Origin of the sequence: Curtobacterium sp. MCJR17_055, assembly GCF_003224335.1 — a bacterium.
Classification (GTDB): Bacteria; Actinomycetota; Actinomycetes; order Actinomycetales; family Microbacteriaceae; genus Curtobacterium.
In genome coordinates this window covers 628,647-683,265 of sequence record NZ_QKLF01000001.1, presented here as the reverse complement: position 1 = coordinate 683,265, position 54,619 = coordinate 628,647, and the positions used below count along the sequence as shown (strand labels likewise).

At 72.5% G+C, this 54,619-nt stretch carries 58 protein-coding genes (2 of these 58 only partly in view); 33 read left to right on the top strand and 25 right to left on the bottom strand.

What is annotated here, in order from left to right:
• The 7 genes from DEJ16_RS03180 to DEJ16_RS03150 all read left to right on the top strand — a co-directional run.
• Positions 1 to 78, top strand: the 3' portion of a protein-coding gene (locus DEJ16_RS03180) for an efflux RND transporter periplasmic adaptor subunit (RefSeq protein ID WP_181419430.1). Its footprint begins 939 nt before the window's first position; only the last 78 of its 1,017 coding nucleotides appear in the window; the start codon falls outside the window, past its left edge; it ends in the stop codon at positions 76 to 78.
• Positions 79 to 224: 146 nt separating this feature from the next.
• Entirely contained in the window at positions 225 to 911 is a 687-nt protein-coding gene (locus tag DEJ16_RS03175) for an ABC transporter ATP-binding protein (protein WP_258365805.1), read from the top strand.
• Complete coding sequence (locus DEJ16_RS03170) at positions 908 to 2,095, top strand: ABC transporter permease (RefSeq protein ID WP_110823379.1); 1,188 nt, start codon at positions 908 to 910, stop codon at positions 2,093 to 2,095. The genes DEJ16_RS03175 and DEJ16_RS03170 overlap by 4 nt, the downstream gene beginning before the upstream one ends.
• A gap of 163 nt (positions 2,096 to 2,258) precedes the next feature.
• Entirely contained in the window at positions 2,259 to 3,047 is a 789-nt protein-coding gene (locus DEJ16_RS03165) for a DeoR/GlpR family DNA-binding transcription regulator (RefSeq protein ID WP_110823381.1), read from the top strand.
• A complete protein-coding gene (locus tag DEJ16_RS03160) occupies positions 3,044 to 4,075 on the top strand; it encodes a 1-phosphofructokinase family hexose kinase (protein ID WP_110823383.1) in 1,032 nt (343 codons plus the stop codon). The genes DEJ16_RS03165 and DEJ16_RS03160 overlap by 4 nt, the downstream gene beginning before the upstream one ends.
• Before the next feature lie 114 nt (positions 4,076 to 4,189).
• Positions 4,190 to 6,367 carry a fructose-specific PTS transporter subunit EIIC gene (locus DEJ16_RS03155; RefSeq protein WP_110823385.1) on the top strand — a complete coding sequence of 726 codons (2,178 nt, stop codon included), beginning with the start codon at positions 4,190 to 4,192 and terminating at the stop codon, positions 6,365 to 6,367.
• A gap of 185 nt (positions 6,368 to 6,552) precedes the next feature.
• Entirely contained in the window at positions 6,553 to 7,254 is a 702-nt protein-coding gene (locus DEJ16_RS03150) for a DedA family protein (protein WP_110823387.1), read from the top strand.
• A gap of 62 nt (positions 7,255 to 7,316) precedes the next feature.
• On the opposite strand, the gene DEJ16_RS03145 is transcribed toward DEJ16_RS03150, so the two are convergent.
• Positions 7,317 to 7,514, bottom strand: a complete 198-nt coding sequence (locus tag DEJ16_RS03145; RefSeq protein WP_110823389.1) for a DUF2945 domain-containing protein — start codon at positions 7,512 to 7,514, stop codon at positions 7,317 to 7,319.
• 214 nt (positions 7,515 to 7,728) lie between these two features.
• Here DEJ16_RS03145 and DEJ16_RS03140 point away from each other — a divergent pair, with 214 nt between their 5' ends.
• The gene (locus DEJ16_RS03140; RefSeq protein ID WP_181419429.1) at positions 7,729 to 8,784 is read left to right on the top strand and encodes a serine/threonine-protein kinase; all 1,056 of its coding nucleotides are present in this window, start codon (positions 7,729 to 7,731) and stop codon (positions 8,782 to 8,784) included.
• A gap of 138 nt (positions 8,785 to 8,922) precedes the next feature.
• Complete coding sequence (locus DEJ16_RS03135) at positions 8,923 to 9,546, top strand: phosphoribosylanthranilate isomerase (RefSeq protein WP_110823401.1); 624 nt, start codon at positions 8,923 to 8,925, stop codon at positions 9,544 to 9,546.
• A 78-nt stretch (positions 9,547 to 9,624) separates the two neighbouring features.
• Here DEJ16_RS03135 and DEJ16_RS03130 read toward each other — a convergent pair whose 3' ends face one another.
• Together DEJ16_RS03130 and DEJ16_RS03125 are read right to left on the bottom strand one after the other, a co-directional pair.
• Positions 9,625 to 10,389 (bottom strand): HAD-IIB family hydrolase, encoded by a 765-nt coding sequence (locus DEJ16_RS03130; RefSeq protein WP_110823948.1) that lies wholly within the window; start codon positions 10,387 to 10,389, stop codon positions 9,625 to 9,627.
• A 76-nt stretch (positions 10,390 to 10,465) separates the two neighbouring features.
• A complete protein-coding gene (locus DEJ16_RS03125; protein WP_110823404.1) occupies positions 10,466 to 11,050 on the bottom strand; it encodes a nitroreductase family protein in 585 nt (194 codons plus the stop codon).
• A 61-nt stretch (positions 11,051 to 11,111) separates the two neighbouring features.
• On the opposite strand from DEJ16_RS03125, the gene DEJ16_RS03120 reads away from it, so the two are divergent.
• Positions 11,112 to 12,035, top strand: a complete 924-nt coding sequence (locus tag DEJ16_RS03120; protein ID WP_110823949.1) for an AEC family transporter — start codon at positions 11,112 to 11,114, stop codon at positions 12,033 to 12,035.
• A 16-nt stretch (positions 12,036 to 12,051) separates the two neighbouring features.
• On the opposite strand, the gene DEJ16_RS03115 is transcribed toward DEJ16_RS03120, so the two are convergent.
• On the bottom strand, positions 12,052 to 12,888 hold the full coding sequence (locus DEJ16_RS03115; RefSeq protein WP_110823406.1) for an exodeoxyribonuclease III: 837 nt from the start codon (positions 12,886 to 12,888) through the stop codon (positions 12,052 to 12,054).
• Positions 12,889 to 12,987: 99 nt separating this feature from the next.
• On the opposite strand from DEJ16_RS03115, the gene DEJ16_RS03110 reads away from it, so the two are divergent.
• From DEJ16_RS03110 to DEJ16_RS03085, 6 genes are read left to right on the top strand one after another with little or no spacing between them, the layout of a single operon-like run.
• Positions 12,988 to 13,434 (top strand): Asp23/Gls24 family envelope stress response protein, encoded by a 447-nt coding sequence (locus tag DEJ16_RS03110; RefSeq protein WP_110823407.1) that lies wholly within the window; start codon positions 12,988 to 12,990, stop codon positions 13,432 to 13,434.
• On the top strand, positions 13,431 to 13,622 hold the full coding sequence (locus DEJ16_RS03105) for a DUF2273 domain-containing protein (RefSeq protein ID WP_110823409.1): 192 nt from the start codon (positions 13,431 to 13,433) through the stop codon (positions 13,620 to 13,622). Before DEJ16_RS03110 ends, DEJ16_RS03105 begins: the two co-directional genes overlap by 4 nt.
• Positions 13,619 to 13,960 carry a hypothetical protein gene (locus tag DEJ16_RS03100; RefSeq protein WP_110823411.1) on the top strand — a complete coding sequence of 114 codons (342 nt, stop codon included), beginning with the start codon at positions 13,619 to 13,621 and terminating at the stop codon, positions 13,958 to 13,960. The genes DEJ16_RS03105 and DEJ16_RS03100 overlap by 4 nt, the downstream gene beginning before the upstream one ends.
• Positions 13,957 to 14,571: a hypothetical protein gene (locus tag DEJ16_RS03095; protein ID WP_110823413.1), complete on the top strand. Its 615-nt coding sequence runs from the start codon at positions 13,957 to 13,959 to the stop codon at positions 14,569 to 14,571. Before DEJ16_RS03100 ends, DEJ16_RS03095 begins: the two co-directional genes overlap by 4 nt.
• Positions 14,568 to 15,158, top strand: coding sequence for a hypothetical protein (locus DEJ16_RS03090; protein ID WP_110823415.1), 591 nt, complete (start codon positions 14,568 to 14,570; stop codon positions 15,156 to 15,158). Before DEJ16_RS03095 ends, DEJ16_RS03090 begins: the two co-directional genes overlap by 4 nt.
• A 3-nt stretch (positions 15,159 to 15,161) precedes the next feature.
• On the top strand, positions 15,162 to 15,983 hold the full coding sequence (locus DEJ16_RS03085) for an aminoglycoside 3'-phosphotransferase (RefSeq protein ID WP_110823417.1): 822 nt from the start codon (positions 15,162 to 15,164) through the stop codon (positions 15,981 to 15,983).
• Between the two features lie 123 nt (positions 15,984 to 16,106).
• Here the strand turns inward: DEJ16_RS03085 and DEJ16_RS03080 are convergent, their stop codons facing one another.
• Entirely contained in the window at positions 16,107 to 17,462 is a 1,356-nt protein-coding gene (locus DEJ16_RS03080) for a peptidoglycan DD-metalloendopeptidase family protein (protein ID WP_146232796.1), read from the bottom strand.
• 131 nt (positions 17,463 to 17,593) lie between these two features.
• Positions 17,594 to 19,279, bottom strand: a complete 1,686-nt coding sequence (locus DEJ16_RS15670; protein WP_110823421.1) for a hypothetical protein — start codon at positions 19,277 to 19,279, stop codon at positions 17,594 to 17,596.
• Positions 19,280 to 19,500: 221 nt separating this feature from the next.
• Between DEJ16_RS15670 and pyrE the strand changes: the two genes are divergently transcribed.
• The 3 genes from pyrE (at position 19,501) to DEJ16_RS03060 (ending at position 22,655) form a co-directional block, all read left to right on the top strand.
• The gene (gene pyrE, locus DEJ16_RS03070) at positions 19,501 to 20,052 is read left to right on the top strand and encodes an orotate phosphoribosyltransferase (RefSeq protein ID WP_110823950.1); all 552 of its coding nucleotides are present in this window, start codon (positions 19,501 to 19,503) and stop codon (positions 20,050 to 20,052) included.
• Entirely contained in the window at positions 20,049 to 21,944 is a 1,896-nt protein-coding gene (locus tag DEJ16_RS03065) for a hypothetical protein (protein ID WP_110823423.1), read from the top strand. The genes pyrE and DEJ16_RS03065 overlap by 4 nt, the downstream gene beginning before the upstream one ends.
• Before the next feature lie 66 nt (positions 21,945 to 22,010).
• On the top strand, positions 22,011 to 22,655 hold the full coding sequence (locus tag DEJ16_RS03060; RefSeq protein WP_110823424.1) for a HEAT repeat domain-containing protein: 645 nt from the start codon (positions 22,011 to 22,013) through the stop codon (positions 22,653 to 22,655).
• Positions 22,656 to 22,805: 150 nt separating this feature from the next.
• Here DEJ16_RS03060 and DEJ16_RS03055 read toward each other — a convergent pair whose 3' ends face one another.
• Positions 22,806 to 23,498 (bottom strand): metal-dependent transcriptional regulator, encoded by a 693-nt coding sequence (locus DEJ16_RS03055; protein ID WP_110823425.1) that lies wholly within the window; start codon positions 23,496 to 23,498, stop codon positions 22,806 to 22,808.
• Here DEJ16_RS03055 and DEJ16_RS03050 point away from each other — a divergent pair.
• On the top strand, positions 23,497 to 24,450 hold the full coding sequence (locus tag DEJ16_RS03050; protein WP_110823426.1) for a CPBP family intramembrane glutamic endopeptidase: 954 nt from the start codon (positions 23,497 to 23,499) through the stop codon (positions 24,448 to 24,450). The genes DEJ16_RS03055 and DEJ16_RS03050 overlap by 2 nt on opposite strands.
• Positions 24,451 to 24,455: 5 nt before the next feature.
• Here the strand turns inward: DEJ16_RS03050 and DEJ16_RS03045 are convergent, their stop codons facing one another.
• The gene (locus DEJ16_RS03045; protein WP_110823427.1) at positions 24,456 to 25,253 is read right to left on the bottom strand and encodes an HAD-IIA family hydrolase; all 798 of its coding nucleotides are present in this window, start codon (positions 25,251 to 25,253) and stop codon (positions 24,456 to 24,458) included.
• 98 nt (positions 25,254 to 25,351) lie between these two features.
• On the opposite strand from DEJ16_RS03045, the gene DEJ16_RS03040 reads away from it, so the two are divergent.
• A complete protein-coding gene (locus tag DEJ16_RS03040; RefSeq protein WP_181419428.1) occupies positions 25,352 to 26,029 on the top strand; it encodes a TetR/AcrR family transcriptional regulator in 678 nt (225 codons plus the stop codon).
• 43 nt (positions 26,030 to 26,072) lie between these two features.
• A complete protein-coding gene (locus DEJ16_RS03035) occupies positions 26,073 to 26,747 on the top strand; it encodes a TrmH family RNA methyltransferase (RefSeq protein ID WP_375232125.1) in 675 nt (224 codons plus the stop codon).
• A 654-nt stretch (positions 26,748 to 27,401) separates the two neighbouring features.
• On the opposite strand, the gene DEJ16_RS03025 is transcribed toward DEJ16_RS03035, so the two are convergent.
• The 5 genes from DEJ16_RS03025 to DEJ16_RS03005 form a co-directional block, all read right to left on the bottom strand.
• Positions 27,402 to 28,208: a hypothetical protein gene (locus DEJ16_RS03025; RefSeq protein ID WP_110823430.1), complete on the bottom strand. Its 807-nt coding sequence runs from the start codon at positions 28,206 to 28,208 to the stop codon at positions 27,402 to 27,404.
• Between the two features lie 319 nt (positions 28,209 to 28,527).
• Positions 28,528 to 29,586: a LacI family DNA-binding transcriptional regulator gene (locus DEJ16_RS03020; protein WP_110823952.1), complete on the bottom strand. Its 1,059-nt coding sequence runs from the start codon at positions 29,584 to 29,586 to the stop codon at positions 28,528 to 28,530.
• A gap of 943 nt (positions 29,587 to 30,529) precedes the next feature.
• A complete protein-coding gene (locus DEJ16_RS03015; RefSeq protein ID WP_110823431.1) occupies positions 30,530 to 32,611 on the bottom strand; it encodes a YhgE/Pip domain-containing protein in 2,082 nt (693 codons plus the stop codon).
• The gene (locus DEJ16_RS03010; RefSeq protein ID WP_110823432.1) at positions 32,608 to 33,348 is read right to left on the bottom strand and encodes a hypothetical protein; all 741 of its coding nucleotides are present in this window, start codon (positions 33,346 to 33,348) and stop codon (positions 32,608 to 32,610) included. The genes DEJ16_RS03015 and DEJ16_RS03010 overlap by 4 nt, the downstream gene beginning before the upstream one ends.
• On the bottom strand, positions 33,345 to 33,992 hold the full coding sequence (locus tag DEJ16_RS03005; RefSeq protein WP_110823433.1) for a TetR/AcrR family transcriptional regulator: 648 nt from the start codon (positions 33,990 to 33,992) through the stop codon (positions 33,345 to 33,347). Before DEJ16_RS03005 ends, DEJ16_RS03010 begins: the two co-directional genes overlap by 4 nt.
• Before the next feature lie 148 nt (positions 33,993 to 34,140).
• Here DEJ16_RS03005 and DEJ16_RS03000 point away from each other — a divergent pair, with 148 nt between their 5' ends.
• Both DEJ16_RS03000 and DEJ16_RS15665 read left to right on the top strand, forming a co-directional pair.
• Positions 34,141 to 37,815 carry a S8 family serine peptidase gene (locus DEJ16_RS03000; protein ID WP_110858024.1) on the top strand — a complete coding sequence of 1,225 codons (3,675 nt, stop codon included), beginning with the start codon at positions 34,141 to 34,143 and terminating at the stop codon, positions 37,813 to 37,815.
• A gap of 138 nt (positions 37,816 to 37,953) precedes the next feature.
• Entirely contained in the window at positions 37,954 to 38,121 is a 168-nt protein-coding gene (locus tag DEJ16_RS15665) for a hypothetical protein (RefSeq protein ID WP_181419427.1), read from the top strand.
• A gap of 118 nt (positions 38,122 to 38,239) precedes the next feature.
• Here the strand turns inward: DEJ16_RS15665 and DEJ16_RS02995 are convergent, their stop codons facing one another.
• Both DEJ16_RS02995 and DEJ16_RS15660 read right to left on the bottom strand, forming a co-directional pair.
• The gene (locus DEJ16_RS02995; protein ID WP_110823435.1) at positions 38,240 to 38,413 is read right to left on the bottom strand and encodes an Rv0909 family putative TA system antitoxin; all 174 of its coding nucleotides are present in this window, start codon (positions 38,411 to 38,413) and stop codon (positions 38,240 to 38,242) included.
• 116 nt (positions 38,414 to 38,529) lie between these two features.
• Positions 38,530 to 38,688 carry a hypothetical protein gene (locus tag DEJ16_RS15660; RefSeq protein WP_181419426.1) on the bottom strand — a complete coding sequence of 53 codons (159 nt, stop codon included), beginning with the start codon at positions 38,686 to 38,688 and terminating at the stop codon, positions 38,530 to 38,532.
• A gap of 184 nt (positions 38,689 to 38,872) precedes the next feature.
• On the opposite strand from DEJ16_RS15660, the gene DEJ16_RS02990 reads away from it, so the two are divergent.
• From DEJ16_RS02990 to DEJ16_RS02980, 3 genes are all read left to right on the top strand, one after another.
• Positions 38,873 to 40,165: an adenylosuccinate synthase gene (locus tag DEJ16_RS02990; protein ID WP_110823436.1), complete on the top strand. Its 1,293-nt coding sequence runs from the start codon at positions 38,873 to 38,875 to the stop codon at positions 40,163 to 40,165.
• 2 nt (positions 40,166 to 40,167) lie between these two features.
• Positions 40,168 to 40,725: a low molecular weight phosphatase family protein gene (locus DEJ16_RS02985; protein WP_110823437.1), complete on the top strand. Its 558-nt coding sequence runs from the start codon at positions 40,168 to 40,170 to the stop codon at positions 40,723 to 40,725.
• Positions 40,726 to 40,928: 203 nt separating this feature from the next.
• Positions 40,929 to 41,273, top strand: a complete 345-nt coding sequence (locus DEJ16_RS02980; protein ID WP_110823438.1) for a hypothetical protein — start codon at positions 40,929 to 40,931, stop codon at positions 41,271 to 41,273.
• Positions 41,274 to 41,344: 71 nt separating this feature from the next.
• Here the strand turns inward: DEJ16_RS02980 and DEJ16_RS02975 are convergent, their stop codons facing one another.
• Positions 41,345 to 42,322 (bottom strand): nuclease-related domain-containing protein, encoded by a 978-nt coding sequence (locus DEJ16_RS02975; RefSeq protein ID WP_110823439.1) that lies wholly within the window; start codon positions 42,320 to 42,322, stop codon positions 41,345 to 41,347.
• Positions 42,323 to 42,408: 86 nt separating this feature from the next.
• Here DEJ16_RS02975 and DEJ16_RS02970 point away from each other — a divergent pair, with 86 nt between their 5' ends.
• Positions 42,409 to 42,843: a hypothetical protein gene (locus tag DEJ16_RS02970; RefSeq protein WP_110823440.1), complete on the top strand. Its 435-nt coding sequence runs from the start codon at positions 42,409 to 42,411 to the stop codon at positions 42,841 to 42,843.
• 27 nt (positions 42,844 to 42,870) lie between these two features.
• On the opposite strand, the gene pip is transcribed toward DEJ16_RS02970, so the two are convergent.
• The 4 genes from pip to DEJ16_RS02950 form a co-directional block, all read right to left on the bottom strand.
• Positions 42,871 to 43,842 (bottom strand): prolyl aminopeptidase, encoded by a 972-nt coding sequence (pip, locus tag DEJ16_RS02965; protein ID WP_110823441.1) that lies wholly within the window; start codon positions 43,840 to 43,842, stop codon positions 42,871 to 42,873.
• Between the two features lie 83 nt (positions 43,843 to 43,925).
• Positions 43,926 to 44,201: a hypothetical protein gene (locus DEJ16_RS02960; protein ID WP_110823442.1), complete on the bottom strand. Its 276-nt coding sequence runs from the start codon at positions 44,199 to 44,201 to the stop codon at positions 43,926 to 43,928.
• Between the two features lie 18 nt (positions 44,202 to 44,219).
• A complete protein-coding gene (locus DEJ16_RS02955; protein WP_110823443.1) occupies positions 44,220 to 44,834 on the bottom strand; it encodes a hypothetical protein in 615 nt (204 codons plus the stop codon).
• Positions 44,835 to 44,915: 81 nt separating this feature from the next.
• On the bottom strand, positions 44,916 to 45,608 hold the full coding sequence (locus tag DEJ16_RS02950) for an SDR family NAD(P)-dependent oxidoreductase (RefSeq protein ID WP_110823953.1): 693 nt from the start codon (positions 45,606 to 45,608) through the stop codon (positions 44,916 to 44,918).
• Positions 45,609 to 45,802: 194 nt separating this feature from the next.
• Between DEJ16_RS02950 and DEJ16_RS02945 the strand changes: the two genes are divergently transcribed.
• The gene (locus DEJ16_RS02945; protein ID WP_110823444.1) at positions 45,803 to 46,663 is read left to right on the top strand and encodes a helix-turn-helix domain-containing protein; all 861 of its coding nucleotides are present in this window, start codon (positions 45,803 to 45,805) and stop codon (positions 46,661 to 46,663) included.
• Positions 46,664 to 46,847: 184 nt separating this feature from the next.
• On the opposite strand, the gene DEJ16_RS02940 is transcribed toward DEJ16_RS02945, so the two are convergent.
• The 4 genes from DEJ16_RS02940 to DEJ16_RS15445 form a co-directional block, all read right to left on the bottom strand.
• A complete protein-coding gene (locus DEJ16_RS02940; protein ID WP_146232793.1) occupies positions 46,848 to 49,472 on the bottom strand; it encodes a LamG-like jellyroll fold domain-containing protein in 2,625 nt (874 codons plus the stop codon).
• A 654-nt stretch (positions 49,473 to 50,126) separates the two neighbouring features.
• Entirely contained in the window at positions 50,127 to 50,663 is a 537-nt protein-coding gene (locus DEJ16_RS02935) for an AAA family ATPase (protein ID WP_220032673.1), read from the bottom strand.
• Positions 50,664 to 50,812: 149 nt separating this feature from the next.
• Entirely contained in the window at positions 50,813 to 51,277 is a 465-nt protein-coding gene (locus tag DEJ16_RS02930; RefSeq protein WP_220032674.1) for a GNAT family N-acetyltransferase, read from the bottom strand.
• 41 nt (positions 51,278 to 51,318) lie between these two features.
• A complete protein-coding gene (locus DEJ16_RS15445) occupies positions 51,319 to 51,576 on the bottom strand; it encodes a hypothetical protein (RefSeq protein WP_146232792.1) in 258 nt (85 codons plus the stop codon).
• Positions 51,577 to 51,662: 86 nt separating this feature from the next.
• On the opposite strand from DEJ16_RS15445, the gene DEJ16_RS02925 reads away from it, so the two are divergent.
• The 3 genes from DEJ16_RS02925 to DEJ16_RS02915 all read left to right on the top strand — a co-directional run bounded on the left by DEJ16_RS02925 (position 51,663) and on the right by DEJ16_RS02915 (position 53,329).
• The gene (locus DEJ16_RS02925; RefSeq protein WP_110823447.1) at positions 51,663 to 52,247 is read left to right on the top strand and encodes an ATP-binding protein; all 585 of its coding nucleotides are present in this window, start codon (positions 51,663 to 51,665) and stop codon (positions 52,245 to 52,247) included.
• Positions 52,247 to 52,684 (top strand): GNAT family N-acetyltransferase, encoded by a 438-nt coding sequence (locus DEJ16_RS02920; RefSeq protein ID WP_110823448.1) that lies wholly within the window; start codon positions 52,247 to 52,249, stop codon positions 52,682 to 52,684. The genes DEJ16_RS02925 and DEJ16_RS02920 overlap by 1 nt, the downstream gene beginning before the upstream one ends.
• 66 nt (positions 52,685 to 52,750) lie before the next feature.
• Positions 52,751 to 53,329, top strand: coding sequence for a hypothetical protein (locus DEJ16_RS02915; protein ID WP_146232791.1), 579 nt, complete (start codon positions 52,751 to 52,753; stop codon positions 53,327 to 53,329).
• A 356-nt stretch (positions 53,330 to 53,685) separates the two neighbouring features.
• Here the strand turns inward: DEJ16_RS02915 and DEJ16_RS02910 are convergent, their stop codons facing one another.
• On the bottom strand, positions 53,686 to 54,099 hold the full coding sequence (locus DEJ16_RS02910; RefSeq protein WP_110823451.1) for a hypothetical protein: 414 nt from the start codon (positions 54,097 to 54,099) through the stop codon (positions 53,686 to 53,688).
• Between the two features lie 172 nt (positions 54,100 to 54,271).
• On the opposite strand from DEJ16_RS02910, the gene DEJ16_RS02905 reads away from it, so the two are divergent.
• On the top strand, positions 54,272 to 54,619 hold the 5' portion of the coding sequence (locus DEJ16_RS02905; RefSeq protein WP_110823452.1) for an SRPBCC family protein. The gene runs 141 nt beyond the window's last position; 348 of the gene's 489 nt are visible here — the first part of the coding sequence; its start codon is at positions 54,272 to 54,274; its stop codon lies off the right edge, out of view.

Here is a 54,619-nt window from a genome sequence, read left to right as displayed (position 1 = left end):
GTCGGGTTCGTGGCCGACGGCCGTGCCGCGGTGACGGGCGACGTCGCCGAGGGCGCCCGCGTGGTGGTGCCCTCGTGACCGCCGGCACCCCCGGGACCGTGGGCACCGCCGGGACCGCCACGACCGCCGCGACCGCCGCGACCGGCACGACCACGGGAGCAGGGCGGTCCGCGGGGGAGGACACCGTCCTCGTCCTCACCGACGTCACCCGGTCGTACGGCGAGGTGCAGGCCCTGCGCGGGGTCTCGCTCGAGGTCCGGCGCGGGGAGCTCGTCGCCGTCGTCGGCCCCTCCGGGTCGGGCAAGTCGACCATGCTCAACACCATCGGCACGCTCGACCGGCCCACGACCGGGACGGTGACGATCGCGGGCGCGGACGTCGGGTCGCTGTCCGACGACGCGCTCTCCGCCCTCCGCGCCGAGCACATCGGGTTCGTGTTCCAGCACTTCCACCTGCAGGCGGGGGCCACGGCGACCGAGAACGTCGCGGACGGACTGCTCTACACGGGGACGCCGCGGCACGAGCGCCTCGAACGGGCAGTGGCAGCACTCGAGCGCGTCGGACTCGGGCACCGGGTCGACCACCGGCCGCACCAGCTCTCCGGCGGCGAGAAGCAACGCGTCGCCATCGCCCGCGCGATCGTCGGCGAGCCCACCGTGCTGCTCGCCGACGAACCCACCGGCGCGCTCGACACCGTGGCGGGGGCGGCGATCCTCGGTGTGCTCCGCGAACTGCACGCGGCCGGCACCACGGTGCTCGTCATCACCCACGACCTGGAACTCGCCGCGTCGCTGCCCCGACAGGTGCGCATGCGGGACGGCCGGATCGAGGACGACAGCAGGAGCGACGCAGCGCGCCTCGCAGCGGGGATCGGCGCGGTCCCGGCCGTCTCCACCGAGGCCGCGCGGTGAGCGCCCGACGCACGCTCGGCACGGGGGACCTGCTCCGGCTCGGGGTGTTCGGCCTGCGGACCCGACCGACCCGCGTCGTGCTCTCCGCCCTCGGCATCGCGATCGGGATCGCCGCCATGATCGCGGTCGTGGGCATCTCGTCCTCGAGCAAGGCCGCGCTCGACCGGGTCCTCGACGCCCTCGGGACGAACGTCCTGACGGTCACGCAGGCGGAGTCGTTCGCGGAGCAGGTGCCGCTGCCCGCCACCGCCGTCGAGTCCGTCCAGCGGCAGGACGACGTGCTCGAGGCCGCCGGGGTGGGCAAGGTCGAGGACGCGCGGGTCTACCGGACCCCGTACGTGCCGACGGCGGAGACGAAGGGCATCGGCGTCCTCGGGGCCGAGGGGGACGTCCCCGAGGTCCTCGGCGGCTCGGTCGCGGCCGGCCGGTGGCTCGACCCGGGATCGGCAGCGCCGGCACAGGTCGTGCTCGGGGCGACGGCGGCACGGGCCCTCGGCATCGACCGCGTGACGGCGGACACCCGCGTGTGGCTCGGCGGTCGCTGGGTGCAGGTCGTCGGCGTCCTCGGGCCGCTGCAGCTCGCCGAGGACCTCGACAACCAGGTCTTCGTGCCCCGTGGCCTCGCCGCAGACCTCGGCTGGGACGGGCATCCGTCCGCGGTCTACACCAGGGCCGACCCCGACCGGGTCGCCGCCGTCCGCGACCAGCTCCCGCGGACGGTCAGCCCGGCGTCCCCGGCGGACGTCGCGGTGACCCGACCGTCCGATGCACTCGCGGCGAAGAACGCGACCGACGACTCGTTCACCGGGCTGCTCGTCGGCATCGGCGGCGTGGCGCTCCTGGTCGGCGGGATCGGCGTCGCGAACACGATGGTGATCACGGTGCTCGAGCGACGGGCGGAGGTCGGTGTCCGCCGAGCGCTGGGAGCGCGGCGTCGGGACGTCCGGGACCAGTTCCTCGTCGAGTCCCTGCTGCTGTCGTTCCTGGGTGGTGTCGCGGGGGTGGTGATCGGCGTGGTCGTCACGCTCGTGTTCGCGATCGGACAGGGGTGGCCTGTCGCGGTCCCGCTCTGGGCCGTCGCCGGGGGGCTCGGGGCGACCGTGCTCATCGGTGGGCTGTCGGGGCTGTCGCCGGCTGCGAAGGCGGCGCGGATCCCGCCGACGTCGGCGCTCGCCGCGGCCTGAGGCGGGCGGGCAGGACCGAGCCGGGAGGCACGGGGCCGGTCGGACGGACCGGTCCCGTGCCTCTCTCCGCGTCGGTGATGTTGGTTCTCCTGTGGAACGGTTGCGTTCGTGTTGGTTCAGCACGTACAGTGCTCAGAACCAACGGGAACGAAGGAGTCCGGGCATGTACGCAACGGAGCGGCACGAGGCCATCGCCGCGGCCCTGCAGTCCGCGGGCCGGGTGTCCGTCGCCGGGCTCGCCGAGCACTTCGACGTCACCACGGAGACCGTCCGCCGCGACCTGGACGCCCTCGAGACCGCCGGGGTGCTGCGCCGTGTGCACGGCGGAGCGGTCCCGGTCGAGCGGTCGAGCCTCGTCGAGCTCAGCGTCGCCGAGCGCGAAGGGCAGCACGGCCCGGAGAAGACCGCGATCGCCCGGGCCGCCATGCGCCTGGTGCCACCGACCTTCAGCGGGTCGATCGCGCTCGACGCCGGCACGACGAGCGGTGCGGTCGCCGCCGAGCTCGCCCGCTGGGAGCCTGCCACCCCCGGCGCGACGATCACGGTCATCACGAACTCCGTGCCGATCGCGGGCGTCCTCCAGCACAGCGCACACGTCGAGCTCCACCTGCTCGGCGGCCGGGTGCGCGGGGTGACGAGCGCCGCCGTCGGCACCGCGACCGTCGAGCAGATCGGCGCGCTCCGCCCCGACGTCGCCTTCGTCGGGACGAACGGCCTGTCCGCCGGCTTCGGCCTGAGCACCCCCGACGAGCACGAGGCCGCGGTGAAGGCCGCCTACGTCCTCGCCGCCCGACGGAGCGTGGTCCTCGCGGACGCGGCGAAGCACGGCGTCGAGGCCCTCATGCGCTTCGCCCGACTCGACGAGATCGACACGCTCGTCACCGACCAGGAGCCGCCGGCCGACCTCGCCGGGGCCCTCGCCGACGCCGACGTCGAGGTGGTCGTCGCATGAGCGCCCGCATCGTCACCGTGACGCCGAACCCCTCGCTCGACCGCACGATCGAACTGTCCGGGGAACTCCAGCGCGGCGCCGTCCAACGAGCCGTGCGGTCCACGGCCGAGCCCGGCGGCAAGGGCGTCAACGTCTCGCGGGTCGTCGTCGCGAGCGGCGGGGACACCGTCGCGGTCCTGCCCGGCGACGAGACCGACCCCGTGCTGCTCGGCCTCGCCACCCGCGGGATCCCCACCGCAGCCCTGCCGATCGGCGCCGCGCTCCGCTCGAACGTCACGGTCACGGAGCCGACCGGCACGACGACGAAGCTCAACGAGCCGGGCCCGTCGCTCGCCGGCCGGCTCGACGACCTCGCGGAGCTCGTCGCCACCACCGCCGGGCCCACCGCGACCGGACCGGCCGCACGCTGGGTCGTGCTCGCCGGGTCCCTCCCGCCGGGACTGCCGGACGACGCACTCGCCGTGCTCGTCCGCGCGGTCCGGCAGCGACACGGCGACGACGTCAAGGTCGCGGTCGACTCGTCCGGCGTCCCGTTCACCGCGCTGCTGCAGTCGGGGGAGCGGATCGACCTGGTGAAGCCCAACGCCGAGGAACTCGCCGAGGTCGTCGGCGGCGACCCGGAGGCGTACGAGCAGGAGCCGGGACTCGCCGCCGCCGCAGCCGCACGGCTCCGGGAGCGCGGCGTCGGCACCGTCCTGCTCACCCTCGGCAGCGCCGGCGCCGTCCTCGTCGACGGCACCGGCTCGTGGTCGGCAGCGGCACCACGGATCACGGCACGCTCGACCGTCGGAGCGGGTGACTCCGCGCTCGCCGGGTACCTGCTCGCGGAGGTCGCCGGAGCTCCGCAGGAGCGTCGACTCGCCCAGGCCGTCGCCACCGGGGCAGCCGCCGCGGGCCTCCCGGGCAGTGACGTCCCCGCGCTCGACGCCACCGACCCCGACGCCGTCGTCGTCCGTCGCCTCGACCCGTCGGCGGACAGCTCCCCAGCGGAGCACGCCACCGACCACCCCGTCCCGCACGTCGTCTGACCTCTCCGGTCCGTCGTCCGCCTCCCGGCCCGCCCCGCCGCCGGAGCACCACCAGCACACCCGTCCCACCAGCACAGCCCCCCGGCGCACCGCGCCACTGCGAAGGAGCAACCCATGTCCGCTGCGCACAGCACCGGCGCCGGCGACGGTGCCGGCCTGATCGGCGTCGACCTCGTCGGCCTCGACGAGGACCTCGGCGCCACCTCGTCCGACGTCATCCGCGTCCTGGCCGACCGCATCGCCGCGACCGGCCGCGCCGCCTCCGGCGAGACCCTCGCCACGGACGCGATCGCCCGCGAGGCGAGCGTCGGCACCGGCGTCCCCGGCGGCATCGCCATCCCGCACGCCCGGTCGACCTCGGTCACGGCCCCGACGCTCGCCTTCACCCGCCTCGCGCGGACGGTGCCGTTCGGTGCGCCCGACGGTGACGCCGACGTCGTGTTCATGATCGCGGTGCCCGACGGCGCCGACAAGGACCACCTCACCGTCCTGTCGACCCTCGCACGTGCGCTCATTCGCGAGGACTTCACCGCAGCCCTCCGCGCCGCGACCACCCCGCAGGAGATCGTCGACCTGGTCGACCGCGAGGTGGGCGGCGAGGTCGCCGCAGCCGGTGTCGGTGCCGCTGGTGTCGGTGCCGCTGGTCGGGCCTCCACCGCGACCGGCCAGGAGGCCCGTCCCACCCCGGCAGCGGACACGCACGTCGTCGACAGCGACACGACCGGCACCGCCGGTCGCCGGAAGGTCATCGTCGGCGTCACCGCCTGCCCGACCGGCATCGCGCACACCTACATGGCCGCCGACGCCCTCGTCGCGGCCGCCCAGCGGGCCGGTGCCGAGATGCACGTCGAGACGCAGGGGTCCTCGCAGGTCGAGCCGCTCGACCCCGCCCTCATCGCCCGAGCCGACGCCGTCGTCTTCGCGGTCGACGTCGACGTCCGGGACCGCTCGCGGTTCGCCGGCAAGCCGCTCGTCTCCGGACCGGTCAAGCGCGGCGTCGACGAGCCGGACGCGATGATCGCCGAGGCGCTCCGTGCGGCCGACGACCCCGCGGCCACCCGGGTCTCCGGCTCCGCGGCCGAGGCGGGCACGAGCACCGCGAAGGACGAGCACTTCGGGCAGGCGCTCAAGCGCTGGTTGCTCACGGGTGTGTCGTACATGATCCCGTTCGTCGCGGGCGGCGGGCTCCTCATCGCCCTCGGCTTCCTGCTGTCCGGGTACGGCATCGCGCTGGCGCACGGTGACGACGGCGTCAACAACGCGGTCTGGACGCTGCAGCACTCCACCCTCCTCGACCTGCCGTCGCAGGGGCTCGGGTACTACCTCGGTGCCGCGGCCTTCCAGATCGGCTCCGTGTCCCTCGGGTTCCTGGTGGCAGCCCTCGCCGGGTACATCGCCTACGCGATCGCCGACCGGCCGGGCATCGCGCCGGGCTTCGTCGCGGGGTCCATCGCCGTGTTCATGAACGCCGGGTTCCTCGGCGGGCTCGTCGGCGGCCTCATCGCCGGTGCCGCCGCGTACTGGATCGGCCGCATCCCGACCTGGCGCTGGCTGCGCGGGCTCATGCCGGTCGTGATCATCCCGCTGTTCGCGTCGATCATCGCCTCGGGCCTCATGCTCCTCGTGCTCGGCGGCCCGATCGCCTGGCTGATGACGCAGCTCACCGGCTTCCTCAACTCGCTCTCCGGTGCCTCGGCGGTCCTGCTCGGCATCATCCTCGGCCTGATGATGGCGTTCGACCTCGGCGGTCCGGTGAACAAGGTGGCGTACGCGTTCGCCGTCGCCGGGCTCGGTGCCGGCAGCGCGTCCAACGTCGTGCCGTTCGAGATCATGGCCGCGGTGATGGCCGCCGGCATGGTGCCGCCGCTGGCCCTCGCGCTCGCGTCGACCGTCCTGTACCGCAAGGGGTTCACGAAGCCCGAGCGCGAGAACGGCAAGGCCGCGTGGCTGCTCGGCGCGTCGTTCATCTCCGAGGGCGCGATCCCGTTCGCCGCCGCCGACCCGCTGCGGGTGATCCCGGCGTCGATGGTCGGTGCGGCCGTCACGGGTGCGATCTCGATGGCGGCGGACGTCACCTCGCGGGCACCGCACGGCGGGTTCTTCGTGTTCTTCGCGATCGGGAACCTGCTCATGTTCACCGTCGCGATCGTGGCCGGCACCGTCGTGTCCGCGCTCGTGCTCGTCGCGCTGAAGAAGTGGGTGCGCCGGGCGCCGGCCGCGACCGACGCGGCTGCCGGCGAGGCAGCGTCCGCCGGCGAGACGGTGGGGCAGCGCGCGCCGGTCGCCGCGTAGCGCGTCCGAGCCCTGCGACACGCCGCCGGGCTGCCGAGACGCCGCCGAGCACACGAGACGCCGCCGGATCCGGCGGCGTCTCGTGCCTTCAGCGGCGTCTCGCGCCGACGCCCCCGCTCCGCGGGCGGGAGCCGGGGCGGGGCCGCACCCCGGAGTCTGTCAGGCCACTCAGGCAAGGTGGCGGGATGACGACCGCCGTACCCTCGACCGTCGCCCACGTCGGCGCCACCACCGCGTCCTCCGGATCGGGAGGTGGCCCGGACCCCGACATCGGCGGGCTGACCGGCCTCGTCCTGCAGGTGATCGACACGATGGGGGAGTGGGGCGTCGCCCTCATGCTCTTCATCGAGACGGTGTTCCCGCCGATCCCGTCCGAGGTGATCCTGCCGCTCGCGGGCTTCCTCGGCGGTGCCGGGCGCATGGACCTGACGCTCGTGCTCGTCCTCGCGACCGTCGGCTCGTACGTCGGGGCGCTCGTGCTCTACTGGCTCGGAGCGGTGATCGGCTTCGAGCGGACCGTCCGGTGGTTCGGCAAGCTCCCGCTCGTCGACGAGGACGACTTCCGCAAGGCGGCGTCGTGGTTCCACCGGCACGGGAAGAGCGCGGTGTTCTTCGGGCGTCTCGTCCCCGTCGTCCGCAGCCTCATCTCACTGCCGGCGGGTGCGGACAGGATGCACCTCGCGACGTTCTCGGTCTTCACGATCCTCGGCAGTGGGCTGTGGAACTCGGTGCTCGTGCTCGGTGGCGCGGCGCTCGGCACGCAGTACGAGCGCATCGAGGGGTACACCGAGTGGATCGACCGCGCGGTGTACCTCGCCGTCGTGGTGGTCGTCGTCGCGTTCGTCGTCCGGCGCATCCGCCGGGGCCGTGCGGCTGCCCGGAACTGACCTCGGCTGCCCGGAACTGACCCCGACGGTCCCGCAACCCCGGCAACCACGCCGAGCGCTCGTCACTTCGCGGTGAGCGCCGACTCCTTGTGCGCGGCCTGCTTGCCCGACTTCTCCGACTCGATGATCCAGTACGGGTCGTCGTCCGTCGGCTTGAAGTTCTGCCCGTCGAACTCGAAGTCCTCCGTCTTCTTCTCGACGAGCTTGCCCGTCGTCTTCCCCTGCGACGTGTTCCACTGGACTTCGTCACCCTTGCGCATGTCGGCCTCCCGCCGTCCTCCGGAGGACACTCCGTCCGGGACGTGGACGGTACGCGCGGCCGCTGGATCATCCCTGGTGCGCAGTTCCGGCCCTTGCGCCGGTCACATTCGGGTAACCGCGGCTCGGATCGGCGGTGCCGCGGGTACCGTGGCCGAGGAGTCACACCGCGAACACCCGACGCGGATCCGGACTCCCGAGGGATCGACGTGCACCATGAGCCTGGCCACCGACAGCGCGCGGGCGGAGACCGTCCTGGCAGGACGGTACCGTCTCGTGAAACTGATCGGCACCGGCGGCATGGGTTCGGTGTACGAGGCCCGCGACGAACACACGTACCGCGCCGTCGCCGTGAAGATGTTCGCCACGCCGGAGCGCATGACCACCGCGGACCGGGTGCGCCAGGAGCGTGAGATCCGCCTGCTCAGCATGCTCTCGCATCCCGGGCTCATCCCGCTCTACGACGCCGGCACGCACGACTTCGAGGACGGCCCGCACCGCTACATCGTGATGGAGCTCATCGCCGACGCGACGCTGCTCCGCCGCCTGGCCGAGGGGCCGCTGCACAACTACGAGGTCGCGGACCTCGGCGCCCAGCTCGCCGACGCCCTGGCGTACGTGCACTCCCGCGGGATCGTGCACCGCGACGTGAAGCCGGCGAACATCCTGCTGAGCGACGAGGGCGCCTCCGGGTTCGTCCGCACGGTCAAGCTCACCGACTTCGGCGTCGCGCACTTCGTCGACGGTTCCCGCCTGACGAACGACGGCACGATCATCGGCACCGCCGCCTACCTGTCGCCGGAGCAGGTCGCCGGGGAGCCGATCAGCTACGCCACCGACGTCTACTCGCTCGGACTCGTGCTGCTCGAGGCGCTGACCGGCGTGCAGGAGTACTCCGGCACCGTCATCGAGGCCGCGCTCGCCCGGCTCCGCCGCAACCCGTCGGTGCCCGACTCGGTCGCCTCGGAGTGGCGTGACCTGCTCACCAAGATGACCGCCCGCGACCCCGCGAAGCGCCCGACCGCGGTCGCGGTCGCGCGCGCTCTCCGCGGCGGGTCGACCCAGGTGACCGGACCGGTTCCGCTCGGCCCCGGTCGCGAAGTCCACCGACGCGAACACCGGATGCACCGTGCCGCCCACCGTCACGCACGACGTGGCACCTTCGACGCCGCCCGCCGCTGGCGCCGACGGAACGTCATCGCGGCGTCGGTCACCGCGCTCGCGGTCGCCGCCGCCTGCGTCGGGTCGTACGTCGTGGGCGCGCTGCACTGACCTGCACCGCATCGCCCGGCACCGCACCCACCGGCACTGCACCGCACCGCACCGCACCGCCAAGCCCGGCCGGCAGCGTTCGCTGAGCGCGCCGCTCCCGACCCGTCCGCGCGCGGAGCGATCGGGCAGGATGGGTGCATGAGCGACCAGCGCTGGATCAAGATCTGTGGCCTCTCGACGCCGGAGACCCTGGACGCCGCCGTCGACGCCGGTGCGGACGCGGTCGGCTTCGTCTTCGCCGCGGGCAGCCCCCGCACGGTGACCGCCGACGCCGCGAAGGCACTCGTGGAGCGGCTGCCGGACGGCATCGACGCCGTCGGGGTCTTCCGCGACCAGGCGATCGACGAGGTCGTCGGCATCGCCTCCGAGGTCGGCCTCACCACCCTGCAGCTGCACGGCCGGGAGTCCGCGTCGGACTTCGCCCGCGCCCGCGACGCCGGGTTCTTCACCATCCGGGCCGTCGCCGCCGCCGACTACCTGCGCGAGACGCCCGAGCAGCGCGCCTCCTTCGACCACGACCTCCTGCTGCTCGACGCGGCCGAGCCCGGGAGCGGACACCTCGTCGACCCCGCCACGCTCACGGGGTCGGTGGACGAAGCCTGGATCCTGGCCGGCGGACTCACCCCCGCGAACGTCGCCGACCTCGTGCAGCGGCTCGACCCGGACGGCGTGGACGTCTCAAGCGGCGTCGAGTCGTCACGCGGCGTCAAGGACGTGGCACGGATCCGCGCCTTCGTCGAGGCGGTCCGCAGCATCCCCTGAGCCGCACGCGCGCGGACGACGGACGGGAGGCTCCCCACCCGCCGGTGGGGAGCCTCCCGTCCGTCCCGTGGTCCGCCGTCAGGCGGTGCGGAGCGTGGGCACCAACTCGCGGAGGAACGCGTCGGTGTCCTCCCAGCCCTCGACCGCGTGGCAGGGGACGCCGAGCGCCTTGACCGGGTAGTCGTTGCCCTCCGGGTCGAGCCGGTCCCCGACGAAGAGCATGTCGTCGAGCGCGATGCCGGTCAGCTCCGCGAGGCGCTGCATGCCGTACGCCTTGTCGATGCCCTTACGGGTGATGTCGATGCTCGTGGAGCCGCCGGAGCGGACCTCGAGGTCGGGGAGCTCGGCCTGCACGCGGCGACGGAGGTCGTCCTTCTTCGCACCGGTCGGGTCCCACAGCTTCTTGACGTCCACCGGAGCCGTCTGGCCCAGCGCGGAGAACGTGATCTGCGAACCGCGGTCCTCGAGGATGGCGCCCCACGTCTCGGACTCCCAGTACCCGGCGGCCTTGGCCTGGGCCTCGACCGCGGCGAGGGCACGCGTCTTCTCGTCGTCGGTCAGGTCTTCGGCGTACTGGAGTGCCCAGTCCCCGGCGTCCCACCGGTAGTACCGCGTCCCACAGGTCGGCATGAGGTGCAGCGCGTCGAGTGCCAGGCCGTCCCGGTCGCGGAGCGGGGACACGAGCTGCTGTTCGAACTGCTGGAAGTTGCCGCCGCTGATCACGGCGACGGGGACGACCTCGAGCAGGGACGCGAAGGTGTCGAGCATGCGGGGGTCGAGCGGCGACTTCGACGGGGCGAGCGTGTCGTCGAGGTCGAACGCGACGAGGCGGGGTGTGGACATGCCCTCGATCATGCCAGGACCCGGTGTCCGGACCGAGTGGGGCGGGCCCGGAGGCGTGCCGGGCCCGCCCGTCGGGTCACTCCTTGACGAGCACGACCTCGTCGAGCGGGAGGCGTGTGCGCTCCGCGGTCTCCCGGGCGGCGGCCTTCTCGTCGAGCTGCGACGGGTCGGCGACGTGCCCGATCGCGGTGACCGTCACGGGCACGAGGTGCTCCGGCAGGGCGAACGCCGAGCGGATGGCGTCGACCTCGAAGCCGCCCATCTGGTGCAGGTGCAGGCCCTCGGCGTGCGCCTGGACGGCGAGCGCGGCGACCGACTGGCCGAGGTCGTACTCCGCCCAGCGACGCGGCTCGCCGTCCGCGGTCACCGGCTCGGCGATCGCGACGAGCAACGCACCGGCGCGGTGCGCCCAGGCACCGTTGAAGCCCATGAGCGACGCGTGGATCGCGTCGAAGGTCGGGGTGCCACGGCGACCGACGACGAAGCGGCGGGGCTGCGTGTTCGCGGCGGACGGCGCCCAGCGAGCGGCCTCGAGGAGCGCGTCGAGCTGGTCGTCCGAGATGGTGGCGGACTCGTCGAACGAGCGGGGGCTCCAGCGCTCCTCGAGGAGCGGCACGAGGGGCTGGCTGGAGTCGGTGGTGCGGGAGAGCGTCGTCGTCATGCTCGCTGGAACAACTCTCCGGGCGCACACGATTCCCGATCCGCCTGCGAGGATGGGCACGATGAGTGGTGTCCTGGTCGGCTTCGCGATCATCGGCGTCGTCATCGCGACCGGCTACGGCGTCGGGAGGGCGGCGTTGCTCGGGCCGCACGCGCAGTTCGTGATGAGTCGGCTGGCCTTCTTCGTGCTCATGCCGTGCCTGCTGTTCCACACGATCGCCACGGCCGACGCCGCGACGCTGTTCTCCCCGATGCTCGCCGTGTCGGCGCTCTCCGCGCTGTCGGTGGCCGTCGTCACCGCGACCGTGTTCGCGCTCGTGCTGCGGCGCCCGCTCACCACGACCACGGTCGGTGCGTTGGCGGCGTCGTACTCGAACGCGAACAACATCGGCCTGCCGGTCGCGGTCTACGTCCTCGGGCAGGCGACCGCGGTCGTGCCGGTCATCATGCTGCAGCTCGTCGTGATGGCGCCGATCGCGCTGACCGTCCTCGACGCGGCCACGGCCTCCGGGGGCGGCTGGCGACGCCGGGTGCTCGGCCCGGTGTCGAACCCGCTCATCATCGCGTCGCTGCTCGGGCTCGTCTGCTCGGTCACCGGGCTGACGCTGCCGGACCCGGTCCTCGAACCGTTCGTGCTCGTCGGCGGTGCCGCGGTGCCGGTCGTGCTGCTCTCGTTCGGCATGAGCCTGCACGGCTCGGCTCCGCTGCGGGACCCCGCGATCCGGCTCGACGTGCTGCTCGCGACCGGCGGGAAGCTCCTGGTGATGCCGGTGGTGGCGTTCCTGCTGGCCCGGTACGCGTTCGGCCTGGACCCCGCGCACGTGTTCGTCCTGACGGTCCTCGCCGGGTTGCCGTCGGCGCAGAACGTGTTCAACTACGCCCAGCGGTACGACGCCGCGGTCCCGGTCGCGCGGGACGTGGTGCTCCTGTCGACGGTCGGCTCGGTGCCGGTCCTGGTCGCGATCGCGGCGCTGCTGCACCCGTAGGCGGGCGCTCGGAGCGTCAGAAGATCATCGGGCGGTCGTCGTCCAGGACCGTGTCGAGGTCCAGGTCGACCGACACGGGCACGTGGTCGCTCGGGGCGTCGCCCTTCCGCTCGTCCCGGTGGATCGTCGCGCCGACGGTGACGTCCGCGAACGCCTGCGACCCCATGACGAAGTCGATGCGCATGCCCTCGTTGCGGGGGAAGCGGAGCTGCTTGTAGTCCCAGTACGTGTACCCGGTGGGGACGAGCGGCCGGACGACGTCCTGCAGCCCGCGCTCCTCGAACGTGCGGAACGCGGCGCGCTCCGGCTCGCTGACGTGCGTCGACCCCTCGAAGACGCGCATGTCCCACACGTCCTCGTCCAGCGGGGCCACGTTCCAGTCGCCCATCAGCGCGAGCGGCAGGTCGGGCTCGGCCGCCAGCCACTCGGATGTCCGGTCGGCGAGCTGGGCGAGCCAGTCGAGCTTGTACGTGTAGTGCGGGTCACCGAGCTCGCGGCCGTTCGGGACGTACAGGCTCCAGAGGCGGACACCCTCGACGGTGACCCCGATCGCGCGGGCCTCGACGGGCAGGCCCGGTCCCTCCTGGCCCTTGAGGAAGCCGGGCTGGCCGGGGAAGTCGCGGGTGACGTCCTCCATCGGCAGGCGGCTGGCGAAGGCGACGCCGTTCCACTGGTTCAGGCCGTGCGCCTCGACCGTGTAGCCGGCGGCCTCGAACGCCTCGACCGGGAACTGCTCGGGCTTGCACTTGATCTCCTGCATGCCGAGGACGTCCACGTCCTCCCGCACGAGCCAGTCGACGACCCGACCGACTCGGGTCCGGACGGAGTTGACGTTCCAGGTCGCGACACGCATGCACCGAACCTACCGGGATCGACCGACCGGGCGGACGTGCACCGGGGACAGGGTGTTCCCTGGACGGACACATCACGACCAGGACCGCTGGAGGCACTCATGGCGACGACGACGAACTCCGACCGGGTGGACGGCACGACCACCGGCAGCACCACCACCCAGGTCACCTCGGCCGGGCGCACGATCATCGACGACGCCGTGGTCGCGAAGGTCGCCGGCATCGCGGCCCGCGACGTCCCCGGCGTCCACGCACTCGGCGGGAACACCGCGCGGGCGTTCGGTGCCATCCGGGACGCCATCGGGTCGAGCGACCTCGGGCAGGGCGTCCGGGTCGAGGTCGGTGAGACCCAGGCGGCCGTCGACCTGACGATCGTGGTCGAGTACCCGACGCCGATGCAGCAGGTGGCGGCCGGCGTCCGGCAGGCCGTCACCGACGCGATCACCGACCTCGTCGGCCTGCAGGTCACCGAGGTGAACATCGCGATCGTCGACGTGGACATCCCCGCACTCGACGCTCCCGTCGTCCCCGAGACGCGCGTCCGGTGAACGCCACCGTCGTCGGCATGGCCGTCGGAGCGGTCCTGGCGGTCGTCGCCCTGACGCTCGGGTTCTGGGCGTTCGTCGTGGTGGCCGTCGCGATCGCGGTCGGCGGACTGGTCGGCCGCATCGTCAGCGGCGACGTCGACGTGCGTCGGCTGCTCGACGTGCTCCGCGGACGACGGAGCTCCTCGTGAGCCACGTGCCGGTGCCCGGCACCGACCGGATCGCGTCCCCGGCCCTGGTGCACACCGCGCAGGCGGTCGCCGCCGAGGTGCTCCGGGCACCGTTCCGGGAGGTCCGTGCCCGGGTCGTCGACGACGGTCGCGGCGCCCTGGCGGTCGAGGTGACGAGCCCGCTGGCCCTGCCGGTCCTCGGGACGCACGCCGTCCCGCACGAGCCCGTCCTCGCGTCCGCGCACCGCGCGCGCACCTCGATCGCGGAACGGCTCCGGACGATCACCGGGCGGAAGGTCGCGCGCGTCTCGCTGACGTTCTCGTCCGCCGTCCTCGCCCGGCCGCGGAGGGTCCGGTGAGCACGAGTCCCGCGAAGGGGACCCCGTCCGCGGACGACGACCGCTCCGTGCGCCGCCTCGTCCGTCGGGAGACGTCCGCGTCCCGGTCGGTGTCCGTCGTCGTCGCGATGACGTTCCTCGTCCTCGTCGCGGTCACGGTGGCCGTCGCCGCCGTGGTCGTCCTGCTCGGGCAGCGCATCGCCGGGGTCGACCCCCGGGACGTGGTGGACGCCGCCGTCCGTGCGCCCACCGGGCTGGTCGACGCGGTGGTCGTCGCCGTCGGTGCCGTCCTCGCGCTGCTCGGTCTCTGGTCCCTGCTGCACGGCCTCCTGCCGGCGCGACGTCCCCGACACGTCGTCCGCTCCGACCGGCTCGGCGTGGTCGTCGACGACGAGGTGCTCGCGTCCGCCGCCGCGCGCGCCGCCCGGTCCGCGACTCGGCTGGGACCGGACGCCGCCGTCGGGTCCGTCGGTCGCCGCGCCCTGGACGTCGTACTCCTGCCCGCCTCCGGTGTGGACGTCGACGAGGCGTCCGCCGCAGCGGCCGTGGACCGTGAGCTCGCCGCCGTGGACGTCGTGCCGCCCCTCACCGCCCGCGTCCGGGTGCGCACCACCGGCAGGATCGACGGATGAACGGCACGAACCGCACGGTCGGTCGGATCGTCCTCGTGGTGGTCGGGCTCGTGCTGCTCACCCTCGGGGTCGCCGTCGTCCTCGTGCAGACACTGCCCGCCGCGGCCGACCGCTGGCACGTCGTCGCCGACACCGCACTCGGCGGCCTCGGCTCGGGAGCGGCACGGGACGTCGCCGTACGCGCGTGGTCGGAGGTGCTCGCGGGCGCGGTCGTCCTCGGTGTCCTGGCGCTGCTCGTCCTCACCTCGATCCGGAGTGGCCGGACCGGCACGGTCGTGGACGACGACGGGCCCGCGGACGGTCTGCCTGGACGGGTCCGCATCGAGGCCGCGGCGATCGAGCACGCGCTCTCGTCCGCGATCGCCCCGCTGCCGCAGGTCGCGTCCCTCGCCGTCGACGTCCGCCGGGTCCGTCGTCGCACCGCGGTCCGGATCCTGGTCCGCACGCGCCGCGGAGCGCCCCCGCGTGAACTCGTCGAGCGGGTCGAGGCCGTCGTGCACGACCTCGACGCACTGCTGGGGGAGCGCCTGCCGGTGCTGCTGCGCATCGCCCGCGGCGGGTCGTCCCGGCCGGACCGGGTGCGCTGACCGATGCCCGGCGTCGGTGACGACGGCGAGCCGACGGACGACCTCGTCGGCCGCGGCGGACTGCCGGACGGTCCGGTCGAGGTCCCGGCCGCGGTCGTCGGGGTCGCCCGCGGGCGGCCGCTCGAGCCGGTGTGGGTGAACTCCGCCGGCGGACGGACCTTCCGTCTCGGCCCGACACCGGACCGTGCCGAGGGCTACGTGAAGTGGGTCCCTCCGCGCTACGCGCCGTGGATCGACGCCGAGGTCGCACGGCTGCGCTGGGCGGCCCGCTGGCTGACCGTGCCGGAGGTGCTCGAGCACGGGGCCGACGGTTCCGGTGCGTGGATGGCGACCCGACCGGTGCCGGGCTGGAGTGCCGTGGACCCGCGGTGGCGGGATGACCCGCGCGCGGCGGTGATCGGTGTGGGGGAGGGGCTCCGTGCGCTGCACGACAGCCTGCCGGTGCCGTCGTGTCCGTTCACGTGGCCGACGGACGAGCGCCTCGACCGGGCACGAGCGGCCGGTCGGAACGTCGACGCGATCGGTCCGCAGCCCGCGACGGACCAGCTCGTGGTGTGCCACGGGGACGCCTGCGCCCCGAACACGCTCCTCGGGGCCGACGGCCGCTGGGTCGGGCACGTGGACCTCGGCGCGCTCGGCGTCGCAGACCGGTGGGCCGACCTCGCGGTGGCGTCGATGAGCCTGGGGTGGAACCACGGCCCGGGCTGGGACGACCTGTTCCACGAGGCGTACGGGCTGCCGCAGGACCCGGAGCGGACGGCCTGGTACCGGGCGTTGTGGGAACTCGACGTGGATGACGTCGTCGACCCACGGCGTGCGGCCTGACCAGCCGAGTGGCCTGACCCGCCGAGTGGCCTGACCAGCCGGGTGGCCTGGCCAGCCGGGCAGTCCGGTCGCGCGGGCGCTGCTGCTGGGCGCGGGTGCCGCTGCCGGGCCGCTGCTGCCGGGCTAGAAGCCGACGCCGCGTGCGCCCATGAACGACACCGGGTCGACCGTGCCGCCGCCGACGTGGGTCTCGAAGTGCAGGTGGCACCCGGTCGAGTTGCCGGTGGAGCCGACGAGGGCAACGAGGGTCCCGGCGCCGACCTGCTGGCCGGGGCTGACACGGAAGCCGCCGGCGACGATGTGCCCGTACGCGGTCTTCACGCCGCCGCCGTGGTCGATGCGGACGTAGTTGCCGTACCCGCCGTAGGGGCCGACGTACTCCACGGTGCCCGCGGACGCCGCGACGATCGCGGTCGAGCAGCCGCTGCCCAGGTCGATGCCGTCGTGCATGGCCGTCGCGCCGGTGTACGGGTTGACGCGGACCCCGTAGCCGCTGGTGATCCAGCCGCCCGCCGGTCGGACCCAGCCGGACCCGGACGGCGCCGTGGCACCGCCGCCGCTCGGTGCGGCCGGCGCGGCCGGTGCACTGCCGCCCTGGTTCGCCGCCGCGGCCGCGGCCTGCTGGTCCCGCAACTGCTGCGCCTGACGTGCCAGCTCGGCCTCGAGGGCCTTCCGGCGACGCTCCTCCGCGGCCTTGCGGATCCGCTCGCCCTTCTCGTACTGGGCCTCGGTCGTGGCGCGACCCGACGTCAGGGAGGCGAGCTGGGCCTCCAGTCGGGACTTGTTCGCCTCCTGCTCGTCGTACGCAGCCTGCGCACGGTCGGACGCCGCCTGTGCTTCGCCCATCCGGTCCTGTGCGGCCTGTGCGAGCTCCTCGAGCGCGAGCGCGGCGCGGTCGGCCTGGTCGGTGAGCGACCGGGCGACGGACGCGTCGTTGGTGGCCGCGGTCTCGACCCGTTCGGCCTGCTCGGACAGCTTGCTCAGCGCGCCGAGGTCGTAGAGGAGGTCCCGCGCGTCCTCGCCGCCGGTGAGCACGCTCGTCGTGACGTCGGCACCGCCGGACCGGGCCATCTGCGCGGCGAAGCGGCCGGCCTGGGCGGCACTCGCCTCGGCGACCTCGGCGTGCTCCTCCGCGTCGTCCCGCAGCGCCTGTTCCCGCTCGGCGGCGCGCAGGGCCTTGCGCTGGGCGGCCTCGAACGCGGCACCGAGCCGTTCGGCCTCGGCGCGGGCGGCGTCGACCTCGTCCGACAGGCCGGAGATGATCCCGCGGATCTCGACGATCTGCGACTGCTTGGCGGACTCCTTGCCGCGGGCCGCGACCACGTCGTCCCACGAGGGGTACGTGGCGGCCTGGGCGGCGGGTGCGTCGAGGACGAGCGTGCCGATGAGACCGGCGATCGCCAGCCCGGTGGCGAGCAGACGCCGCCGAGCCGTCGGCGCGGAGCGGGGACGGGGGGCGGTGACCACGGAGCGAGACATCGCAACGGAGCCTATACATCTCCACAGGCGGTTCGCTGCGGCGACGCTCCGCTGTGGACGGATCCGTGGCGTGATCGAGCCTGTGGACGACCCTGTCGCCGGCTCGGAGCCGGACGACGGCCGGTCGGAGGTCAGAACCCGCGCTCGTGCAGGATCCGCTCGGCCGACCCCACCACCGTCCTCTGCAGCACCTCGGCGCCGCGGGTCCCCGCGTAGTCGTGGACGTCGTAGCCGTCGCAGTGCGTGATCGTCGCCGGGGGTCCGAGCGAGTCCTCCACGGGCGTCGTCCAGACGTCCCCGGACCCGACGACCACGTAGTCCGGTCGGGCGTCCCGGTAGGAGCCGAGGTCGACGAGCCAGGGGTAGGTGTCGAAGGTGTCCCGGACCTGGAGCAGCCGGACGTCCTGGTCCGCGTAGGCGGCGAGGGGACGGATCGTCCAGAACTGACCGACGCCGACGGGGTCGCGGTCAGCGGTGCGGTGCGCGTCCACCCACCGGTCGAGGCAGGCGACCGGTCCGTACCGGGCGTCGACGACCGAACGGACCGTGCCCGGCGTGACCGCGACGCCCGCGACCAGGACCAGGGCGGCACCCACCGCCGACAGCGTCCGGAGGGTCCGCGTGGGTCGGTACAGCCGGGTCTGCCGGACCGCGGTCCGGGCGAGTTCGCACACCGCGACGAGCGCCAGGAGCGGCATCGTCACGACCGGCTCCAGGTAGCGGGGTGTCTCCGAGCCGGCGACGACGACCCCGACGGACACCGCCACGATCGTCACGAGTGGCAGCGCGGTCGCGAGCAGCACCGCTCGGGAGGACCGCGTCCGCCAGGCCCAGACCGTGCCGCCCGCACTGAGCAGCACACCGAGCAGCATGAGCAGCAGCCCTGCGTCCCCGGAGGCCGAGGCGGCACGGTCGTCGGTGAGCGCCGCGAAGAACGCGGCCGTCGTGCCGGCCCGGTCGGGGTGCACGTACGTCGACGGGTCCAGGGAGACGAAGGGGCGGAGTGGGATCCGGACGAGGTACCCGACCACGGCGCCGACGGTGAGGGCTCCAGCGTCCAGGGCCGCCGGTCGCCACGGCACCCGGCGCGCGACGACGAGCAGGGCGAGCGTGACGACGACGGGTCCGGCGGACCACGGGACGTACAGCGGGTTCGACCCCGTGCTGAGTGCCGCGACGACGCCGAGCGTCCCGAGCACCGGCAGCGACGCCCGGCCGGTCCGGACGGTGCGCAGCACGAGCACCGCGGTGGCGAGCATCGCGAGCACGGCCCCGTAGTAGTAGGTCGTCGTGAGCAGCAGGGAGGCGAGTTCGAGGGACGTCGCGGTCGCCGAGGACTCGGTCAGGACGAGCATCGTCACGAGCACGACGGCGAGGACCGACACCGCGATCCGGGCCGGGCGGGCGGCAGCGGGCATGAGCTCGTTCGCGGCCGCACGGACGAGCGCGTACACGGCGAGCAGCACCAGGACGCCGTTCAGCGCCAGGGCCTGCTGCGGTGTCGCGGTCACGGCGGAGACGGCCAGGTAGACCGGCAGCTCCGGGAAGAAGAACAGCGCCGGGGACATCGCCCACTCGAACGGCTGCCCGAGCGCGATCGACCGCGCCACGAGCGGCAGCAGCACGGAGTCGCCGTCGTACCAGAGCAGGGCGACCCGCTCCGTCGCGAGGACGTGGCGGAGCGCGACGACCGCCAGGGCCAGGGCGAGCAGGGCCCCCACGGCCTCGTGCCCGACCGCCCGCGCGACTGCGGAGCGGGGGCGGTGAGTGCCGGCCTCGAGCGGCCGTGCACCGTCCCGCGGTCGGACGAGGGGCATGACCGGAGCGTACCTGCGACCGCGTTCCGGAAGCCGGGCGGAGGGCTCCAGGGAGCGCGGACCGCCGGTCACCGCTGATCTCGGGTGCCGTCCCGGGAGCCGGGCGGAGGGCTCCAGGGAGCGCGGACCGCCGGTCACCGCTGATCTCGGGTGCCGTCCCGGGAGCCGGGCGGAGGGCTCCAGGGAGCGCGGACCGCCGGTCACCGCTAATCTTGGGCACCGTGACCCACGCGCGCGAGCAGTTGATCGAGCACATCAAGGCCGATGCGGTCTTCCACGGCGACTTCACCCTGACCAGCGGGAAGCAGGCGTCGTACTACATCGACCTCCGCAAGGTGAGCCTCGACCACCGCGTCGCTCCCCTCATCGGTCAGGTGATGGCCGACCTCATCGCTGACGTCCCTGACGTCGATGCCGTCGGCGGCCTGACGATGGGTGCCGACCCGATCGCCAGCGCGGTCCTGCACCAGGCCGCTGCCCGCGGGGGTTCCTACGACGCCTTCGTCGTGCGCAAGGAACCGAAGGACCACGGTCGAGGCCGCCAGGTCGAGGGGCCGGACGTCCGTGGCAAGCGTGTGGTCGTCCTCGAGGACACCTCCACCACCGGCGGATCGCCGCTCAAGGCGGCCGAGGCCCTCGAGCGCGAGGGCGCCGTGATCGCCGCCGTCGCCGTCGTCGTCGACCGGGACACCGGCGCGAAGGAGCGGATCGAGGCGGCGGGCTACCCGTACCTCGCTGCGATCGGGCTGGCCGACCTGGGGCTGTCCGCGTGACCGAGGAGCGTCCGGACGACGCGCGCGAGCCCGACGGCCCCGTCACCCCCGATTCCGGGGACGACGGCCGGGAGGCCCGCCGTGCGCCCGCCCCGGACGCTCCGTTCTCGGGCCTCCGCAGCGCCGCGGACATCTTCGGCGCCCCGCTGACGGAGGAGGAGTGGCCCTCCCGGCGTGAGCGCCGTGAGGCCGAGCGTGCCGCCCGCCAGGCCGGTCGGCCGGAACCCGAGCCGTTCACCGCCCCGGCGTCCGTGCCGGTCGCCCCCGCGTCGGCACCTGCCCCCGCGTCGGCACCGGCGCCCGAGCTGGACCCCGGCGCGACCCAGGCGATCTCGATGCCCGAGGAGCTCGCGCTGCCCGGTGGCGTCGCCGGTCGGGTCCCGCCGCCCGCGGCCGTGCCGCCGGTGTCGAACGCCCCCGACCCGCGCGCGATCGTCCTGCCCACGGCCCGCTCCGACCGGGAAGCCCGCGCGGCCGAGGCCCGGGCGATCGAGGACGAGCGTCGCCGCACCGACCCGGACGGCCTCGGACGGTCGGACGTGGACTGGCTCGGACGGGTGCGGCCCGGCGCCGTGCCGTCGGCCGACCCGTCGTCGCCGGGCGTGACGCCCGTGCCGCCGGCCCTCGCCGGTGGTCCGGACGCGCAGCCGCTCGGCGTCGAGGACGTCCTGCCCGCGACCGACGAACCGCCGACCTTCACCGAGCTCCTCCGGCTGCACGACGACGTGGACGGGGCCCCGCAGGCCGACCGCCCCTTCGACTGGTCGGTCCTCGGCGAGGAGACCGGCGAGGTGCAGACCACGCTGACCCAGGACGCCTTCGACACCAACCTCGTCGCCGCCGGGTCGTGGGCCACCGGGACGACCGTTCCCGACGCTGCCTCCCACGCCGAGCCCGATCCGATCGACCCCGATCCGGTCGACGACGACCGGGCCGGCGAGCGGACGACGCCGTCGGGCGGGTCGAGCTGGTCGCTCAGCGACGAGGCCGCCCGGACCGGCGAGGTGTTCCCCGGTGACGTGACGGACGACGACAGCACGATGGCGATGCCCCTCGACCGCCACGGCGTCGACGACCACGGCGCGGGGTCCCGCGACGGTGGCCACGACGACGGCGACCTCGACGACGACCTGGACGACCCCGCCGGGACGGCTCCCACGGCCGCCTTCGCCCCGCGCTCGGCGGCTCCTGCCGTGCCGCCGTCGGTCCTCCCGTCCGTCGTGCCGCCGTCCTCCGCCACCCCGTGGTGGGAGGCGGAGGAGGACGAGTCGCCGCGGGTCGTGCCGGCGGACCACGTCCCCCCGCTGGTCGAACCGGGCCCGCGCACCGCACGCCGCGCACCGGAACCGCGCACACCCTCGGACGACCGCGCGGCCGGAGCCGACGGGACGACCGGCTCGGACCGCGTGCACGACCGGGACCCCGCCCCCGAGCGGGACGGCGCCCCGTGGCGCCTCGCGCCCGAGGACATCGACCAGTCCGAGTGGCAGGGTCGCGAGACGAGTGACACCGGCGTCATCAAGGACCTGTTCGGCACCGAGGCGATCCAGCAGCTCCGTGACGCGGACGCCGCCCGTACCGAGGACACGAGCACCCGGATGATGCCCGCCGTCGCGGCGACGCCCCCGTCCGGCCAGGCGGAGTCCCGGACGACGGACGCCGACCGTGCCAACTTCATCAACGAGGGGTTCGCCCGTCTGCAGAGCGAGGGACGGCGCGGCAAGCAGCTCCTGGTCTACGGCTCCGTCGCGATCATCGTCGTGCTCCTGCTCCTCGTCCTGGTCATCACCGCCTGGATCCGTGGGAACAGCCTCGAGGAGCAGCCGGCGTCGCCGTCGAGCAGCCCCGCCGGCGCGCTGGCGGTGCACCCGCCGACGAGCGCACTCGACTGACACGCCGACCGGCGGACCGACCGCGCCGAGCCGACACCCAGGCGTGGGGAGTGGAGTGGGACGGCCATGCCGACGCTCGCTTCGACCCTGACCGATCCCCGACCCGCCGTCCGTCTCCGGGCGGTGATGGCCGCCGGGACGACCCCGACCGTGGACGAACTCGACGTCCTCGTCGCGCAGTGCGCGGTCGAGCCGGACCTGCAGGTGCGGGAGATGCTCACGTGGGCGTTGGTGCGCCTCCCGGCCGCGGTGGTCGTCCCGCGGCTGCTCCCGGAACTCGAGCGCCCCGAGGCGCAGGCCCGGAGCCAAGCGCTGCACACGCTCTCGAAGATCCGCGACGGCTCCGTGTACCCGCAGGTCGCGGAGCGGCTGTCCGACCTCGACCCGGGTGTCGCCAGGACCGCGTGGCGTGCTGCCGTCCTGCTCGCGCCCGAGTCCGAGCGGCCGGAGCTCGCGAAGACGCTCGCCGTGCAACTCGGCCACGGTGACGAGGAGACCCGGCTGGCGCTGAGCCGGGCGATCGCCGGGCTCGGGTCCGAGGTCGCCGGGCCGGTCCTCGCCGTCGCGGCGGAGCACCGGAACGCCGCGGTGCGGGAGCACGCGGCCGAGACGGTCCGGCTGCTCGAGGACCCGGACGCGGGGTCGGCGCTGGCGCTCGCGCGGGCGCGCCGTGAGGTCGCCCTCGGCCGGACGCGTTCCGCGAAGGGCTGACCGCCGGCGGCGGCAGTGCTGGCGGGGCAGCGCTGGGGGTTCCATGACCCGCCGTGGCCCTGCCCCCGCGGTTCCGGCATTCGCGCATCTCGGGCGCGGAGATGCGCGGATTCCGGAACCTCGGGGTGGGGGGTCGGGCGCGGCGTGCCGTCAGTGCGGCGCGTCGGGCGTCAGCCAGATGGCGGTCGCCGCGGCGGCCGGGAGGTCCACCAGCGCCTCCGCCCCGCCGGCGTCACGGCGCGCGACCGCCACCACCCCCGCGTAGTCGCGCACCTGTTCCACGCGGAGGTGCGTGCCGAGCCCGACCCCGAGTTCGTCGAAGTACCGCAGCAGCGCCGGGTCGTCGTCCGACACCCGGCCGACGGTCCCGCAGACGCCGGGGTCGACGGTCCCGAGCAGCGCGCCGGGCGTGTCCGGCACGACCCCCTCGGCGCTCGGGATCGGGTCGCCGTGCGGGTCGTGCGTCGGGTGGCCGAGGTCGGCGTCCACCCGGTCGAGGAACGTCTCCGACACGGCGTGCTCGAGCGCCTCCGCCTCGGTGTGCACCTCGTCCCAGGAGTACCCGAGCCGTTCGACCAGGAACGTCTCGATGAGGCGGTGCCGACGGACCATCGCCACCGCGGCCTGCCGACCGAGCGGGGTGAGCACGACGCCGCGGTACGGGGTGTGCTCGATGAGGCCGTCGCGGTCGAGCTTCCGGAGGTTGCCCGACACGGTCGACGCCGAGACGTGCAGGGCCGCCGCGATGTCCCGGGTGGCGAGGCCGTCGTCGCCGCGCTCGCCGGCCTTCCAGACGAGCTTGACGTAGTCCTCGGCCATCGTGCTGAGCGAGGGCAGGCGCATGCGCCAATGGTACGGCTGCTCCTGGTACAACCGGGAGGTGACCTCCGTCCAGCCTCCCGCCGTCCGACGTCGCCGTCGCGGGTGGTGGCCGGTCCCGCCGTCGCTGCTGGTCGGGCTCGCCCCGCTGGTCGTGTTCGCCGTGGTGAGCATCGTGCGCTCGCGCCCGAGCGACGACTACCCGGCGCTCGGCCGCACGGTCGACAGCGTGGTGCGCGACCTCGTCGTCCCCGAGGCGGTCGTCGCGGGCATCCTGGCGCTGGTCGTCACCGCGCTCGGGTGGTGGCGGATCGCGACGGTCGACCCGGCGCGGGGCGGACCGCGGTGGACGATGGTGGCGCCGCTCCTCGTCCTGGCGGTGTGCCTCGGTCGGCTCCCGCTCCTCGACTGGGGTGGGAAGAGCCTGCGGTACTTCCTGCTCCTCGCGCTCGGGGTCCTGCTGGTCGGTGTCGTCGAGGAGCTGATGACCCGCGGCGTGCTGCTCGTCGGACTCCGCCGACGCCTGCCCGAGATCGGGGTGTGGGCGCTCTCGTGCGTGCTGTTCGGGCTGCTCCACTTCCTGAACGTCCTGTCCGGCGCCCCGGTGGCCACGACCGTCCTGCAGGTGGTGTTCGCCACCTCGTTCGGGTCGGTGCTGTACCTGGCCCGGCGCCTGAGCGGCAACCTGCTGGCCCCGGTGCTGCTGCACGCCTTCTGGGACTTCGGCGCGATCGGCGTCAGCGCCTCCGCGCCGGGGTCGGTCGACGTCCTGCTCGTCGGACTGCTCGGCCTCGCCACGATCGCGGTGCTGCTGCTCGGCGTCGTCGCCGGCGGGCTCGTCGCGTGGCGGGACGACCGGGGCCGGCGCCTGCGCCGCCGGTGGCGGACCGTACCGCCCCTGGGAGCCGCCGCGGTGCGCGGTCCGGACACGGGCCTCCCGGCCGGAGCGGACGCCCCGGTCGAACTGGCCGGCTGACCGGTCTAGATCTCCACCTCGTACGGCTCGGTGTGCAGGAGCTCGTGCACGCCGGAGATGACCTCGCTCGGGCGGAACGGGTACTTGTCGATCTCGGCCTGGTCGCTGATGCCCGTCATGACGAGCACGGTGTGGAGGCCCGCCTCGATGCCGGCCTGCACGTCGGTGTCCATCCGGTCGCCGATCATGCCGGTGTTCTCGGAGTGCGCGCCGATCCGGTTCATCGCCGAGCGGAACATCATCGGGTTCGGCTTGCCCACCACGTAGGGCTGCTTGCCGGTGGCCTTCTCGATCATCGCGGCGATCGCGCCCGTGGCCGGCAGGACGCCCTCGGCGCTCGGGCCCGTGGCGTCCGGGTTCGTCACGATGAAGCGCGCCCCGTCGCGGATCAGGCGGACGGCCTTCGTGATCGCCTCGAACGAGTAGTTCCGGGTCTCGCCGACGACGACGTAGTCCGGTGCCGTCTCGGTCATGATGAACCCGGCCTCGTGCAGGGCGGTCGTCATGCCGGCCTCGCCGATGACGAACGCCGAGCCCTCCGGCATCTGCGACGCGCAGAAGTCCGCGGTCGCCAGGGCTGAGGTCCAGATCCGCTCCTCGGGGACGTGCAGCCCGGACTGGCGGAGTCGCGCGCTGAGGTCACGCGGCGTGAAGATCGAGTTGTTCGTCAGGACGAGGAACTCGGTGCCCTGGTCCTGCCACTGCCGGATCAACTCCGGGGCGCCGGGGAGCGCCTGGTTCTCATGGACGAGCACGCCGTCCATGTCCGTCAGCCAGCACTCGACCTCGTCGCGGGATGCCATGCGGCCAGCGTAGTGGGCGGACCCGGTCGGAATCCCGAAGTGCCCTAGGCTTTCAGGGCGCGTTCCCGTACGCGTACCGGAAGCGTCAGGAGGAAGCCGTGCTCGTCGACCAGGACCCCCGTCCCAGCCCGGACGGCCCCGCAGCAGCACCTCGCCGCCGAGGCCGACCGAACGTGGTCTCACGCGACCAGGTCATCGACGCCGCCACCGTCATCGCGAACGAGGACGGCCTGGACCGCCTGTCCTTCCGAGCGCTCGGTGCGGCCCTCGGCGTCGCCCCGATGACCGTGCACCGGACGATCGGCGGCCTCAACGACCTGCACGCCGAACTCGTCCGTCGGACGGTCGACGAGTTCACTGCCACGTTCGTCTGGCCCGAGGACTGGCGCGCCGTGGTCCGGGTCTTCGCCACCACCTTCCGCGACCTGCTCGTCCGACACCCGCTCGTCCTCGAGTCGCACAGCAGCCGGGCGCCGCTCGCCTCGTCGGAGTCGGACGCCGTCGTCGCGACCGTCGTCGGAGCCCTCCGCTCCGCAGGGCTCTCCGAGACCGAGGCGATGTACGCGTTCTTCGTCGTCTACGACTTCGTCGTGGGCCACACCGCCGTGCAGGTCGGGCGCGGCGACTCCGAGGCCGGGCGGCCCGAGCGGCACCGGCTGGTCGGGGAGGTCCTCGGCGAGCACTCGTACGAGGCGCGCTTCGCGCTCGGGCTCGACGTGCTGCTCGGCGGCATCGAGGCGCGGGTCGCGGACGCCGGGGTGCAGGCCGCGGGCTGAGCGTCGGACGGGAGGCGCGGTGCGCGCGCCGTACGCTGGTCACGTGACCCAGGGCCTCCCGTCCGGCGACCTGCCGGAGCCGTCTCCGGCGCTCCCACCCACCCACGAGGCGACGACGCACGGGGTCGGGCCGCACCCACGGCCGTGGCCCGAGGGGCCGCAGTACGACCCGGAGCTGCTCGAACACGGGGACACCCGCAACGTCGTCGACCGCTTCCGGTACTGGTCGATGGCGGCGATCGTCGCCGACCTCGACACCCGCCGGCACGCCTTCGACGTGGCGATCGAGAACTGGCAGCACGACCTGAACATCGGCTCCATCGTGCGCAGCGCCAACGCCTTCCTGGCCGGGACCGTGCACATCATCGGTCGACGCCGCTGGAACCGCCGCGGGGCGATGGTCACCGACCGGTACCAGCACGTGCGGCACCACGAGGACGTCGCCGCGTTCCTCCGGGTCATGCGGGACGAGGGACGGCCGGTCATCGCGATCGACAACACCCCGGGGGCGGACCGCATCGAGACCGCCGACGTGCCCGAGCGCTGCGTGTTCCTGTTCGGGCAGGAAGGGCCGGGGCTCACGGACGAGGCGGTCGCGGGCGCCGACGGGCACCTCGAGATCACGCAGTTCGGGTCGACGCGGAGCATCAACGCCTCGGCGGCTGCGGCGATCGTCATGCACAGCTGGGTCGTCCGGCACGCGGTGCTGCCGGGCTGAGGCGGGCGGGCGGGCCCGTCCCGTCGAGGCGGGCGCGCCCCGTCGAGGTTCCAGAATTCGCGCATCTCGACGTGCGAGAGCGGCGCATTGCGGAACCTGGGCGGGAGGCGCGCGGCATGTCGTGCGACCTCGGCGCGGGCCCGGCGGGCACGGGCCCGCGGGCGCGAGCCCGCGTGGTCCGCGGTCTCGAGGTCGCGCGACTCGCCGTGGCCGTTCCGTCGAGGTCGCACGAACCGCGCTTTGCGACGTGCGGGAGCGGCGGAGTGCGCGACCTGGACGGGAGGCGCGCGGCGTGTCGTGCGACCTCGGCGCGGGCCCGGTGCATGCGGGCCGGCGGGAGCGAGCCGACGCGGTCGGAGCGGTCTCGAGGTCGTGCGACTCACCGTGGCCGTCCCGTCGAGGTCGCACGAACTGCGCATCGCGACGTGCGAGAGCGGCGCATTGCGGAACCTGGGCGGGAGGCGCGCGGCATGTCGTGCGACCCCGCGCGGCCCCGGTGGGCGCGAGTCGGACGAGCCCGAGCCCGAGCCCGAGCCCGAGCCCGAGCCCGAGCCCGAGCCGGGCGGCCCGGGCACGCACTTCACGCGCGACCCGGACCGACCGCGGGCGGGATGACGACACCGAGCGGGAGCCCGGCGCCGTCACCCCCGGGGGTCAGGCCCGGCGGCGGCGCACCGCGGCGAAGGCGGCGAGGGCGCCACCGAGGAGCATCGCGACCAGCGCGCCGACGCCCACGCCGAGGCCGACGGGCGAGCCGGTGAACGCGAGTTCGCCGGTGCCGTTCGAGCCCGGACCGGTGCCCGGTGCGCCGGCGGCCGTGGTGCTCGTACCGGTCGGGGTCGTGCCGGGGAGCACGGTGCCGTTTGGCGTCACGTCAACGGTCGGGGTCGCGGGTGCACTCGGCGCAGGGGTGTTCGTCACCACGGCCGGGGTGGCCGGGGCGTTCGGCGTCGGGGTGTCCGTCGGCGTCGGCGTCGCGGGCGTGGTCGGGACCGCGGGCGTGCTCGGGGTGCCCGTCGGAGGGGCCGTCGGGGTCGCGGGGGTCGTCGGTGCCGGCGTGCTCGGCGTCGGCGTCGGCGTCCCGGTCGGGGTGGGGACCGGAGGTGCGACCGTGAGGCACGCGTCGGTCGACTCGCCGGCGAACGTCTTGTCGAAGGCGTGGTCGCCGTCGCCGGACGTCACCGAGACGGACCAGGTGTGCTTGCGGGTCGTGTCGAGCGGGAACGTCGTGTCGAACGCGCTCGGCCCGAAGGTCGTGGTGCCGTGGTCGGTGTCGTCGAGGACGACGTCGACCGTCGAGTTCGCCGGGTAGTTCGCGAGCGCGACGTGCAGCTGCGTGCAGGATGCCGACACCTCGGGGGTGTGTGCCGAGGCGACTCCGGTCACCGCGACGGCTGCGATGCCGCCGACGATGATCGAGGCCGCGGCGCCGCCGATGGTGCGGGTAAGGATGCGTGCCATGTTCTGTTCTCCAGGGATTCGGGTACTCCGAGGAGGGCCACCCGGGCAGGCGAGGCAGCATCGATCAGGACACCGTGGGCAGGGACCCACGGCGAGGGCACGGGCAGGGTGACCTGTGCGTCCGACACGAGAGGGTGCTCGTGCCGCCGGAGAGGATGCAGACGTCGGGATGAACTCGGGTGTTCCGTCCACGTGACCCCTCGGGTAGGGGTCGATCGAAGCCTAGTTCCGCTCAGGTACCAGCGCTGTCAGGATGTCCCGAAAGCGGGGATGGATCACCGACGCCCGCCTCGGGTGCACACTGTCGTCGCGGGTGCGTTCAGCGTGGGGCGGTCGTGCGGCGGGCGACGAGCCGTGGCTCGACCAGGACCTCGGTGGGGGTCAGCCCCGGGTCCGCGATGCGTTCGAGCAGCCGCACCCCGGCGCCGCGGCCGATGTCGATGCTGCGGTCGTCGATGCTCGTCAGGCCGACGTACCGGGATGCCGCGATCGGGGTGTCGTCGTACCCGATCACCGAGATGTCCTCGGGCACGCGGAGACCTCGGTCGGCGATGGCGGACATCGCGCCCAGGGCGGTCACGTCGTTCGCGGCGAACACCGCGGTCACCTCGGGGTTCTCGTCGAGGAGGCGGTGTGTCCCGGTGAAGCCGGTCTCCTCGGTGACGTCGGCGGCCAGGACCACGGCCACCCCGGTCACGCCGGATGGCCCGGTCGCGTCGGACGGCCCGGGCACGCCGTCCGACGCCGACCCGCCAGCCCGTGCACCCGCCGCGTCGATGGCGGCTCGCCACCCCTCGAGCCGGGCGTCACTCGCCGCCGAGTGCCCACCGACGAAGCCGAGCCGCACGTGCCCGAGGTCGATGAGGTGCTCGGCCGCCATGCGCCCGCCGGCGAGGTCGTCGTTCGCAACGGTGTCCGCGCGGGCGAGCGCTGCCCGACCGCCCGCGACGACGACGGGCGTGCTCGCCGGGATCGCGAGGTCGGTGTCGGGCTCCCCGGCGATGACGAGTCCCTCGACCCGCATGGACAGGAAGCCCTCGACAGGGGAGACGTCGAGCCCGGTGTTCAGGAAGCGGTCGGCGACGACGAGTCGATGGCCCTGGTCCTGCAGCGCCTCGCGGAGGCCGGTCAGCAGGTCGACGAACCACTGGTTGCGGAAGTCATCGAGCACGACCCCGATCGTCCGGGAGCGGGTGCCGGCGAGCGACACCGCGGCGGTCGACGGCCGGTAGTCCAGCTCCTGGATCGCCGCGAGGACGGCCGCCCGACGCTGCTCGCTCACCCGCGGGGAGCGCTGCAACACGAGGGACACGAGCGACTTCGACACCCCCGCACGCGCGGCGACGTCGTAGATCGTCGCGGGCTTGGTGTTCCCCATCGTCATCCTCGACCTCCGGCTGCGCACCCGCCGGATGCGTCCTCCCGATCGTAGCGCTGTCGCGCTCCACGCCCTGCCGGGCGGCGCAGGGGCCGGAAGGCCCGGGTCGGTCCGGCCGTGCCTCCCGCCCGCCGTGGCGACCGCACCCGGGCCGGACCCAACAGCAACCAGTCCGCACCGCGGGAGTCCGTGGTGCGGACCGGTTCTCGTCGTGCGTGTCCGGTCCGCGCCGCCCTGCCAGCCGGGAGGCTCGGGGCGGGCTGGACCCGCGCCTCCTAGCCGCCGTCGCGGCCGGTCCCGTGGTCAGACACAATAGGAACCGGTCCACACCGCCGGGTTCCGTGGTTCGAACCGGTCTTTGTTGTGCGGGTCCGGCCCGCGCCTGGCCAGGCCGCGCACGAAACGGAAGCCCCGGGCGGGCAGCCCCCGCGCCTCCTAACCGCCGTCGGGACCGGCCCCCCAACTGACGCAACAGGAACCGGTTCGCACCGCGGAAGTCCGTGGTGCCAACCGGATCTGGTCGTGCGGGTCCGGTCCGTGCCCTCCTGCCGGGCGGGAGGCCCGGGGCGGGCTGCCCGCGCCGCCCCGCGCCTCCTGGCCGCGGTCGCGGCCGGTCCCGTGGTCAGACACAACAGGAACCGGTCCGCCCTGCGGGAGTCCGTGGTGCGGACCGGTTCTCGTCGTGCGGGTCCGGTTCGCGCCCTCCTGCGGGGCGGGAGGCCCGGGGCGGGCTGGCCGCGCCGCCCTGCCGGGCGGGAGGCCCGGGGCGGACTGGCCGCGCGCCTCCCGGCCGCCGTCGGGACCGCCCTCAACCGACGCAAGAGGAACCGGTCCGCGCCACGGGAGTCCGTGGTGCGGACCGGTTCTTGTTGTGCGGGTCCGGTCCGCGCTGGCGCGCCCGCCGCCCCCCGCGCCCGCCGCCGCGGCGCGTGCGCCCCGCCGCCTACCCGATCAAGCTCGGCCGCAGGTCGCGCAGCGTCCGCGTCCGCGTCTGCCGCGCCGTGACGAGGTACGACACCAGCAGCGCGCCGAGCAACCAGCAGAGCAGCACGCCGGCGTCGCTCCACGCCGTGCCGAGCGAGCCACCGTACATCGTCTGCCGGATGGCGTCGACGGAGTAGGTCATCGGCAGGGCGAAGTGCAGCGCGGCGAGCGGCCCGGGCAGGGTCTGCCACGGGAACGTGCCGCCCGCGGTGACGAGCTGGATGAGCATGAGCACCAGGCCGAGGAACTGCCCGACCGACCCGAGCAGCACGTTGAGCGTCATGATGATCGCCGCGAAGGTCGCCGACGCCAGGACCATGACGCCGACCGTCCCGCCGGCGTGCACGACGTCGAGGTCGAGGGCGTACCGGACGATCAGGAAGAGCGCGGCCATCTGCACGACGCCGAGGAGCGCCGGGGTGAGCCAGCCGCCGAACACGACGCGCAGGGGTCGGCGGACGGCGGTGATGGCGCGCTTCGAGATCGGCTTGAGGATGAGGAACAGCGCGTACATGCCGATCCACGCGGCGAGCGAGATGAAGAACGGCGCGAGGCCGGCTCCGTAGTTCGAGGCCGCGGCGATGTTGTCGTCGCCGACCTTGACCGGGTCCGAGATGACGGAGGCCTGCGCGTTCCGCGACGACGCGGTCGATGCGGGGATCTTCGTCCGCCCCTTGTCCAGCTGCGACGCCAGTTCCGACGAGCCGGACTCGAGCGCGTGCACGCCGCTGGCGAGCGACTGCGCACCGTCGTCCGCCGAGGCCGCACCGGTGGCGAGCTGCGACGCTCCAGAGGACAGCTGCGGGGCGGCGTCGGCCAGCCGGTGCGTGCCCGCGGCCACCTGTGCCGCGCCGGTCGACAGCGTCGAGGCGCCGTCCGCGGCGGTGGCGATGCCGGACGACAGCTGCGGGGCGGCGTCGGCCAGTGCTGCCGCGCCGTCTGACACCTGGCGGGCACCGGCGCTGAGCGTGTCGATCTGCTGCGTCGTCGCACCGAGCTGCTGTTTCGCGTCCGCTCCGGCGCTGTTCGCCCGGTCGACGGCCGAGGTGACGGTGGCGGTCAGGGCCTGCTGCTGCTCCGGCGTCAGGGTGACGCCCTCGGGCAGGTTCGCGGTGATGTCCTGCAGGACGGCGTCCGCGTCGACGGGCTGGATCGCCTGCACGGTCGTGTTCGCCTCGTCGACGCGGGCGGCGAGTTCGGCGTTGCCGGCCGCGACCTGCGCGGCACCGTCGGCGAGCTGCCGCGTCTGGTCCGGCAGCGCGGCGGTCTGCTGCTGCGCCGACCGGAGGCCCGTGGCCAGGGACGCCGCCCCGGTCGCGACCTGCTGCGCGCCCGAGTCGAGCTGCGCCGTCTGTGACGGCAGTGCAGCCGTGCTGGCCGCCAGGGTCCCGGCGCCGGAGGCCAGTTCCGCGGTGCCGTCCTCGAGCCTGTCCGCCCCGTTCGCGGCCTTCGTCGCGCCGGATGCGAGCTCGCCGGCACCGTCGACCGCGTCCCCGAGGCTGTCCCGCACGTCCGCGAGCCCGACGAGCAGGGTGGTCGCCGCTTCCTTCCCGACGCGTTCGGCGACGGCCGTCCGCATGGTCTTGCCGGCCTGCTCCGCGATGGTGGAGGCGAGGTAGGAGTTCGTGTCGGCCGTGGTCATGACGAGTTCGGCGCGCTCCGGGTGGTCGGACTGCGCGGAGGCCAGGGACGCGGAGAAGTCGTGCGGGATCGTGACGACGAAGTCGTACGTGCCGTCGCGCACGCCGGAGCGGGCGTCGGCCGCGGTGGTCTCGGTCCAGTCGAAGTCGTGGCTGTCGACGGCCTCCTTCGCGACGTCCTTCCCGTAGTCGACGCGCTCGCCGTCGAGGGTGGCCCCGGCGTCCTGGTCGACGATCGCGGCCGGGATCTGGTCGAGCTTGGCGTAGGGGTCGCGGTTGGCCCAGAGGTAGGCGCCGCCGTACAGCAGCGGGACGCACATGAGGGCGATGAACGCCAGGCGGGCGAGCGGGGTGGCGGTCAGGCGCGCGAGTTCGGCGCGGACGAGCGAGGGGATGGTCACGAGCGGGTCTCCAGGGGAGCGGGTGCGTCGGTGGTGTCGGTGGGTTCGGTCGGGAGGCCCGTCGAGGCGTCCTCGGTCCGGGTCGCGTCCTCGGGACCCTCGGTGGTGGTGTCCGCCGCGTCGCCGCGGTCGGTGATGGTGTCGAGCAGGGCGGTTGCCGTCTCCGCCGCGGCCTTGGACGTGACGAGCACGACGGTCACCCCGCGGCGCGCGACGTCCCGGACGACGGCGAACCAGTCGGCGACCGCACCGCCGTGCCGCTCGGGCGAGGTGATGACGAGTCCGGTGACGTCGGGCCGCAGGAGCGCGAGCTCGGCGAGCAGTCGGACGCGGGCGTCGGTCGGGACCCGCTGCACGGGGGTGTCGGACCAGTGCGTCATCCCGAGCTCCTCGAGCACCGTGGCGACGTCCGCGCGGGAGGGCCGTCGGCCGGCGAACGCGAGCTCCTCGTGCACGATCTGCTTGAGGGTCATCACCGGGAACGGCTCGGCGACGCCGGGGGTGTCGACGAGGGCGAACGCGCGACGGACGGCCGCGGGGTCGTCGTGTCCGTCGAGGAGCACTTGCCCGGTGTCGGGCTTCATCCGCCCTCCGGCGACGAGCGAGGCGAGCACGGGTGCCTGTTCGGTCTCGACCGCGACGACGCCCGGGTGGCCGGGGCCGGCGACGGCGCTGACCACGGGGAGCTCGGCTCCGGGTCCGGTGCCGATGCCGACGGCGGCGAGTTCGAGCGTCATGCGTGGTCCTCCGGGACGGGCGTGTGGGTGGGGAGTGCGAGCAGTGCCGTGCGCCAGTCGATGCCCGCCATGCCGAGGGCGGAGACCACGACCATGCGGCGGCCGGCGTCGTCGGACGTGCCGGACCGTGCGGCCTCATCGAGGACGGCCAGGCAGGCACCCTCGACGAGTCGACCGAGCGTCTCGGCGTCGACGTCGTCACGCAGCGTGCCGTCCGCGATGCCGAGGGCGCACGCGTCCCGGACCTGCGCACGCAGTGGGGCGAACACGGTGGCGACGGTCTCGACCAGGGGGCCGCGGACGGCGATGACCGCCATCGACCGGACGTGCGAGACCTCGGTCCAGAGGGCCACGGCGATCGCGGCCAGACGGGAGGCCGGGGGCAGCCCGGCGAAGGCGGCTCGGCTCGGCATCGCGGCGAGGATGCGCTCGGCTCCGCCCGTCACGACCTCGCGCACGAGGTCGTCCCGGGAGGGGAAGTGTCCGTAGACCGCACGCCGGGACAGTCCGGCGTGCGCGGCGATCGCCTCGAGTGACGCGTCCGGATCGGCCTGCAGGAGCGTCCGCGCGGCCTGGACGAGGGCGGCGCGGTTCTCGGTCGCGTCCCGTCGTGGCGCGCGTGTGGGCCGATCGGTGGTGGTCATGCACTCAGCGTAATAACGTGCACACGCCTGTGCAACTTCGAGTGACCACAGGGTCTGTCCCCTGAACTGCCGACTCCCCGTCCTGAGAAGGACCACATAGCTTCATCGGAACTTCACCCGAACGTCGGACTCATCAGGAGTGTGCTGCGTGCCCCGAGCGACACCGCCCAACAACCCCTCTCGTCGGTACCGCGCTCCGCGGCTGCTGACCTCGATCGTCGCGGTGGCGGCACTGGCCTGCGGCGGACTCGCCGTGGGTGGTGCGGCCTCGGCGGCACCGGCCTCCGTCCCCGCTGCGGCCGACCTCAAGCTCTCCGCGCCGTTGCGGAACGCGAAGCCCACGAAGACCGTCAGCGCGTTCGTCCGCACCACCGGTGCCGGCGCACTCGAGGTCGACGCCGCGGCGAAGGGCGGCGACCTCACCCGGTCGAAGCGGCCCTCCTCCGCAGCGCAGAGCCGTGTGGAGACCATCGAGTCGACCGTCGCGAAGGTGCGGGCAGCAGTGAAGGCCGCGGACCCGGAGGCCACCGAGCTGTACGCGACCGAGTACACGGTCCCGGGCATCGCCGTCGTCGCGGACGTCGCCGCCCTGGCCGAGATCGCGGAGCGCTCCGACGTCGAGAGCATCGTGGCGCTGACGCCGAAGAAGGTCGTCGAGCCGACGGTCAACGAGGACGCCGGTGCAGCCCCGTCCGGCGTCGACCCCGACGCCGTCCGTCCCGGTGCGGAGGGCGTCAGCCCGAAGAACGCCGCGAGCGACCTGTACACCCGGGCCTACGACGCCTGGACCGCGACCGGTCACACCGGCGAGGGCGTCAACATCGCCGTGCTCGACACCGGCCTCGACTACACGCAGGCCGACTTCGGCGGACCCGGCACGACCGCGGCCTACCAGGACGCCCTCGCCAGCACGGGTGCGCCGGCCTCCAGCTGGTACGACCCGTCGAAGTTCCTCGGCGGCTACGACTTCGCGGGTCCCACGTACAACGCGGACCCGAGCACCGCGGCCTACCAGCCCGTCCCGCAGCCGGACGCGAACCCGATCGACGGCAAGGGCGGCGACCACGGCACGCACGTCGCCGGTACTGCAGCCGGGTACGGCCTCGACGCCGACAAGACCACCTTCCGCGGCGACTACTCCTCGCTGACGCAGCAGCAGGTGCAGGACATGTGGGTGGGTCCGGGCAGCGCGCCCGAGGCCGGCCTCTACGCCCTCAAGGTCTTCGGTGACGGCGGCGGCTCGACCGACTTGACCGGTGCCGCGCTCGACTGGGTGGGCCAGGCGCTCACCGAGGGCAAGGACATCAACGTCATCAACCTGTCGCTCGGGTCGGACTACGGCGCGACCGACGACCCGGACAACGCGAAGATCGACGCCCTGACCGACCGCGGCGTGCTGCCGGTGATCGCGTCCGGCAACGCCGACGACTTCACCGACGTGGGCGGCGCACCGGGCACCGCCGAAGGGGCCCTCACGGTCGCAGCGGCCGCCGCCGGGCAGAGCCTGTACGACGGCGTCCAGGTGACCGAACCGGCCGACCTCGCGAAGACGTACCGGTCGCAGTACTCCTCGAGCTACCAGGGCACGCTCCCCGTCGAGGGTGACGTGTTCGTCCCGACGGTCGACGTCGACGGGTGCTCGCCCTTCACGGGTGACGAGGCCGCTGCGCTGAAGGGCAAGGTGGCGTGGCTGAAGTGGACCGACGGCGCGCTCGAGTGCGGCTCGAAGGTCCGGTTCGACAACGTCCAGGCCGCCGGTGGTGTCGGCGTGCTCCTCGCCGGCACGATCGACATCTTCGACTCGGGCATCGCGGGCAACGCGACCATCCCGGGTGCCGAGCTGACCGCGGACAGTGCTGCGAGCCTCCAGGCCGCTGCGAAGGCGGGCACCCTGCACGTGCGCTTCGCCCAGGAGCTCAAGGGCTTCGACATCGCCCGCGGGCAGGAGACCACCAACACCCTCGCGCCGTTCACCAGCCGTGGCGTCCACGGTTCGGTCGACGACATCGTCAAGCCGGACATCGCCGGCCCGGGCGTCAACGTCATCTCCGCCGCGAACGGCACCGGTGACGGTCGCATGTCGATGAGCGGGACCTCGATGGCCACGCCGCACGTCGCCGGTGTCGCCGCCCTGACGTTCGAGGCCCACCCGGGCTGGAGCGCGCCGGAGGTGAAGGCGGCGCTGATGAACACCGCGACCTCCGACGTCCAGCAGAGCGCGACCGACGACCAGCTGGCCACGCTGCTCCGACAGGGCACCGGCCGCGTCGACGCCCTGCAGGCGGTCCAGGACACCACCACGGTCCGCAGCCAGGAGAACGACGACCTCGTCACGGCGTCCTTCGGGGTCGTCGAGGTGAGCGGCCCGACGACCGCGAAGCGCAGCCTGCTGGTGCGCAACACGGCCGACGTCGCACACACCTACTCGGTGGCCTACGAGTCCCGGATCGCGAAGTCCGGCGTCGCCTTCTCGCTCAGCGCGACGACGGTCACCGTCCCGGCGAACGGCACCGCCACGGTCACCCTGACCATGACGGTCGCCGACCCGACGCTGCTGCGCAAGACGATCGACCCGACGCAGGAGCAGACCCAGCAGGGCTACCCGCGTGAGTTCGTCTCGGCGGCCACCGGCCTGGTGACCTTCACGCCGGCCGCGGCCGACGTGACGCCGCTCCGCCTCGGTGTGTACGCCGCGCCGAAGCCGGTCAGCGCCGTGCACGGTGACGACGTCACCTTCACGGGTACGTCGAAGTCGAGCACCATCGCGCTCAGCGGGACCGGCCTCGCCCAGGGCACCGGTGCATCGCGGTACTCGGCCCTCGCGGCACCGTTCGTCCTCGGTGCCACCGACCCGAAGGAGGCCTTCCCGGCCGGTTCGGCGCAGCAGTCCCTCGCGGCCGCTGACGTCCGGGCCTTCGGCGCCAGCTCGACGGCCGTCGGCCTGGCGGACAAGTCGCAGGGCGTCGTGTCCTTCGGTGTCCAGACACAGGGTCCGGACGCCAACCCGGGTGCCGTCACCAACGTCGAGGTCCTCATCGACACGAACCGGGACGGCGAGCCGGACTTCCTGACCTACGACGCGAAGTCCTCGGTGGTCGACGCGACGTTCGTCACGACGGTGGACCTCAACGACCCGAAGCAGAAGACGGTCGACACCTGGCCGCTCAACGTCGACGAGACGCAGGACACGAACACGTTCGACTCCGCCGTCAAGGTGCTCCCCGTGTCGCTCTCGGCGCTCGGGTACACCGCGACGTCGACGAAGGCCGCGTTCGACTACCAGGTCGTCACCGAGTCGGCGTACGCGCCGGGTGCGGCGACCACCGGGTCCTCGGTCGTGGACGAGACGAAGACGGTCACCTTCGACGCCTTCGCACCGGCGCTGTCCTTCACCCGTGACGGTGTCTCGACGCCGCTGTTCGCCGACGACTACGCCATCCGGGTCAACCGCCCGGCGTCGACCACGAACGCGAAGGTCCTCCTGCTGCACCTGCACAACGCGGTCGGGGACCAGGCCGAGGTGCTGACTGCGAACGCCGTGCAGCCGACGCTCGCACTGCGGTCGGGCAGCAAGGCCAGCGTCGGTGGATCGTGGAAGGTCGGACGGACCATCACCGCGAAGCCGGGTGAGTGGAACGCCAGCGGCGTCACCTTCACGTACCAGTGGTCGCGGGGCGGCACGGCCATCCCGGGTGCGACCAAGGCGACCTACACGACGACGACGAAGGACGTCGGGCAGCGCCTGACGGTCACCGTCACGGCGAAGAAGTCCGGGTACACGAGCGGGACGACGACCGCACTGTCCGGGCGCATCTACAAGTAGCGCGCGGTAGCACGAGGACGGAGCGGGTGGCCCACGGGCTGCCCGCTCCGTTCGTCGTCCGTCCGCATCCCCGCGCGAGCAGTGCGCGTACGGGACAGGTAGTTAGACGAACTAGGTAGTTGGTGGGAGTGTTGGTGCATGCGAACGAACACCCTGGTGCAGCTCCGACAGAACCCCATGGAGTGGCGTCGACGTGGGCTCACCCCGCCGGACGTCATCCGGGCGATGGTCGAGGAGCGGCTGGCCGAGCCGGGCCACACCCAGCCGATCGGCGACCCGTCCTACGCGGACTTCTTCCGGGGCTGACGCCCCGACTGCTGCGGGGCGCCTGACGCACCGCGGAACAGACGGGAGGCCCGGTACCAGCTGGTACCGGGCCTCCCGTCGTGCTCGGCGCGGGTGCGCCGTCGGTGACGTGACCGGCTCAGTTGCCGATCTTGCCGTCTGCGGCGTTCTCCGCCTTGTCGATCTGGTCGCCGTGGCTCCCGCCGGTGGCCTTGTCGGCTGCGCCGGCGGCCTTGTCGAGGCCGGCGTCGGTCGCCTTCTCGCCCTTGTCGCTGTTCGCGAAGTCCTTGGCCTTGTCGCTGAGGTCGCTCATGGTGTTCCTTCCGTTCGTCGGATCACTGACCGGTCCACCGTGCTCCGGTGGCCATCCGTCCGCGTTCAGGCGTCGTCACCGATCAGGCGTCATCGCCGGTCAGGCGTCATCGCCCGTCAGGCGTCGGGGCGCTCCTCGGCGGCCTCGCGCCCGCGGTCGGTCTCGGGCATGACGTCCTGCGGCGCACCCTCGACGGAACCGATGCCGCCGTCGGTGAGGTCCTCGGCCTGCTGGCTGTCGAGCAGGCGGCTCATGTCGTCGATCGGGTCGCTCATGGTGGTTCCTCTCGTCGGTGTGGATCCTGCATCGGATCGTGTCCGTCCAAGCGTGCTCCGTGCCCGGGGCGTCCTCCACAGGGACCGTCCGGCCGGTGACGCGGAGGTGACCAGCCGATAGACTCGGGTGGACCACCGGCCCGGACGGCCGTGTGCGGTCCTCCGCCAACGTGAGGAGAACCAGATGCCCGCAGCAGTCATCATCGGCGCCCAGTGGGGCGACGAGGGCAAGGGGAAGGCCACCGACCTCCTCGGTTCCCGCATCGACTACGTCGTCAAGTTCAACGGCGGCAACAACGCCGGGCACACGGTCGTCGTCGGCGGCGAGAAGTACGCGCTGCACCTGCTGCCCTCCGGCATCCTCACCCCGGGCGTCACCCCGATCATCGGCAACGGCGTCGTCGTCGACATCGAGGTCCTGTTCCAGGAGCTCGACGCGCTGAAGGCCCGCGGGGTCGACGTGTCGAAGCTCCGCGTCTCCGCGAACGCCCACGTCATCACGCACTACCACCGCACCATCGACAAGGTGACCGAGCGCTTCCTCGGCAAGCGCCAGATCGGCACCACCGGTCGCGGCATCGGCCCGACGTACGCGGACAAGATCAACCGCGTCGGCATCCGCATCCAGGACATCTTCGACGAGAACATCCTGCGGCAGAAGGTGGAAGCCGCCCTCGACCAGAAGAACCACCTGCTCGTCAAGGTCTTCAACCGGCGCGCGATCGACGCGGAAGAGGTCGTCGAGTCGCTGCTGTCCTACGCGGACCGCCTCCGGCCGATGGTCGCCGACACCGCGCTCGAGATCCACCGGGCGCTCGAGCGCGGCGAGACCGTCCTGTTCGAGGCCGGTCAGGCCACCATGCTCGACGTCGACCACGGCACGTACCCGTTCGTGACGTCGTCCTCCGCCACCGCCGGCGGTGCCGCGACCGGTTCCGGCATCGGCCCGGGCAAGCTCGAGCGCATCATCGGGATCGTCAAGGCGTACACGACCCGTGTCGGCGCCGGCCCGTTCCCGACCGAGCTGTTCGACGAGTCGGGGGAGTTCCTCCGCGCGAACGGCTTCGAGTTCGGCACGACGACCGGGCGCCCGCGGCGCTGCGGCTGGTACGACGCCCCGATCGCCCGCTACACGGCCCGCATCAACGGCGTGACGGACTTCGTGCTCACGAAGCTCGACGTCCTGACCGGTCTCGAGACCATCCCGGTGTGCGTCGCCTACGAGGTCGACGGTGTGCGCGTGGACGAGGTCCCGGTGTCCCAGTCCGACTTCCACCACGCGAAGCCCGTCTACGAGGAGTTCCCCGGCTGGTCCGAGGACATCACGGGCGCGCGCTCGTTCGAGGACCTGCCGAAGAACGCCCAGGACTACGTGCTCGCGGTCGAGGCGATGTCCGGTGCCCGGATCTCGGCGATCGGCGTCGGACCCGGTCGTGACGCGATCGTCGTCCGGCACGACCTGCTCGGCCAGGGCTGAGCGTGCGGATCCTCTTCGTCTGCAGCGGCAACATCTGCCGCTCACCGCTCGGCGCCCAGGTGCTGCAGGCGCGTCTCGGGCCGGCCGCGTCGGTGCACGTCGTCGAGTCGGCCGGCACCATCGCGGACGACGGCGCCGTCATGGACGGTGCGGCTGCGGCCCAGTCGGTGCGCCTCGGTGGCGTCACCGAGGCGCACCGGTCCCGCTACCTGACCGAGCAGATCGCCGCGTCCGCCGACCTCGTGCTCACCGCCGAGCGCTCGCACCGGTCCGCGGTCGTGCAGCTCGCACCCCGTGCGGCGAAGCGGGCGTTCACGATCAAGCAGTTCGCTCGGGTGCTCGACGGCCTCGAGCCGGGGGACCTCGCCGACGTGCACTCGCCGGAGGCCCTGGTCGAACGGGTCGCGCGCCTCCGCGGTGCCGTCCCGCCGCCGTCCGACCCGGCGGACGACGACGTCGACGACCCCTACCGTCGCTCGGAGGCCACGCACGTGCGGGTCGCCGACGAGATCGACGCCGCTCTGGCCACGATCGCCGACGCCCTCCGCGCCGTCTCCTGAGGCCGGATCGTCCGGAACGCGAGTACCCCGTTGCACCCCGTTGTACCCCGATCGGCGGATGGCGAAGCCCGTCGTTCCGGGGATCACGGATGAACATCCGGGGCTGAACCCGTGAATCGGCGGGCTCCGCTGTCGATCGGCACGCTCGGTGTCGTAGCGTTCAGGTACCGCAGCACGTACCCCGAACACGACAGGAGAGCGCGATGAACACGACCATCAACCGGACCGCCGCCGGGACCGACGTCACCCTCGACACCGACACCGTCGACATCGTCGCCGTCCTCGAGGCACAGGCCGCCACCAGCGCCCGTGCCGCGCGGGCCAAGCTCACCTGGACGCTCGAGGGCGACGACGAGTGGATCGCCAACTACGGCGGCTACTTCGGCGGCTACTTCGGCGGCTCCGTCGACAAGCGCGATGGCCGCTACGTCGCCTCGGACACCTTCGGCCTGGTCGTCGGCGACTTCGCATCGCTCGAGGACGCGCAGACCGCCCTCGCCGGTCACCTGCACGTCATGCTCCCGTCGGTCATCCGCCCGGTCGCGTAGCAGCCTCCCGCCGTACGACGACGCCCCGCTGGTACAGACCAGCGGGCGTCGTCGCGTCCGGAGGGGGCGCGTCAGTCCGGCAGGCGGTAGTTCCCGACCGTGATCGCGTGGGCACCCTGCCCGGCGAGGACCCGCACGACCGCGTCGGCACGGGTGCGGTTCGGCACCGAGTCCTTCGCCGCCCAAGCCGCGAGCGCGGCCTGCAGCTCGTGGTCGTTCGTCACGACGCTCGTGGTGACGGTGCCGCTCCGGTCCTCCGCCTGCACGAAGGCAGTGGCCGACGGCGACGAGTAGAACACGCACGTGTCGAACCAGGTGCGGGAGACGCCGGTCCGCTCGTCGACGAAGCGGGCGAGGCGACGGGCCTGCTGTCGGACCTGTTGCGCGGGTGACGCGCCCTTCGCCTGCACCCGGACGCGCCACCAGTTCTCGGCCTCCTCCTCGGCGTTGAGCACCTTCCGGCTCTGCACCTGGACGGCGAACGGCGGGACGAGGGACGACTCGTCGACCAGGTTCCGGAACGCCGGGTGCACCTCGCTCGGTCGTCGCCCGTCGAACACGATGCCGCTCCACCGCTTGCTCTCGATCACCAGACCGCGCCCGGAGTCGGACACCAGCACGTGGTCGACCTGCGCGACGAACTTCCGCCACGACCCCTGCTCGGTCTCCCCGACGGGCACGAACACGACGTTCGTCATGAGCACGCCGTTGACGCCGGCGGCCCGGCAGGCGCGGAGGATCGCCTGTTCGGACGCCTCCTCCCACTTCATGCCGCGGCGCAGGAGCGCCCGGCTCTCCTCGGCCTCCGATGCGGCGTCACGTCGGCGGGCCTCCGCGGCCTCCACCTGTGCGGCGCGGTCCGCCTCGATGCGGGCGGTCTCGTCGCGGTGCTCCGCCTCGCGCTGCGCGAGTTCGTCCCGCCGCGCACGGTCGGCGGCGTCGAGCTCGGAGCGGGTGGAGGCTTGGTGTCGCCGCAGGAGGATCACCAGGACGACCACCACGACGGCGAGCCCCCCGGCGACCGACCACGGCACGAGGTCGCTGGTCATGGACCAACCACACCACGCCGGCAGGCCGGGAGGCGCGTCCTGCGTCGGCGCGTCCTCGGCACCTCCGCCGTCGCTACGGTGGGGGCATGACGGAGCGGGGTTCGGCGTGGGGGTTCTGGCTGTGGGTGGTCGGCGGCATCGTCGTCTGCATCGCGGCCGTGGTCCTGCTCGGAGCGTGGTTCCGCATCGCCCCCGCAGCGACCGCCGGTTGGGCGGTGTTCGCCGTGAACAGCTTCCCGCAGCGACAGCGCCTCGATCCGCGTTCGCCGAGACTGTGGAGTGTCTCTGCCATCGGACTGTTGCTCGCCGTCGGGCTGGCGTTGTTGCTCGGCGCCGTCGGACTCGGCAGCGACGACGAGCGGACGGACAGTCCCGTACCGGGTGCGGTGCTCGGCGGCGTCCTGGTCGCGGCGGGCGCGCTCGGTTTCCTCCTGTTCTGGCTCCGCCAGCGCCGCACGGCCGTCGACGCCGAGGTCGAGCGGTACCGCGCGGCGGAGCGGACGCCCGACGCCTCGGCCTGAGCGTCAGCCCGCCGACCCGTTCCCCGCCTACCGGGTCGCGTCGGCGAAGCGGTCAGTGCTCTCGATCAACGCGTCGAGGATCCCCGGCTCGTCGAACGCGTGGCCGGCGTCGTCGATCATCCGGAACTCCGCCGACGGCAGCGCCCGGTGCAGGTCCCATGCGGTGACGGCCGGCGTGCACATGTCGTAGCGCCCCTGCACGATCACGGTCGGGATGCCCTCGAGCCGGCCGGCGTCACGGATGAGCTGCGCGTCCTCGAACCAGCCGTCGTGCGTGAAGTAGTGGTTCTCGATCCGGGCGAACGCCAGCGCGGTCGTCGGGTCCGCGTACCGGGCGACGAGGTCGGGCCGGGGCAGGAGGGTGATCGACGCCGCCTCCCAGCTCGCCCACGCCACCGCGGCCGGACCGTGCACGGCGGGGTCCGGGTCGGCCAGCAGTCGCTCGTACGCGCGGACGAGTCCGCCGGGCTGCCGCTCCTCGACCGGGACGGGAGCGAGGTACTGCTCCCACAGGTCGGGGAGGACGTTCGCGGCCCCGCCCTCGTAGAACCAGTCGATCTCGCTCGTCCGCAGCGTGAAGATGCCCCGGATGACGAGTTCGGTGACCCGCTCCGGGTGCGTCTCCGCGTAGGCGAGCGCGAGGGCAGACCCCCACGAGCCGCCGAACACCTGCCACGCGTCGATCGCCAGGTGCTCGCGCAGCCGTTCGATGTCCTCGACGAGGGTCCACGTCGTGTTCGCGGACAGGTCCGTCGCCGGGTCGCCGGCGTGCGGCAGGCTCCGGCCGCAGTTGCGCTGGTCGAACAGCACGATCCGGTAGCGCGCGGGGTCGAAGAGCCGACGGTGCTCGGGCGAGCAGCCGGCACCGGGCCCGCCGTGCAGGAACACGACCGGCTTGCCGTCGGGTGACCCGCACTCCTCCCAGTACACCTGCTGGCCGTCACCGACGTCGAGCAGGCCGGATCGGTTCGGTTCGAGCGGCGGGTAGAGCTGGCGCACGGGGGTCCTTCCGGCGGAGGGGTGACGGTCGCTGCCACCGTACCGCCGGGCTGTGGTGCGGGCCTCCGCGAGGAGGCGTGCCGTCACCGGAGGCGATCGTTCGACGAGGCGGACGAGCCGGGTCCGCGTCGACGACGGACGACGGCGACGAGGACGCCGACCACGAGCGCGGCCAGGCTGATCGCGGACACCCACAGGCCGGCCTGCAGGCCGCCGAGTATGACGTCCGGCGTGGCGCCGGGCTCGACGCCGGCGTCCTCCTGCATCCGGTAGTCGACACCGCTCGCGACGAGGAACGCGATCATCATGAGCGCGCCGACGCCGGCACCGATCGCTGCCGTCACGATGACCTTCCGCATCTGCTCGATCCTCCTGGGTCAGTCGAACTCGTCGTGCCAGTAGGGCGCCGGGACGCCTCCGGTGAAGACGACCTGTGCGCGCGTCCGGACGTCCGACTGCATGCGTCCTGCCGTTCGGAGTCCGAGGGCACGCGTCTCGGCGTCACCGAACGGCATCGCGACGCGTTCGGTGACGGCGCGCCACGAGACGATCGCCTTCGCCGTTCCCTCGCGGAGGCCAGCGGCCCGCGCTGACATGACCTCGCCGCTCCCGTCGTGGAGGAGAAGGACGTCGGTCCCGGGCTGGTTGCCCGTGAGCACGATGGCCGTCCCCGCTTCGGTCACCATGTCGATGCCGGCACCGGCTCCGCACCAGACGTGCGCGTCGTCACCGAGTTCGAGTTGGACGCGACTCGCCAGAGCGAAGGCGTCGGTGCGATGGGCGTCACGGACCTCTGCAAACGGCCAGGCGAAGTCCGGTTCACCGAGGGAGTCGAAGACGTCGTTCCACGCTCGGAGGTCGTCACGCAGCGAGCGGCTCAGGCCGAGATCCTCGGCGTCGGCGACACCGACGAGCTCGTGCGACCCCTGGTACCAGAGCGGGGAGTCGTCGACCATGTACTCGGCCATGACGAGGACGATGACCTTCACCACGGGCCCAGGGTACGCCGCCGCCTCGACGCGGCCGTCCGGCCGGTCCTGCTCCCGCCGGCGGGAGCAGGACTGGCCAGGTCACTACCAGGGCAAGGTGCCGTCGCGGTCGGTGACGGTCCCGGTGGGGGTGTCCGCGCCGAGGGTCGCGATCCGGACCGCTGCGTCGGCACCGTCCGCGACGCTGTGGCCGAGGTGACCGGTGAACTCGGTGGCGGTCTGCCCCGGGTCCACCGCGTTGAAGCGCACGTCACGGGTCGTCTTGGCGTACTGCATGGTCAGCATGGTGACTGCCGTCTTGGAGGAGCCGTAGGCCGCGAGCGGGTACTGCGATTCGACACGTTCCGGGTCGTGGATCATCGTGAACGACCCGAGGCCGCTCGTCACGTTGATGACCGACGGCTCCGTGGACCTACGGAGGACCGGGAGGAACGCGTTCGTCACGCGGACGACGCCGAAGACGTTCGTCTCGTAGACGGCACGCAGCTGGTCGACGGTCATGTCCTCGGGCGCGTTGACGTCCCCGAGGATGCCGGCGTTGTTGATCAGGACGTCGAGGTGACCCGCCTGATCCCGGACCGTCGCAGCCGCCGCCACGACGGATGCGTCGTCCGTGACGTCGAGCTGCACGAACGACGCGCCGAGCTCGTCGGCGGCCGGGCGGCCACGATCGGCACTGCGCGCGCCGATCCACACGGTGTGTCCAGCGGCGATCAACCGGCGTGCGGTCTCGTAGCCGATGCCTTTGTTGCCGCCGGTGATGAGGGTGGTCGTCATGGTTCTCCTGTCGGTGTCTGCTCGCCTCGGTGCGAGGGGCAGGAACGGGCGGAGGAGCGTGATGCCGGTCGAGGTCGCGGTCATCGTTCGGTCCTCTCGTGTTGGTGCGGGGACCAGCGTGCGACTCCGCGAGGACCCGAGCCAGGGACAGACGTTCCCAGGCTGTCCGCGCCCGAGGCGCAGAGGATGGACGGGTGTCCGGAGACCAGGGAAGAGCGCTCGGGGATCTCCTCCGAGCGTGGCGGGGACGGCTGAGCCCCGCGGCCGTCGGGATGGAGTCCTCCGGTCGACGCCGGACGGCCGGCCTCCGCCGAGAAGAACTCGCGCAGCTCGCCGGCGTCAGCGTCGATTACGTCACGCGACTCGAACAGGGTCGCTCCCGCACCCCCTCAGCCCAGGTCGTCCAGTCCCTCGCCCGCGCGCTCCAGCTCGACCGCGGTGAGACCGACCTCTTCCACCGCGCGGCAGGACTGGCACCGCCCCGGAGGGATGCCATGTCCCGGCACATCCCACCCGGTGTGCACCGCCTGCTCGTCCGCATGGCCGATCTGCCGATGGCGGTGTTCGCGGCGGACTGGACGCTGGTGCACTCCACGCCGCTCTGGCGGGCGTTGTTCGGAGCCCCGTCGGTGCTGCGTGACCCCGAGCAGAACCTGGTCGTGCAGACCTTCCTGGACGGGAGCGTCGCCGAGATCGCGACAGCGCACGGCGGCCCGGACGCCTTCGAGCGTGCTCTCGTCGCGGACCTCCGGCGCACGGCCGGGACCCTCGGGGAGGACGCCGACTTCCAGGCGTTCATCCGTCGACTCCGGGACGGGAGCGAACGCTTCGCTGCGTACTGGGACGAAGGCCGTGCGGCGGCGCACCGGTCGCTCGTGAAGACGGTCCACAACCGGATCGTCGGTGACGTCACCCTCGACTGCGACGTCGTCACCGTTCCCGACTCCGACATCAAGCTGGTCGTCTACTCCACGGCGGAGGAGGGCCCCGACGCCGACAAGCTCGACTTCCTGCGCGTCGGAGCCGTCCGAGCAGCGGACGTCGTCGACCGATGACCGACGTGTGACCGGGGCTCATCATCGGATCGTGAACAGACGACGGACGGGTCGTGTCCTGAGCAGCCCGCCCCGTGGTCACCTCCGACGCGACGGACGGGAGGCTCCCCACCGGTCGTGTCCGGCCCCGCCGCTCGCGCGTGGGGCCGTGCCGGCCGGGGGAGAGCCTCCCGTCGGTTCGTCGCTACTGCTCCGTCGGCGCGACGCGGGGCAGCGCACCCAGCCGTCGGCGGACGAGGACCGCGGTCCCCGCGGCGAGCAGCAGGAGCGCCGTCACGCCGAGCAGGCCGAGGCCGTGGGCGCCCGTGAAGGCGAGGTCGCCCTCCGGAGCGGCTTCGCCGCCGGCGCCCGGACCGTCATCCCCGGGCAGGAGGGCGCCCGGTGCGGGCGTCACCGCTCCGTCGTCACCCGGGCCGTCATCGCCCGGGCCGTCGCCGTCGTCGTCACCGCCGTCGCCGGGAGCCGGCGACGCGGGGTCGGTCGGGGTCGGGCTCGGCGTCGGGGTCGGGTCGACGTCGTCCGGTAGGGCGACCGCGAACGCGACCGCTGCTCCGCTGCGGGTGCCGATCGACTGGACGGCCTCGGCCGAACCGGTCGCCGCGGCACGGACGAGTGCGGCGGTGCGGGCGGTGTCGTCCCCGGCGACGTCGACCGACCAGGTCCCGTCCTCGGCGACCTCGGTGCTGCCGTCGACCGCGCCGGAGAGCGTGACCGTGGCACCCGGGTGGCCGGAGCCCGTGATCGTCGTCGGGACGACCTCGGTGCCCGGCTCGTCGACGGTGAGCGCGTCGAGGTCGGCGCGGGCGGTCAGCCACGACTCAGCGGTGATCGGGTGGTCGACCACGCGGGTCTCGCCGATGCAGCCGTTCCAGCCGTTCGTGGCGGCATCGTCGACCCAGTCGCTGCCGAACAGCCACGGCATGCCGTCCTGCACGGTCTGACCGCCGGTGTCGGTGGCGTTGCGGAGCACCGGGGCGCCGTCGATGTACATCGTGGTGGTGCGGGCGTCGACGTCGTTCACGAGGGCGACGTGCAGCCAGCGGCCGGGGATGATCTCGCCCGACCAGGCCGTGCGGTCACCCTTCGACGGGTCGGCGGTCACCTCGGTCCACTGGAACTCCTTGAGGTTCGAGATGCCGAGTGCTGCGGGCGAGGCCGTCCAGTCCCAGCGGGTCTGCGGGACGCCGATCTGTGAGCGGTTGCCGCTGCGGACGATCGCCTTCGACCAGGAGTTCGCGCCGTCGGTCCACGAGGGGTCGACCTCCAGGAACGTCTCGATCGTGTAGCCCTCCGGGAAGGTGGCCCGGTCGACGGCCGTGTCACCGGGGGAGGTGAGCGCGCTGAAGCGCTTCGCGGCCTTGTCGGCGTTCGCGAAGCAGAGACCGGCGCCGTCCGAGGAGAGCGGGTGCGACTCGTCGGTGACGGTCACGTCGCCGTCCTGCGCGGTCGGGGAGCCGGACTCGGCGTGGGTCATGCGGGTGAGGTCGGCGTCCCCGACGACGTCGTCCACCGTGGCGCCGGGGGCGAGGGTGCCGGTCTCCTGCTCGCCGGGACGCCACCAGGCCAGGGTGCCGTCGACGATCGTGTGGTCGGCGCGGCCGCCCGGGAGCTCGGTCGTGACGGAAGGCGCTCCCTCGAAGCCGTCGAGGAGCATCTGCCGTGCGCGTTCGATGAGCGGCGGCTCGTCCGCGGTCCCTGCGCGGAAGTCCGGCGCGAAGCCCGCGAACCGGGTCCGGAAGTCCACCGGCACGCTGTAGCGCTGGTTGGCGGCGTCGAGCAGCGGCTGGTCGTAGGACGTCAGCGTCTCGGACGGCTTCCACGTCACCCACGGCGACGCGGTCTGCATCGCGAGCGTGCCGTTCGTCAGGTCGAACTCCATCAGGCCGAGGTAGCCGTTGCCGCCCTCGTAGTCCATCTGGTGGTCGATGAGGACCTGGGTGACGGCGTGCCCGGCGTCGTTCGTGCGCTCTTTCCACGTGGAGCCGTGGAAGTGCCCGTTCAGCGTGAGGAACACCTGGTCGTTCGGGGCGATGAGCTGCTTCCACAGGCGCTCGCCGTAGGCCGTGTCGACCGCGGTCAGGCCGTCGGTCGCGATGTTGATGACCTCGTGCGAGGTGAGGATCGTCGGCAGCGTCGGGTGGGCCGCGATGACCTGGTTCGCCCACGCGAGCGTCTCGTCGGAGGCCCGCCACGGCAGCGCGAGCGAGAGGAAGCGCTGCCCCTCGGCCTCGAACACGTGGAACTGGCTGAGCCCGGTGCGGTCCGTGCCCGACTCGATGGTCGGCTGACCAGTGGCGCGGGTGGCCGGGAAGGTCCGCAGGTACGGCTCGGCGGCGAGGTCGTACGACGTGTCGTACACGGTGTCCGCGGAGTTCCGGACGTCGTGGTTGCCGGTCGTGATGCTGTACGGCATGTCCGCGTCGTCGAGCACGGACATCGCCCGGTCGGCGGCCTGCCACTCGCCCGCCTGGCCGACCTGGTCGACGACGTCGCCGACGTGGGTGGTGAACGGGATGTGCAACTCGTCGGCGTTGTCGGCGAGCCACTGCGTCTGCACGTGGAACGGGTCGTCGCCGTAGCGGGGGAGGAACTGCGACGCCGAGTAGCGGGAGTAGAACTGCGTGTCCGGCAGCACCGCGAGGGTGAAGCGGGACGCGAGGTCGGCGGCCGGAGCCGGAGCGGCGGCGGCCGGTGCGGGGGAGACGATCAGGGCGGGGAGGCCGACGGTGGCGGCCACCGCCAGGGCGGTGACACCCAGGGCGGTGGTCCTCCGTCGGGAGGCCCGGGGGAGTGGTCGGTGTGCGGTCACGCGACGATGCTGGTGGCGTCGTCTGTCGCGCTGGTTTCCTGAGTGTGACCACAGTGTGAGCGGGAGGCGACGCGCGGCGCTGTCGCCGCGCGGATGACTTGTCTCCTCAGCACGCAACTCGTCACCGATCCGCGTTCCTCGGTCCTGCCTCAGTCAGCGAACGTCTTCCAACAGCAGCGTGACATGCACGCTTGCTTGTCGTCGGGGTGGACACGGCGTTCGGCAGGGACGTGTTCGAGCGGGACGCGTGCAGCGGTCTGGACCCCGGGCCGGCGTCTGCCGACGGGAAGTGCCGCACCCTTGCTCGGGTACGTGGACGGTGTTGCGTTCAGCGCCCCTTCACCGGGCATTTTCGCGGGACAGTCATACGGGAGTCCCCAGGTCAAGCAGGGCACGGGAAAGTTGTCGTGGTTGTCGCCGCTGGCCTTGTACCGGTGAACGACCGGCTATCGAGACGGGCAATGGCCTTCGCGTACCCTTCGAGTCGAGCGCGCACCTGCGCGCTTGACGAGAGGACACCGTGGTTGCTGCGTTCACTGGCATTGGATTCGAACCGATCCCGACGGCGATCGTCGCCGTACTGGCTGCTGTGATCGTCGTCAGCGCCATCATCAGGAGGCGCCGCCGCTGAGCGGTGCCTCACTGGCCGATCCTTCAGTGAGACGTAGCAGTTTCGAGGCCGAAGCTGGCGGCAATGAACTCGGCGGTCGTCTCTGCGGTGAGCTCGCTGGTGTCGAGCCACCAGCCGCGGTCGCCGAAGTCGCGACGCATCGACTGGTCGAGTTGGTCGTACCCGTCGAAGGTGAACCGCTCGTTCGCTTCCCTGCCCGCGTTGCGTTCCCTGCATGTTCCTGTGGTCGGAGCGAGAACAACGAGCGATGAAGGATCCAAGGAGAGATGCTCGAGGAGCCGGTTGAGGTGTGCACCGTCCGGGATGACGCAGTCGATGACGGTGACGAAGCCAGCGTCGGTGAAGTTCTGGGCAAGTGCAGCGAGGTTGCGGTAGCTGAGCTCGACCTGGCGGGCGGCTTCGACAGCGGGCTGACCAAGTGGCCATACGGCTCCGGCGATGATCATTGCGTTTAGGTCGTCGGCTGCGATCCGCGCGGCGCGTGGCAGTTTCGCTGCGAGGAGGCGACTCACGGTGGATTTGCCGGCGCCAGGCATTCCGGTCAGGATCACTGTCTCCACGGAGCAATCTGACCACATCTGTAGTCACCGGCTCTCGGGCGGTCTTCCAGCCGTCAGCGTGATTCCCTCGACCCAGAAGTCGCGGTTGTCCGGTAGCCGATCGGCTACCGAGACAGGGACGAGCAGGATCTGCACCGATAGCCGATCGGCTACCGAGACAGGTCGGTGAGGGTGCGCGACCATGCGACTTCAGTGCCAAGCTGACCGGTTCCGACGAACAGGCGTACCTGTTGCGTCTCGGGTAGCACGGCCGCCAGGCGTTCTCGGTCGGCGTTGGTGAAGCCGAGCTTCTGCCAGAACGGCCCCGACCGTCGCGAGAACAGCCACGCGCACGATGCCCCAGCCTGTGCCGCTTGTTCGAGTGCGAACATGGCGAGGCGCGAGCCGGCACCGGCCGCACGACGGTCGGGCGCGACGGCGACGCTCCGGATCAGCGCGTGGGTGCCGTCCCGGCTCAGCTCGAAGCCGGTGCTGCCGATCACTGTCCCGGCTTCGTCCTGTTCGATCCAGAGGTGAACGGTCGGCTCGTCAAGACCGGCAAGGGTGAGGTCGGCGTCCCGTAGGAAAGCACGAAGGGGGTCGACGTCATGCTCGGTCACGGTGTGGAACGTCACGCGCTCATCGTTCCAGCACTCGGCGTCCGGTGGCCGATCGGCTATCGACACGAGTCGTCGCCCTTCGTGCTTCGCGCTCTGAAAAGCCCTTCCACGACCCAGCAGCCGACGCCGACCGCGATCAAGACGATGACGATCCACACCGGTGTCGGTTGATCAGTCGCCGCGGTGCCCGCGAACAGACTGGTGCCGAGCAGCACGAAGAACAGGCCCGCTCCACCGACGAGTGCAGCTCGCACCTTGAAGCGGCCTGCACCTTCTGGTCGAGGGAGGCCGAGGGAGTCGAATTCGTGCCGCATGCCGCGGAGCATACGGCTCTCCCGTTACGGACCCGTGGCTGCCGGAACCGATAGACAAGGAGCTACGGCCAACGAAGGAGTTGTCGATGCTGGTTCAGGTTTGTGGTCTTCCCGGTGCAGGGAAGTCGACGCTGTCTGCTGCGATCGCGGAATTGACGCCCTCGCTGACGCTTCGCGTTGATGCGATCGAAGGCGCAATGTGGAAGTACCAGATCCCGCGCGAGCAGTCCGGAATCGCCGCTTACTCGATCATGCATGCCATCGCGGTACCAAATCTGCGGCGCGGACAGGTGGTCATCGCCGACGCGGTGAGTGGCGTTGAACCTGCTCGGGCTGGATGGACGTCGACAGCGGAAGCCGCTGGCGTACCGCTGCGCGCGATCGAGGTCGAGTGTCCGGACGTCGATGAACACCGTCGCCGCGTGGAACAGCGTGCGAACGACCTGCCAGGGTTCACGTTGCCGACGTGGGACGAGGTGCAGCGCACCGCCGACGGGTACGAGCCCCGCACGGACGATCGGCTCGTCATCGACAGCACCCGCCCTCTCGAAGAGACCGTCCGCCAGGCCCTTCACTACCTCGGACTCCACGCCCGCTATGGGATCGGAGATCGAGACGACAACCCGTTCGGGCTCACAGTCCCGGCTGAAGGCTTCGCTAATCTCGTCTGATGGGGATCACCGTTCGACCAGCCACCGAAGCCGATCACGATTGGCTCTTCCAACTGCACGAGGACGCGCACAAAGAACTGGTCGAAGCCGCCTACGGCCCTTGGGACCCAGAGCAACAGGGGCGCTTCTTCGCTCCGTTGGTCGGTGACCACGACGTGCACGTCATTGAGCAGGATGCGAAACCAGTCGGAGGCCTGTATCTCGGTGCCCGCGGAAACGACCTTTGGCTTGAACTCATCGAGGTGCGCCCTGAGTGTCAGAACGAGGGCATCGGATCGGCCGGTCTCAGATGGGTTCTGGAAGAGGCTGCGAAGGCGCACCGCGGGACGTTGCTGCAGGTGCACAAGATGAACACATCGGCCCGCCGCTTGTACGAGCGGCTCGGCTTCGTCCGCTTTGAGGACACAGAGACTCACCACCTGCTTCGACACGCGTGATGCCGACGTCCCGCTGAGGGAACCGCGAATGGGACGCGGGCACGCTCGATCGGGTTGACTGAGCACATGCTTGAAGTGAGGACGCGAGCGGCGCGCTCGACGGCCAGTTGGATGGTCGCGAAGCCCCTCGAAGAGACGCATGGTCTGTTCGTGCGAGTCGCCACGTCGACGCAGCGCGCAAGGATCATGTCGTCCGCGGATGCCCGCGTCGAACTTGGCGTACGCGGGAACCTGTACTCCTGGGGTGAGGTCATCACCATTGACCTCACACCGACGACCGGCGGGACAAGCGTTACTGCTCGATCGCGTCCAACCGTGCCGACGACGCTGTTCGACTGGGGCGAAGGTGCCCGCGACATCCGCGCGTTGCACGACGCGGTCGGCCATGCGAGCGACACCGGCGACGGTGAGACCGGAATCGCCGCGGCGGCGGCCAACGTCGGGCAGCTCTCTCCGTGGCCGAAACCCATTGCCTGGTTCTCAGCTGTCACTGGTGCTCTCATGCTCCTGCTCGCGCTGGTCAACCTTGTGATCAATACCGCCAGCATCGGGTCATGGTTGCCGCTGCTGATCCTCGGGCCGTTCACGCTCGTGTATGCCATACGTAGCCTGCGAGCCGATGACCGCTGGTCTCGTATTCAATGAAGCCGCGAGGCGTCCGGCAGAGGACCGGCTACCGGGAAGGAGGAGTGCCCATACCCAGGGCTGTCGTCACGTTCCGCAAGCAAAGGCCTCTGCACTGCAGCAGTGGCGAAGAGGATTAGCCCGGAGACGGGTCGACGGCTGTTCGCGGTCCTCGGCTTCGTCGGGCTTGTTGTTTTCTTGGCCGCCGTCGTACTGATCGCTCTCGATCCTTCTCGGCCAGCTCCGTACTTCACCGCCGTCAGCGGGCTCTGCGTGATGATCTCCGCCGTCATCGTATTCGGCGCGAATCGCAGGCCTTCAAAGCGCTGACAAGCAGAGCAGACGGTTCTCAGTCGCTCGTCCCGCTGAAGGATCGGCTACCGGGCGTCTGCTGCCCCGTGGTGATCGGACTCGTCGTCCCGGATGTCTGCTCTTGGTCGTCGGAGAACGAGACCTGCGCATCCCGCGGCCAGGGAAGCGCAGACGGCTGCCGCCGGCAGGACGAGTTGCCAACCGCCCACCGTCAAGAGCAGACCGCCGACAGCGGCAGCGACGAACGCCAGTACACCCACAATGACCGATGCGCGGCGGACCGGATGCGCCACGAGTTCGTCTTCCGCGCGGTTCCTCACGATCACTCCGACCCGCGCGACGGTAGCGGCCACCACGACTCCCAACGGGATCGCGACCTGTGAGGCGACAGCCACCGATTCCCAGTCCACGGAGCTGTACCTGATCGTCCCGAGACTGAACATCCCGACGGCGAAGACCGCGCCGGCGAGGACGACCACAGCAGGGAACGCAACTCGGCGCGGACAACTCATCGCCGACTCGTCCCGAGATGCCACCATGCCGCCAGGGTGGATCGCGGCGCGCGGAGATGCCGCCACTGGACGGGAGGCGCGGTGCGAGCCCGCCCCGGGCCTCCCGTCCGGCGGTCCCGCCGCGTGCCAGCATGGTCGCATGCCCGTCGTCGAGTCCCGCTGTGTCGTCCCGGTCGACGTGGACGTCGCCTTCGCCGTCTCGCAGACGCAGGGCGAGGTCCGGAAGCGATGGGACCCGTTCATCCGGCGGCAGCACCTCATCGGCGCGACCGTTCCTGGCAAGGGGGTGCGGACGTACACGGTGCAGCGGTTCGGCCTGGCGATGGAGAGCGAGTACGTCTCGTACAACCCGCCCTCGAACGTCGGCATGAAGATGACGAAGGGCTCGTGGTTCTTCGAGCGCATGGGGGGCGGATGGCGGTTCAGCGCCGCGGAGGGGCAGCCGGGGCACACCCTGGCGGTCTGGCGCTACAACTTCACCTGCAAG

Coding starts and splice junctions, on each gene's coding strand:
- DEJ16_RS03165 (WP_110823381.1), top strand. CDS start 2,259: ATGTACGCAACGGAGCGGCACGAGGCCATCGCCGCGGCCCTGCAGTCC.
- DEJ16_RS03160 (WP_110823383.1), top strand. CDS start 3,044: ATGAGCGCCCGCATCGTCACCGTGACGCCGAACCCCTCGCTCGACCGC.
- DEJ16_RS03155 (WP_110823385.1), top strand. CDS start 4,190: ATGTCCGCTGCGCACAGCACCGGCGCCGGCGACGGTGCCGGCCTGATC.
- DEJ16_RS03150 (WP_110823387.1), top strand. CDS start 6,553: ATGACGACCGCCGTACCCTCGACCGTCGCCCACGTCGGCGCCACCACC.
- DEJ16_RS03145 (WP_110823389.1), bottom strand. CDS start 7,514: ATGCGCAAGGGTGACGAAGTCCAGTGGAACACGTCGCAGGGGAAGACG.
- DEJ16_RS03140 (WP_181419429.1), top strand. CDS start 7,729: ATGAGCCTGGCCACCGACAGCGCGCGGGCGGAGACCGTCCTGGCAGGA.
- DEJ16_RS03135 (WP_110823401.1), top strand. CDS start 8,923: ATGAGCGACCAGCGCTGGATCAAGATCTGTGGCCTCTCGACGCCGGAG.
- DEJ16_RS03130 (WP_110823948.1), bottom strand. CDS start 10,389: ATGTCCACACCCCGCCTCGTCGCGTTCGACCTCGACGACACGCTCGCC.
- DEJ16_RS03125 (WP_110823404.1), bottom strand. CDS start 11,050: ATGACGACGACGCTCTCCCGCACCACCGACTCCAGCCAGCCCCTCGTG.
- DEJ16_RS03120 (WP_110823949.1), top strand. CDS start 11,112: ATGAGTGGTGTCCTGGTCGGCTTCGCGATCATCGGCGTCGTCATCGCG.
- DEJ16_RS03115 (WP_110823406.1), bottom strand. CDS start 12,888: ATGCGTGTCGCGACCTGGAACGTCAACTCCGTCCGGACCCGAGTCGGT.
- DEJ16_RS03110 (WP_110823407.1), top strand. CDS start 12,988: ATGGCGACGACGACGAACTCCGACCGGGTGGACGGCACGACCACCGGC.
- DEJ16_RS03090 (WP_110823415.1), top strand. CDS start 14,568: ATGAACGGCACGAACCGCACGGTCGGTCGGATCGTCCTCGTGGTGGTC.
- DEJ16_RS03085 (WP_110823417.1), top strand. CDS start 15,162: ATGCCCGGCGTCGGTGACGACGGCGAGCCGACGGACGACCTCGTCGGC.
- DEJ16_RS03080 (WP_146232796.1), bottom strand. CDS start 17,462: ATGTCTCGCTCCGTGGTCACCGCCCCCCGTCCCCGCTCCGCGCCGACG.
- DEJ16_RS15670 (WP_110823421.1), bottom strand. CDS start 19,279: ATGCCCCTCGTCCGACCGCGGGACGGTGCACGGCCGCTCGAGGCCGGC.
- DEJ16_RS03060 (WP_110823424.1), top strand. CDS start 22,011: ATGCCGACGCTCGCTTCGACCCTGACCGATCCCCGACCCGCCGTCCGT.
- DEJ16_RS03050 (WP_110823426.1), top strand. CDS start 23,497: ATGCGCCAATGGTACGGCTGCTCCTGGTACAACCGGGAGGTGACCTCC.
- DEJ16_RS03055 (WP_110823425.1), bottom strand. CDS start 23,498: ATGCGCCTGCCCTCGCTCAGCACGATGGCCGAGGACTACGTCAAGCTC.
- DEJ16_RS03045 (WP_110823427.1), bottom strand. CDS start 25,253: ATGGCATCCCGCGACGAGGTCGAGTGCTGGCTGACGGACATGGACGGC.
- DEJ16_RS03025 (WP_110823430.1), bottom strand. CDS start 28,208: ATGGCACGCATCCTTACCCGCACCATCGGCGGCGCCGCGGCCTCGATC.
- DEJ16_RS03020 (WP_110823952.1), bottom strand. CDS start 29,586: ATGGGGAACACCAAGCCCGCGACGATCTACGACGTCGCCGCGCGTGCG.
- DEJ16_RS03010 (WP_110823432.1), bottom strand. CDS start 33,348: ATGACGCTCGAACTCGCCGCCGTCGGCATCGGCACCGGACCCGGAGCC.
- DEJ16_RS03005 (WP_110823433.1), bottom strand. CDS start 33,992: ATGACCACCACCGATCGGCCCACACGCGCGCCACGACGGGACGCGACC.
- DEJ16_RS15665 (WP_181419427.1), top strand. CDS start 37,954: ATGCGAACGAACACCCTGGTGCAGCTCCGACAGAACCCCATGGAGTGG.
- DEJ16_RS02995 (WP_110823435.1), bottom strand. CDS start 38,413: ATGAGCGACCTCAGCGACAAGGCCAAGGACTTCGCGAACAGCGACAAG.
- DEJ16_RS15660 (WP_181419426.1), bottom strand. CDS start 38,688: ATGAGCGACCCGATCGACGACATGAGCCGCCTGCTCGACAGCCAGCAG.
- DEJ16_RS02990 (WP_110823436.1), top strand. CDS start 38,873: ATGCCCGCAGCAGTCATCATCGGCGCCCAGTGGGGCGACGAGGGCAAG.
- DEJ16_RS02980 (WP_110823438.1), top strand. CDS start 40,929: ATGAACACGACCATCAACCGGACCGCCGCCGGGACCGACGTCACCCTC.
- DEJ16_RS02975 (WP_110823439.1), bottom strand. CDS start 42,322: ATGACCAGCGACCTCGTGCCGTGGTCGGTCGCCGGGGGGCTCGCCGTC.
- DEJ16_RS02970 (WP_110823440.1), top strand. CDS start 42,409: ATGACGGAGCGGGGTTCGGCGTGGGGGTTCTGGCTGTGGGTGGTCGGC.
- DEJ16_RS02960 (WP_110823442.1), bottom strand. CDS start 44,201: ATGCGGAAGGTCATCGTGACGGCAGCGATCGGTGCCGGCGTCGGCGCG.
- DEJ16_RS02950 (WP_110823953.1), bottom strand. CDS start 45,608: ATGACGACCACCCTCATCACCGGCGGCAACAAAGGCATCGGCTACGAG.
- DEJ16_RS15445 (WP_146232792.1), bottom strand. CDS start 51,576: ATGCGGCACGAATTCGACTCCCTCGGCCTCCCTCGACCAGAAGGTGCA.
- DEJ16_RS02925 (WP_110823447.1), top strand. CDS start 51,663: ATGCTGGTTCAGGTTTGTGGTCTTCCCGGTGCAGGGAAGTCGACGCTG.
- DEJ16_RS02920 (WP_110823448.1), top strand. CDS start 52,247: ATGGGGATCACCGTTCGACCAGCCACCGAAGCCGATCACGATTGGCTC.
- DEJ16_RS02915 (WP_146232791.1), top strand. CDS start 52,751: ATGCTTGAAGTGAGGACGCGAGCGGCGCGCTCGACGGCCAGTTGGATG.